At 61.3% G+C, this 55,178-nt stretch carries 58 protein-coding genes (1 of these 58 running past the window's edge); 32 read left to right on the forward strand and 26 right to left on the reverse strand.

Translation table 11 applies throughout. The features are described from left to right. Window positions 1-630: 630 nt before the first annotated feature. Both RUH75_RS23645 and RUH75_RS04425 read right to left on the reverse strand, forming a co-directional pair. Complete coding sequence (locus RUH75_RS23645; RefSeq protein WP_409592321.1) at window positions 631-732, reverse strand: hypothetical protein; 102 nt, start codon at window positions 730-732, stop codon at window positions 631-633. Window positions 733-841: 109 nt separating this feature from the next. Beyond that, complete coding sequence (locus tag RUH75_RS04425) at window positions 842-1,294, reverse strand: sigma factor-like helix-turn-helix DNA-binding protein (RefSeq protein WP_313802563.1); 453 nt, start codon at window positions 1,292-1,294, stop codon at window positions 842-844. A 239-nt stretch (window positions 1,295-1,533) separates the two neighbouring features. On the opposite strand from RUH75_RS04425, the gene RUH75_RS04430 reads away from it, so the two are divergent. The 5 genes from RUH75_RS04430 to RUH75_RS04450 all read left to right on the forward strand — a co-directional run bounded on the left by RUH75_RS04430 (window position 1,534) and on the right by RUH75_RS04450 (window position 4,281). Next, window positions 1,534-2,160 carry an acyl-homoserine-lactone synthase gene (locus RUH75_RS04430; RefSeq protein WP_313802564.1) on the forward strand — a complete coding sequence of 209 codons (627 nt, stop codon included), beginning with the start codon at window positions 1,534-1,536 and terminating at the stop codon, window positions 2,158-2,160. Further along, window positions 2,157-3,068, forward strand: coding sequence for a phytanoyl-CoA dioxygenase family protein (locus RUH75_RS04435; protein ID WP_313802566.1), 912 nt, complete (start codon window positions 2,157-2,159; stop codon window positions 3,066-3,068). The genes RUH75_RS04430 and RUH75_RS04435 overlap by 4 nt, the downstream gene beginning before the upstream one ends. Window positions 3,069-3,094: 26 nt before the next feature. After that, window positions 3,095-3,538 carry a MarR family transcriptional regulator gene (locus RUH75_RS04440; protein WP_313802568.1) on the forward strand — a complete coding sequence of 148 codons (444 nt, stop codon included), beginning with the start codon at window positions 3,095-3,097 and terminating at the stop codon, window positions 3,536-3,538. Window positions 3,539-3,635: 97 nt separating this feature from the next. Next, entirely contained in the window at window positions 3,636-3,911 is a 276-nt protein-coding gene (locus RUH75_RS04445) for an HU family DNA-binding protein (RefSeq protein WP_313802570.1), read from the forward strand. A 166-nt stretch (window positions 3,912-4,077) separates the two neighbouring features. After that, window positions 4,078-4,281, forward strand: coding sequence for a hypothetical protein (locus tag RUH75_RS04450; RefSeq protein ID WP_313802572.1), 204 nt, complete (start codon window positions 4,078-4,080; stop codon window positions 4,279-4,281). Window positions 4,282-4,736: 455 nt separating this feature from the next. On the opposite strand, the gene RUH75_RS04455 is transcribed toward RUH75_RS04450, so the two are convergent. Both RUH75_RS04455 and RUH75_RS04460 read right to left on the reverse strand, forming a co-directional pair. Next, entirely contained in the window at window positions 4,737-4,958 is a 222-nt protein-coding gene (locus tag RUH75_RS04455) for a hypothetical protein (RefSeq protein ID WP_313802573.1), read from the reverse strand. Window positions 4,959-5,155: 197 nt separating this feature from the next. Further along, window positions 5,156-5,647, reverse strand: coding sequence for a hypothetical protein (locus RUH75_RS04460; protein ID WP_313802575.1), 492 nt, complete (start codon window positions 5,645-5,647; stop codon window positions 5,156-5,158). A 407-nt stretch (window positions 5,648-6,054) separates the two neighbouring features. Here RUH75_RS04460 and RUH75_RS04465 point away from each other — a divergent pair, with 407 nt between their 5' ends. After that, window positions 6,055-7,125: a methyl-accepting chemotaxis protein gene (locus RUH75_RS04465; protein ID WP_313802577.1), complete on the forward strand. Its 1,071-nt coding sequence runs from the start codon at window positions 6,055-6,057 to the stop codon at window positions 7,123-7,125. Here the strand turns inward: RUH75_RS04465 and RUH75_RS04470 are convergent. From RUH75_RS04470 to RUH75_RS04480, 3 genes are all read right to left on the reverse strand, one after another. Then, on the reverse strand, window positions 7,115-8,074 hold the full coding sequence (locus tag RUH75_RS04470; RefSeq protein ID WP_313802579.1) for a PAS domain S-box protein: 960 nt from the start codon (window positions 8,072-8,074) through the stop codon (window positions 7,115-7,117). The two genes, RUH75_RS04465 and RUH75_RS04470, sit on opposite strands and share 11 nt — an antisense overlap. Window positions 8,075-8,979: 905 nt before the next feature. Then, window positions 8,980-9,543: an RES family NAD+ phosphorylase gene (locus tag RUH75_RS04475; RefSeq protein ID WP_313802581.1), complete on the reverse strand. Its 564-nt coding sequence runs from the start codon at window positions 9,541-9,543 to the stop codon at window positions 8,980-8,982. Continuing rightward, window positions 9,540-9,968 (reverse strand): antitoxin Xre-like helix-turn-helix domain-containing protein, encoded by a 429-nt coding sequence (locus tag RUH75_RS04480; RefSeq protein ID WP_313802583.1) that lies wholly within the window; start codon window positions 9,966-9,968, stop codon window positions 9,540-9,542. The genes RUH75_RS04475 and RUH75_RS04480 overlap by 4 nt, the downstream gene beginning before the upstream one ends. A gap of 499 nt (window positions 9,969-10,467) precedes the next feature. Here RUH75_RS04480 and RUH75_RS04485 point away from each other — a divergent pair, with 499 nt between their 5' ends. The 4 genes from RUH75_RS04485 (at window position 10,468) to RUH75_RS04500 (ending at window position 16,741) form a co-directional block, all read left to right on the forward strand. Then, a complete protein-coding gene (locus RUH75_RS04485) occupies window positions 10,468-10,992 on the forward strand; it encodes an RNA polymerase sigma factor (protein ID WP_313802585.1) in 525 nt (174 codons plus the stop codon). A 65-nt stretch (window positions 10,993-11,057) separates the two neighbouring features. Then, window positions 11,058-11,990, forward strand: a complete 933-nt coding sequence (locus RUH75_RS04490; protein ID WP_313802587.1) for a FecR family protein — start codon at window positions 11,058-11,060, stop codon at window positions 11,988-11,990. Window positions 11,991-12,065: 75 nt separating this feature from the next. Beyond that, complete coding sequence (locus RUH75_RS04495; RefSeq protein ID WP_313802589.1) at window positions 12,066-14,648, forward strand: TonB-dependent receptor; 2,583 nt, start codon at window positions 12,066-12,068, stop codon at window positions 14,646-14,648. Window positions 14,649-14,650: 2 nt separating this feature from the next. Next, entirely contained in the window at window positions 14,651-16,741 is a 2,091-nt protein-coding gene (locus tag RUH75_RS04500; RefSeq protein ID WP_313802591.1) for an Atxe2 family lasso peptide isopeptidase, read from the forward strand. On the opposite strand, the gene RUH75_RS04505 is transcribed toward RUH75_RS04500, so the two are convergent. The 6 genes from RUH75_RS04505 to RUH75_RS04530 all read right to left on the reverse strand — a co-directional run bounded on the left by RUH75_RS04505 (window position 16,733) and on the right by RUH75_RS04530 (window position 21,216). After that, on the reverse strand, window positions 16,733-18,526 hold the full coding sequence (locus RUH75_RS04505) for an asparagine synthase C-terminal domain-containing protein (protein ID WP_313802593.1): 1,794 nt from the start codon (window positions 18,524-18,526) through the stop codon (window positions 16,733-16,735). The genes RUH75_RS04500 and RUH75_RS04505 overlap by 9 nt on opposite strands. Continuing rightward, complete coding sequence (locus RUH75_RS04510; protein WP_313802595.1) at window positions 18,526-19,206, reverse strand: lasso peptide biosynthesis B2 protein; 681 nt, start codon at window positions 19,204-19,206, stop codon at window positions 18,526-18,528. The genes RUH75_RS04505 and RUH75_RS04510 overlap by 1 nt, the downstream gene beginning before the upstream one ends. Window positions 19,207-19,271: 65 nt before the next feature. Continuing rightward, window positions 19,272-19,406 (reverse strand): benenodin family lasso peptide, encoded by a 135-nt coding sequence (locus RUH75_RS04515; protein ID WP_313802597.1) that lies wholly within the window; start codon window positions 19,404-19,406, stop codon window positions 19,272-19,274. A gap of 179 nt (window positions 19,407-19,585) precedes the next feature. After that, window positions 19,586-20,206 (reverse strand): GntR family transcriptional regulator, encoded by a 621-nt coding sequence (locus RUH75_RS04520; protein WP_313802599.1) that lies wholly within the window; start codon window positions 20,204-20,206, stop codon window positions 19,586-19,588. 9 nt (window positions 20,207-20,215) lie between these two features. Beyond that, entirely contained in the window at window positions 20,216-20,632 is a 417-nt protein-coding gene (locus RUH75_RS04525; protein WP_313802601.1) for a helix-turn-helix domain-containing protein, read from the reverse strand. 161 nt (window positions 20,633-20,793) lie between these two features. Next, window positions 20,794-21,216 (reverse strand): hypothetical protein, encoded by a 423-nt coding sequence (locus tag RUH75_RS04530; protein WP_313802603.1) that lies wholly within the window; start codon window positions 21,214-21,216, stop codon window positions 20,794-20,796. A gap of 341 nt (window positions 21,217-21,557) precedes the next feature. Between RUH75_RS04530 and RUH75_RS04535 the strand changes: the two genes are divergently transcribed. The 12 genes from RUH75_RS04535 to RUH75_RS04590 all read left to right on the forward strand — a co-directional run bounded on the left by RUH75_RS04535 (window position 21,558) and on the right by RUH75_RS04590 (window position 30,652). Continuing rightward, complete coding sequence (locus RUH75_RS04535; protein WP_313802605.1) at window positions 21,558-21,833, forward strand: hypothetical protein; 276 nt, start codon at window positions 21,558-21,560, stop codon at window positions 21,831-21,833. Continuing rightward, window positions 21,830-22,618, forward strand: coding sequence for a DsbC family protein (locus tag RUH75_RS04540; RefSeq protein ID WP_313802607.1), 789 nt, complete (start codon window positions 21,830-21,832; stop codon window positions 22,616-22,618). Before RUH75_RS04535 ends, RUH75_RS04540 begins: the two co-directional genes overlap by 4 nt. Before the next feature lie 203 nt (window positions 22,619-22,821). Next, window positions 22,822-23,136, forward strand: a complete 315-nt coding sequence (locus RUH75_RS04545; RefSeq protein ID WP_313802609.1) for a hypothetical protein — start codon at window positions 22,822-22,824, stop codon at window positions 23,134-23,136. A 113-nt stretch (window positions 23,137-23,249) separates the two neighbouring features. Next, window positions 23,250-23,516, forward strand: coding sequence for a type IV conjugative transfer system protein TraL (locus RUH75_RS04550; RefSeq protein WP_313802611.1), 267 nt, complete (start codon window positions 23,250-23,252; stop codon window positions 23,514-23,516). 8 nt (window positions 23,517-23,524) lie between these two features. After that, entirely contained in the window at window positions 23,525-24,160 is a 636-nt protein-coding gene (locus tag RUH75_RS04555) for a TraE/TraK family type IV conjugative transfer system protein (RefSeq protein ID WP_313802613.1), read from the forward strand. Continuing rightward, window positions 24,147-24,935, forward strand: a complete 789-nt coding sequence (locus RUH75_RS04560; protein ID WP_313802615.1) for a type-F conjugative transfer system secretin TraK — start codon at window positions 24,147-24,149, stop codon at window positions 24,933-24,935. Before RUH75_RS04555 ends, RUH75_RS04560 begins: the two co-directional genes overlap by 14 nt. Further along, window positions 24,932-26,266 carry a TraB/VirB10 family protein gene (locus tag RUH75_RS04565; protein WP_313802617.1) on the forward strand — a complete coding sequence of 445 codons (1,335 nt, stop codon included), beginning with the start codon at window positions 24,932-24,934 and terminating at the stop codon, window positions 26,264-26,266. Before RUH75_RS04560 ends, RUH75_RS04565 begins: the two co-directional genes overlap by 4 nt. After that, on the forward strand, window positions 26,266-26,907 hold the full coding sequence (locus tag RUH75_RS04570) for a TraV family lipoprotein (RefSeq protein ID WP_313802619.1): 642 nt from the start codon (window positions 26,266-26,268) through the stop codon (window positions 26,905-26,907). Before RUH75_RS04565 ends, RUH75_RS04570 begins: the two co-directional genes overlap by 1 nt. Further along, window positions 26,904-29,423, forward strand: a complete 2,520-nt coding sequence (locus tag RUH75_RS04575) for a TraC family protein (RefSeq protein WP_313802621.1) — start codon at window positions 26,904-26,906, stop codon at window positions 29,421-29,423. The genes RUH75_RS04570 and RUH75_RS04575 overlap by 4 nt, the downstream gene beginning before the upstream one ends. Before the next feature lie 5 nt (window positions 29,424-29,428). Then, window positions 29,429-29,755 (forward strand): hypothetical protein, encoded by a 327-nt coding sequence (locus RUH75_RS04580; RefSeq protein WP_313802622.1) that lies wholly within the window; start codon window positions 29,429-29,431, stop codon window positions 29,753-29,755. Further along, the gene (locus tag RUH75_RS04585; RefSeq protein WP_313802623.1) at window positions 29,752-29,994 is read left to right on the forward strand and encodes a hypothetical protein; all 243 of its coding nucleotides are present in this window, start codon (window positions 29,752-29,754) and stop codon (window positions 29,992-29,994) included. The genes RUH75_RS04580 and RUH75_RS04585 overlap by 4 nt, the downstream gene beginning before the upstream one ends. Further along, on the forward strand, window positions 29,984-30,652 hold the full coding sequence (locus tag RUH75_RS04590; protein ID WP_313802625.1) for a conjugal transfer protein TraW: 669 nt from the start codon (window positions 29,984-29,986) through the stop codon (window positions 30,650-30,652). Before RUH75_RS04585 ends, RUH75_RS04590 begins: the two co-directional genes overlap by 11 nt. Before the next feature lie 35 nt (window positions 30,653-30,687). Here the strand turns inward: RUH75_RS04590 and RUH75_RS04595 are convergent, their stop codons facing one another. Next, window positions 30,688-31,221: a GNAT family N-acetyltransferase gene (locus tag RUH75_RS04595; RefSeq protein ID WP_313802627.1), complete on the reverse strand. Its 534-nt coding sequence runs from the start codon at window positions 31,219-31,221 to the stop codon at window positions 30,688-30,690. A 12-nt stretch (window positions 31,222-31,233) separates the two neighbouring features. Continuing rightward, window positions 31,234-31,542 (reverse strand): DUF1778 domain-containing protein, encoded by a 309-nt coding sequence (locus RUH75_RS04600; RefSeq protein ID WP_313802629.1) that lies wholly within the window; start codon window positions 31,540-31,542, stop codon window positions 31,234-31,236. A gap of 176 nt (window positions 31,543-31,718) precedes the next feature. Between RUH75_RS04600 and RUH75_RS04605 the strand changes: the two genes are divergently transcribed. The 6 genes from RUH75_RS04605 to RUH75_RS04630 all read left to right on the forward strand — a co-directional run bounded on the left by RUH75_RS04605 (window position 31,719) and on the right by RUH75_RS04630 (window position 38,407). Then, a complete protein-coding gene (locus tag RUH75_RS04605; protein WP_313802631.1) occupies window positions 31,719-32,735 on the forward strand; it encodes a TraU family protein in 1,017 nt (338 codons plus the stop codon). Window positions 32,736-33,073: 338 nt separating this feature from the next. Then, window positions 33,074-34,996, forward strand: a complete 1,923-nt coding sequence (locus RUH75_RS04610; protein ID WP_313802633.1) for a hypothetical protein — start codon at window positions 33,074-33,076, stop codon at window positions 34,994-34,996. 41 nt (window positions 34,997-35,037) lie between these two features. Further along, window positions 35,038-36,090 carry a conjugal transfer protein TraN gene (gene traN, locus RUH75_RS04615; protein WP_313802709.1) on the forward strand — a complete coding sequence of 351 codons (1,053 nt, stop codon included), beginning with the start codon at window positions 35,038-35,040 and terminating at the stop codon, window positions 36,088-36,090. Further along, on the forward strand, window positions 36,062-36,946 hold the full coding sequence (locus RUH75_RS04620; protein WP_409592319.1) for a TrbC family F-type conjugative pilus assembly protein: 885 nt from the start codon (window positions 36,062-36,064) through the stop codon (window positions 36,944-36,946). The genes traN and RUH75_RS04620 overlap by 29 nt, the downstream gene beginning before the upstream one ends. Next, window positions 36,918-37,514, forward strand: a complete 597-nt coding sequence (locus tag RUH75_RS04625; RefSeq protein ID WP_313802635.1) for a S26 family signal peptidase — start codon at window positions 36,918-36,920, stop codon at window positions 37,512-37,514. Before RUH75_RS04620 ends, RUH75_RS04625 begins: the two co-directional genes overlap by 29 nt. Next, window positions 37,511-38,407 carry a conjugal transfer protein TraF gene (locus RUH75_RS04630; protein ID WP_313802637.1) on the forward strand — a complete coding sequence of 299 codons (897 nt, stop codon included), beginning with the start codon at window positions 37,511-37,513 and terminating at the stop codon, window positions 38,405-38,407. The genes RUH75_RS04625 and RUH75_RS04630 overlap by 4 nt, the downstream gene beginning before the upstream one ends. A 59-nt stretch (window positions 38,408-38,466) precedes the next feature. Here RUH75_RS04630 and RUH75_RS04635 read toward each other — a convergent pair whose 3' ends face one another. Beyond that, window positions 38,467-38,865 carry a type II toxin-antitoxin system VapC family toxin gene (locus RUH75_RS04635; protein WP_313802713.1) on the reverse strand — a complete coding sequence of 133 codons (399 nt, stop codon included), beginning with the start codon at window positions 38,863-38,865 and terminating at the stop codon, window positions 38,467-38,469. After that, window positions 38,862-39,113: an AbrB/MazE/SpoVT family DNA-binding domain-containing protein gene (locus RUH75_RS04640; protein ID WP_313802638.1), complete on the reverse strand. Its 252-nt coding sequence runs from the start codon at window positions 39,111-39,113 to the stop codon at window positions 38,862-38,864. The genes RUH75_RS04635 and RUH75_RS04640 overlap by 4 nt, the downstream gene beginning before the upstream one ends. Window positions 39,114-39,290: 177 nt before the next feature. Here RUH75_RS04640 and RUH75_RS04645 point away from each other — a divergent pair, with 177 nt between their 5' ends. Genes RUH75_RS04645 through RUH75_RS04655 form a run of 3 tightly spaced genes read left to right on the forward strand, consistent with a single transcriptional unit; the run spans window position 39,291 to window position 45,088 of the window. Further along, on the forward strand, window positions 39,291-39,875 hold the full coding sequence (locus RUH75_RS04645; RefSeq protein ID WP_313802640.1) for a hypothetical protein: 585 nt from the start codon (window positions 39,291-39,293) through the stop codon (window positions 39,873-39,875). 52 nt (window positions 39,876-39,927) lie between these two features. Continuing rightward, entirely contained in the window at window positions 39,928-41,349 is a 1,422-nt protein-coding gene (locus RUH75_RS04650) for a conjugal transfer protein TraH (protein WP_313802642.1), read from the forward strand. 1 nt (window position 41,350) lies between these two features. Continuing rightward, entirely contained in the window at window positions 41,351-45,088 is a 3,738-nt protein-coding gene (locus RUH75_RS04655; RefSeq protein WP_313802644.1) for a conjugal transfer protein TraG N-terminal domain-containing protein, read from the forward strand. Here RUH75_RS04655 and RUH75_RS04660 read toward each other — a convergent pair. Then, complete coding sequence (locus tag RUH75_RS04660; protein ID WP_313802646.1) at window positions 45,085-45,555, reverse strand: hypothetical protein; 471 nt, start codon at window positions 45,553-45,555, stop codon at window positions 45,085-45,087. The two genes, RUH75_RS04655 and RUH75_RS04660, sit on opposite strands and share 4 nt — an antisense overlap. A 155-nt stretch (window positions 45,556-45,710) precedes the next feature. Here RUH75_RS04660 and RUH75_RS04665 point away from each other — a divergent pair, with 155 nt between their 5' ends. After that, the gene (locus RUH75_RS04665; RefSeq protein WP_313802648.1) at window positions 45,711-46,130 is read left to right on the forward strand and encodes a hypothetical protein; all 420 of its coding nucleotides are present in this window, start codon (window positions 45,711-45,713) and stop codon (window positions 46,128-46,130) included. A 25-nt stretch (window positions 46,131-46,155) separates the two neighbouring features. On the opposite strand, the gene RUH75_RS04670 is transcribed toward RUH75_RS04665, so the two are convergent. From RUH75_RS04670 to RUH75_RS04705, 8 genes are all read right to left on the reverse strand, one after another. Continuing rightward, window positions 46,156-46,908, reverse strand: a complete 753-nt coding sequence (locus tag RUH75_RS04670) for a helix-turn-helix transcriptional regulator (RefSeq protein ID WP_313802650.1) — start codon at window positions 46,906-46,908, stop codon at window positions 46,156-46,158. Window positions 46,909-47,041: 133 nt separating this feature from the next. Next, window positions 47,042-47,947 carry an NmrA family NAD(P)-binding protein gene (locus RUH75_RS04675; RefSeq protein WP_313802652.1) on the reverse strand — a complete coding sequence of 302 codons (906 nt, stop codon included), beginning with the start codon at window positions 47,945-47,947 and terminating at the stop codon, window positions 47,042-47,044. Continuing rightward, complete coding sequence (locus RUH75_RS04680; RefSeq protein ID WP_313802654.1) at window positions 47,904-48,641, reverse strand: TetR/AcrR family transcriptional regulator; 738 nt, start codon at window positions 48,639-48,641, stop codon at window positions 47,904-47,906. Before RUH75_RS04680 ends, RUH75_RS04675 begins: the two co-directional genes overlap by 44 nt. Then, a complete protein-coding gene (locus tag RUH75_RS04685; protein WP_313802656.1) occupies window positions 48,598-49,785 on the reverse strand; it encodes an LLM class flavin-dependent oxidoreductase in 1,188 nt (395 codons plus the stop codon). The genes RUH75_RS04680 and RUH75_RS04685 overlap by 44 nt, the downstream gene beginning before the upstream one ends. Window positions 49,786-49,921: 136 nt before the next feature. Continuing rightward, entirely contained in the window at window positions 49,922-50,800 is an 879-nt protein-coding gene (locus RUH75_RS04690) for an LLM class F420-dependent oxidoreductase (protein ID WP_313802658.1), read from the reverse strand. 29 nt (window positions 50,801-50,829) lie between these two features. Next, window positions 50,830-51,561, reverse strand: coding sequence for a glucose 1-dehydrogenase (locus RUH75_RS04695; protein ID WP_313802660.1), 732 nt, complete (start codon window positions 51,559-51,561; stop codon window positions 50,830-50,832). A 15-nt stretch (window positions 51,562-51,576) separates the two neighbouring features. Further along, window positions 51,577-53,901 (reverse strand): TonB-dependent receptor, encoded by a 2,325-nt coding sequence (locus RUH75_RS04700; protein WP_313802662.1) that lies wholly within the window; start codon window positions 53,899-53,901, stop codon window positions 51,577-51,579. Between the two features lie 605 nt (window positions 53,902-54,506). Then, window positions 54,507-55,178, reverse strand: partial view of a GntR family transcriptional regulator gene (locus RUH75_RS04705; RefSeq protein WP_313802664.1) — the 3' portion only. The gene runs 36 nt beyond the window's last position; only the last 672 of its 708 coding nucleotides appear in the window; its start codon lies beyond the right edge, outside the window; the stop codon is at window positions 54,507-54,509.

Genomic DNA, 55,178 nt, shown 5'->3' on the forward strand with positions numbered 1-55,178 from the left:
CTGATCTAACTACGCTGCACTGCCTTGTGAGGAGGGGGTCGTCCACATATGGGGCTTCAATTAGAACACGATTCCGCAGCGCCCCGTCAAGCGCGTGCGCCTTGAAGGCGCACGTAGGCAGGCGATCGTTTTTCGAATCTGCCTCCGGCCGAGCGTGCGGCGCGGGTGAAGCGTCCGCAATGGCCGTCGAGCAGCGCGCGCGAAAAGGCGCGTGGGATATGCAGTCGCATCTCGCACCCCTCCCAGCAGCGCCAAGTCGAAGCCGGCGACACCGAACCCGCGAAGCTGAGCGCGGGTGCCAGCAGGCGCCGGCACCAATGTCCCGACCGGCGATCCCACGTGGTCTTGGCTCAACTGACGATCCGCATGGCGGAAGCGAGGAGATCGCTTGCGGATCTCGTATACGGTGCCGCCCTCCGCCGGCGGAGGAAGTTGCTGATCGAGAAAGGGCTTTGCCCCTAGCGACTTCGTGCTGGATTTCAACCATCGGCTTACCTTGCCCTATGGTATTGCCCGCCCCGTGGAACCTGCCGTCGCGGCTCTTTCGCTTGCCTATAGCCTGGGCGCGCTCGGCACGTCGGCGGTCGGCCTCCTGGCGATCGGAATCGGACGGTGTGAAACCTCGCCCTTTCAGGCCCGCGCGCTCGCCTCGATCCGCGCCTCGCGCTTGAACTCGGCCGAACCCCGTATCTCTATTGAGTGCCAGCCGCGTGCCTCCGGGATTTCGATCATCGCGGGGATCGTGTTCAAATCCTCGCGTTCGAGCTGATCGACGTGTCCGTGGGGCGTATCGCCAGATTGCCGCGAGAGCTCGCGCTAGTCGGCTGCTTGGAAAAGGACTTCAGAGCGATCGATCACCGAGAGATGCGATTGCCAGGAGCAGCCAGCGGCGCGTCCTGCGCCGGCTCAAACCAAGCCGCCGCGCGATGTCGGTGATGGACAGGCCATAGGCGGCAGCCAGAAAAAATACTCGACGTGCCTGAGGCGGTAAATCCGCAAGCTTCTGGTCGGCAGAGACGATGCTGCCGAAAAGCGCGGTGGGAAGCTCCGTCGAATCCAGGATCAGCCACGCGCGAACAGCGACCCCGGAGGGCGAGACGCGGAACTTCGTCTCGAGCGGATCAATCGCGACGTCCGCGCGGTCCGCGAAGCGGATGCGGGCAAAGGAAATGGCGGGCGGGCCAGCTCGCTCGCTGATTTCCTCGCCGTTTGTTCTTTCTGGGCGAGAAGCGTGATGCGATCGGCCAAGGAAGGCGAACGCTCGAAGGCAGCGGATGAGATTTTCGCGACGCATGATCTGGTCCTGTGCGGAGGCCGCACTGTGGCGGCGTGGAGTGTGAGATCGAACAAAGTCCGGTCGCCTCCTCTCTCCCCCTCCCCTTTTTGCCAATAATGAGTAGCGGCCAAGCGTGCCGCCCGGCTCGTAGCCACGGCCGACTCGGCCGAACGCCGCTGAAACCCTCTAGGTAGCGGGATGAACAATGTTTTGCGGTGGGCAACGCTCTCTCTTCTTTGAAGAAGGAGTGCCAAAGCATGATCCAAGTTTTCCAAGGTGCGCTTGCAGTTGGTGTCAACGCGACGTTCGACGCGATGCATCGAGACCGTAAACGGATCTTCGTCGATCTTTTGAAATGGGACGTGCCCGTCGTCAAGGACTGCTTCGAGATCGATCAGTTCGATGACGATCGCGCCGTTTATTTGATAGCGGTGGACCCCGATGGCCATCATCATGGTTCGATCAGGCTGCTGCCGACCGAGGGCGCGCATATTCTGGGCTCTGTTTTCCCCTGGCTGTGCGATGGGGAGGTTCCGCGATCGCAGCACATCTTCGAGATCAGCCGCGGTTGCCTGTCACCGCGACTGCGGGCGCCCGAGCGTCTTGCCGTGCGAAACGCGCTCACGACCGCGGCGGTGGAATATGCGTTACTCCACGAGATCCATGCCTTCACCTGCATCGCGGATTCCGGCTGGCTGAGTCAGATCCTTTCGCTTGGCTGGGATTGTTGGCCGCTTGGTCTCCCGCAAAAAGTCGGCCGGGTTCTCACCGGCGCGCTCAGGATCAATATCGGATCAGATACGCCCCACAGGTTGCGAGAAGCAGGCACCTACGTGCCAGCCCCTCTCGTCATAGCGTCTGCAGCCGAAAGGGTCGCGGCATGAATATGATGGCTTCAGGTCAATCGCGAATTCGCCACGCCGAGCGCCCGGATATCGTCACGGCACTTCGTGCTCACGGATATTGTGTCCTCAAGGATGCCGTCACGCAAACGGACGTCGGCGCGTTACGACGGGATCTGGAGCCGACGTTCGAGCGCACGAGGCGATCGGTCGGACCATTCTACGGCGATGCCACGAAGCGCTTTCATGGCCTCCTGGGTCGTAGCCCGCACATGGCGCCGTTCGTTTTGCAGCAGGACATCCTGGGCGCCGTAAAATCGATCCTGGGAAACCATTGCGAAGCCATTCAGCTGAACCTCACGCAGGCGATAGAGATCCTGCCTGGCGGTGAACCGCAGCCGCCGCATCGTGACCAGGATATGTGGCCGATACGGACGCCGGGGGTGGAGTATCTCGTCAACGTCATGTGGCCGTTCACGCCTTATTCTGCCGAGAACGGGGCGACGATCGTCTGGCCGGGAAGCCATTGCAAGCAAGAGGAGATCGTTATCGATGACCGCGATGCCGTGGCGGTCGAGATGAAACCGGGGTCTGCGCTGCTGTTTCTAGGATCGACGCTACACGCGGGCGGGGCGAACAGAACCGATGCTCCGCGCCGCGGAATGATCGTGAGTTACAGTCTCGGCTGGCTCAAACCATATGAATTGCCGTGGTTGGCCTATCCGCCGGAGATTGCGCGCGCGTTCCCGCCAGAATTGGCGGAACTCGCTGGATACCGGGCGCATCGGCCCAACCTGGGTACGCATGAGGGCAGATGTCCGTCACATCTTCTCTCCGGCGCGAAAGCGCCGCTCGGCGCAATCGATGCCTTGTTGCCGGAGCAGGAGGAACTGATCGCCCTGTATCGCTCAGGCGCCCTGGCACCGGTGGCCAGCCGCGCGATCTCCTGACGGTATCTGAGTGGCGAGTAGAGTCTGTGATCGATTCAGAAATCGGGATGGACCCCAACACATCCCGCCGGGTGCGGATTTGTCGACTCCTTGTGCAGGAACGCAAACGCGTCGGGATTCATCTCGGCTTCGATCTCTGCCCAGTACCTGCCTGGGATATGATGCTGGACCTCTACCTTGCCTTCCATCAAGGGCGAGCGGTCAGTATCTGGTCGCTGTGCCTGGCAGCCAATATCCCGACATCGACAGCCCATCGTAAGATCGGTGAAATGGTCGAGGAAGGAATCTTCCACCGCGGGGTGGACGGCGGCCGGGTCATGGTCCGCCTCACCGCGCCTTATTTAGAAAAGCTGGATCGGCTGTTTGACGAACTTGGAGACACGGCTATCGCAGACGGTATCGTTCACTGCGAGCCTTCCGGGCCAGCCGAAAGCAGGGCACCGCCGGCAAGCAGCCGCAACACACCTTGATCGATGCGCATCAATGTAGATAGTGCCTGCCATGGCCCACACCAGAACGGTCAAAGAGCGCAGGTCAGGACTGTTCGGAGTAAAAGGAAAGAGACGCATGAATAATACGGATCTCGCCGACGCGATTGCGAGCGCACATGGCGTCAGCAAGTCGGATGCCCGAAAGATTGTCGATACCGTCTTCGCTGCAATCGGCGATGCTGCAGCCAAGGGTGACGAGGTCTCGCTCAATGGCTTTGGCAAATTCAAGGTCAAGGACAATCCAGCACGCGAGGGTCGCAATCCCGCTACCGGGGAGGCGATCAGCATCAAGGCATCCAGGAAGCTGGTCTTCGCGCCCGCAAAAGGCGTCAAAGACAAGCTCAACACTTGAGCTTTATCAGCGCTCCTCGCCGACGGGGAGCACCGATACAGGTTGGCGTGCGGCGAGCAAGTGGGTGCGCCCCGTCTCTCGACCGGTCCACCGCTGCGGCTTTGCAGGACCGCCCAGAGGAATGTATTGTCATCCGTCAGAAAGGGACGGCGCCGAGGAGGCCGACATGTCCGACCAAAGCCTACATTATTGCGAGCGGCGCGCCCGGGAAGAAGATCGTGCAGCGGAGCGAGCGAGTTGCATGGAAGCCACACTAGCCCATCGCCAGCTGGCGCGGCGCTTTGCCGCCAAGGCCCGAAAGCTGCGACAGCAAAACGGCATCGCCGGCCGTGCGAAGCGGCCAACCGTCAGTATTCGCGCCGCGCGCTGACGTTGCGATGTCAGAGTATCTACCCCCTGAAGCGAGGTCGTTGTTCACAGCTCCGCTGCTCATTGAGCAAAGCATGGAGCTTATGATCGCAACCCATTTCGCGGCTTGGAATGCTGCGGCGCTCCTACTATCCCCGCCACCGTGCGATCACGCCCTTTGTCGTGCGAGCGGGCAACTCCCCGTTCCGGAGCCCATCGCGCAGGATGACGAACATGGCCTGTTCGCCTAATTCGCAGAGAGCTTGCCCGGTGCAACTCGCCCAATTTTCCCGATGGTATCGGTTGGCCAGCCTCGGCGAAAGGGTGTCCACGGCCAATACCGGGTCCGATAGCCACTTCGCATGAGGATGCTGCAGACCGTTAAGTGCTGATGGACCTCCTCGGTGTCGCGCCGTCCCAGAGCTTCGTAGAGCTGCATTCGGGCGCGACCCACGGCCCTGCCAGCGTACAGCTTCACTATCGACGCGGTGCGGTCGATCGCCACAGGCGACGGCGCGCCGGTTTGATCGCGGGCTGCGGGCCCATGAGACGCGCGAACAGCGCGCGCGCTTCCTTCGTATCCAGCATCGCTTCGGCTTCCTCGAGCGTGCGCGGGATCGGCGCGCCGGTCAGTACATCGAGCGCCATCTGCAGATGAACCGCCGGCGCGGCCTCACCCACATCGTCGAGCAGGTCCAAGGCTTGCTCCATCAAAGTCTGCGCCGTCAGTAGCGCCCTTGCCTTAACCACCATCAAATGGCCCTCACCGCGGTGTTACGGATGTGGAAGACCCGGGGTTGAGCTAGGCGCGGTACCCTTTAGCCGAGCGGTCCTAAGCGACCGTTGGCCATTCGCCGCAGCTCTGCCGGCTCTGGTTAGGAGGTTTCCACGCCCCTCTACGTCTGCGTAGAGGCCGACGATGATAAAGAGCAGTTGCGAAGAAATCCACCGACCCAACCCAGATTGGATGCTTTTTCCCTGGGGGCTGATTTCAGTTGATCTCCGCCATCAACAGAGCCTTGTTCGTCGGCGAGACGGCGGAGATCCTGTTCGACCAGCTGCAGGATCGGCGCCAGCTCGAGCTCCACGTCCCGACCCTCCAAGACTTCACGGACCAATTGCAGTTTCACGATGACGGCTTCAAGGTTCGGCGCCGGAAGTGCGTAGAGCGTTTCGCATGCTTCATCATAGGGGCCTCTGGCTGCATCGGATCCCTTTTCCCAATCCGCGAAGATAGCCGCTTCTTCCTCTATGCTCATATCTTCAGGAAGCGGATCCTCCGGCGGACTTGGGTTGCTGCCATTCCACTTCATCCAAGCGCTGCGAGCTTGGCGGAAGCGCTCTATGGCCGTGATCCAGGCGGTGATCATCATATCGGACACGGCCATCAAACATTCACTTCCGGCGTCGCAATTGGGCCGGCAAGAGCGCGCCCATGCCGCACCGTCAGCGGAGACCCCTGTCTCGGCGAATTTCCTGCTCGGCGTCGGCCATCATGCGGAGCGGCCGCCGCTCTTCGCTTATAGCGTCCCTCTTCCCTCACGCATATCCTGAATGACGATGCGCGAGCTTGCACGGTGCAAGCCCGCAAACCTATCCGCCCTTCTAAATTGAAGTGCGCGCGAAAAGCGTCCTGCTATGAGAGGGAATGCACAAACAGCTCGCACTGTCGGGCGGATGCCTGATGGGGGGATTGAGGATGGCCTCTAGCGAGAGCGCGCCTGCGGGCTATGTGTTACAGCGGAAAACATATGATCCCGATGGCGATCTAGCGTCTGACCTTCGGGAAATAGTTTTGCTGATCGGCGATGGTGCAGGCGCGACAATGGAGGAAGAAGGAACTTCACTTTCATCCGAAGGTGTCGCGCCGACTGTGCAAGGTTATATCATGGCGGGGATGATCTTCAAATCTGCCCCGGCCGTGCTGGATGCGGCCTGGGCTGGCTCCATCATTGAGCGCGGCCGCGGCCTGGTCGAGCACAATATAGAGGCGAGCACCGTGTTCAGCGTCAGGGACCGAATCTATACTGCGTTGCGCGATCACCTGTGGGATCAGCTCGGCGATCGGGATGATGGCCGAGCGCTTCTCGTCGCCTTCGGAAAGGTCGCGGCCTGGGAGGCGCAATTACTCTTTGCCGGCATCGGCATCGCCCGCGCTGCCCGCGATCGGACCCGCAGCGCGGAATATCGGAGCAAGCTGGTCGCCATCGATCGCTCGCAGATTTGTGTCGAGTTCGATCTTTCGGGAACGATCCTCAACGCCAATGCCAACTTCCTCGAGCTGACCGGCTACACGTTGAACGAAATCCAAGGGCTGCATCACAGCATTTTCGAGCCTGCGGCCGCGCGGGAGACGCCGGAATATGCTGCGTTTTGGCAGAGTCTCAATCGCGGCGAGTTTCAGAGCGGAGAATATCGACGCCTCGCCAAGGACGGGTCCGAGCGTTGGTTGCAGGCAACCTACAACCCTATCCTCGACGCCGACGGCCGCGCTGCGAAGGTTCTCAAAATCGCCAACGACGTCACCGAAACGCGGCACCGGGAGCGATCGGAGGCCGAGCGGTTGCAGCGGCTGCAGGAGCAGTCGGAACAGCGCCGGCTCACATTGGAAGCCACGACGCGCGACCTGGTGCCGATCGTTGCGGCGATCGACGACATCGCCAAGCAAACGAACCTTCTCGCGCTCAATGCGACAATCGAGGCAGCACGCGCCGGCGAGGCCGGCAAAGGCTTCGCCGTCGTCGCGTCAGAGGTCAAGACGCTGTCGATGACCACAAAGGCTGCAACCGATCGCGCGAGCGCACTCCTGCGCGCCACGGGTGGCGCGCCCGACGATCAGGCCGGTCCAGCGGCGTTCAACGACTAAGATCGCCGATCGGGAATTGCAGCACGATTTCCAGCCCGCGTTCGAGCCAGCTCCGCTCGATCGTACCGCGGAGGCTCCGAACGCTCGCTTTTTCGAGCCGACTGCCGAAGCCTTCAAACCCGGTTGGGTCGGGCCGTTCCGGTGCGCCCGTCTCGCGCCAGGTCAAAGTCATCAGCTCACCTTGAATTGCGATCGAAATGGCCAACCTGCCGTGGGTCGAGGCAAGGCCGCCATATTTGGCAGCGTTCGTCGCAAGCTCATAAAGAACAAGCGCGATTGTCGGCAGCGCCTGCCTGCCGATCGGCGTGTCGCCGCCCTCAATCGTGATGCGCGATGGCCCGCGCCCTTCGTGGGCTGCCAACATCATTTTCAACAATGCCGCCAGCGTGACATCCGATTGTTCGGCTGTCTCGCTGCTATGATGCGGCAGCATTAGCGCGTGAGCCTGCGACAGCGCCGCCAGGCGCGCAGTCAGGTCGGTTGCCAGTTCGCCAACGTCTTCCGCCGATTGTGCGCTGATGGACACCAACGCGGACGTCAGCGCGAACAGGTTCTTGACCCTGTGATTCATCTCCCGAAGGAGCAGCGCCTGGCGTTCCGCGGCGCGCTTGTGAGGGGTGATGTCGCGCGCGATGGTCGAGGCCCCAAGTACCCGGCCCGTCGCATCCTTCACTGGCGAGATGGTCAGCGCGATATCTATCGCGGTGCGATCCTTCCGGCATCGCACTGTCTCGAGCTGACTGATCCGCTGTCCTGCGCGAAGCTGCTCCATGATCGCCTCTTCCTCGTGCAGGCGATCGTCGGGAATGAGGATCGTCATCGACTGCCCGATCACTTCCTCGGGCGTATATCCGAACAAGCGCACCGCGCCGGCATTCCAGCTCATGATGACGCCATCGAGGGTCTTCGACAGAATCGCGTCGTCACTATTCTCGACGATCGCGGCCAACCAGGCGTTTGCCTCGAACGCTTCCCGCCGACTGTTCGCCTCGCGGGCTGCGATTTCGGCAAGGCTGGCCTGTAGATCAGATTTACTCGGGCTCCCCGGCATACTTTCAAATTCCGACGGTCTGGATCACTTCGTCTTATGCGGCCAACGCAGTCCTGACCGGGAGCACAGCGTAACAAATCAGATATTGGAATTGCCGGAGAAGCACAAGGCGCGCGCTGACCCCTTTGCCGCAGAGCAACCGTCTACGGGGATCGATTGCTCAGTGTGCGGTGAAGCAACAGGCAATCCATCGCTGCGACCTGGGATCAGATGAAGCGGCCTGTGACAACCGCTATCACGAGGATGGGGGTCTCGGGTGAGTAGCCAGGCATGGACCAGGGCGTGAACGATGAGCATTCGCCCGTCCTTGGCGGCTATTGGGGCGGTGGGAATGTCGTCGGAGTTTTCCGCAACGGGCGTGGGTCATTCATCGCAGCGGCCGAGAGTTGAGGCCCAAAGGCTTGCGCGGGGCAAGCGTAGCGGAGTTTCGACGGGGTGGGCTGGTCTCCCGACGACAGCGTCCGCATCCGTGCTGGCCATCGTCGGGAGTGAGCAGCCTTCACTGAGGAAGGCCGCCGGTTCCCATAGAAGGTTTCGATTTTCGAGCTAGGCCCTACGCGCTGGATTGAAGCATGTGAGCGACCAGCGGCCTTTGGCAGTCGATGATACGTTGCGGTCGCAGTTGATACGGGCTGCGAGTTGCACCTGCGGCTGGCTTGGTTCGAAAGCGTGATCCAGATCGGCGCATGATCACTCCTCGGACAAACTCGCTTAATCTCTGCCCGACCTCGTTCCCATCCAGCCTTCGCCAAAGCGGCTTCGCCCTCGTCAGATGGCAACTCGGCTCAGTGGAAATTTCCCTGTCACGTTCCAGGAGCAGCCTTCGATCTCGTCTTGGATGTCGCAGGTCTGGATTTACGCCTGGTCGGTGCCCCGGCAGTGGCCGATGCGCCAAGGAGCCGTTCGTCCCACCAGACCGGCACCGGCAGGTCGTGGGAAATCCCTGTTGCATCTGGGTGCCGGGGATTGATCAGGATGTTCCGCTCGATCCGCGCTGGAATGGAGGGAACGATCAGCAGGGCGCTCCGGCCCTCGCGATACCAATCATCTCCGAATGCCTTGCAAATATCCTCATTCTTACCATCCCAGCCCGGATGAGCGGCGGGATCGAACATCGCGTAGCTTACGCCGTTCGGAATGGTGATGCGGATATAATGCTGGTTCGAAGGAAGCACGGCACTGAAATGCACGAGCTTTTCCAGCATCGCCGTCGAATAATGCTCGGACGTATAAATGAGGGGACTTGAAGGTCTATTCCAACGGCCAGGGTAGAGCCTGGCTCCCTCGCTGTCATAGATTGGAAATGCACCGTCAGGATCACCGATCCGATAGCTGGTGAGGACGCGATCCGTCTTCCGTGCGGTCACACAGCGGCTCCGTAGGCCGCCCTTCCGAGCAGGTTGATGACAGCATCGGCGCCAAGGTCCGTTGCCAGCGCGACGTCGAGCGGAGCCTCCCCGTCGAGCAACGCGTGTGGGCGAGACAGGAAGTCTCTGGCCTTGCCGTGCTCGCCGTAGATTTCGAGCGCGAAACTGACCACCTTGGCGAGGCGGGCGAGGCGATTGCCCTCCTCGCTCGTCAGACGCTTGCTTTTTTTCCGGCGCTCGAGAGTTGCTCGCGGAATCAGGCGATATTTGAAGCTGCTATCGTCTGGCGCGACGATGTCCGCAAGCGTGCCCACTGCGCTCACCGGCAGCCCGTCCAAGATCTTATGCGCCAGGCCAAGCCGCGTTCCCGCAGCGCTCGGAGGCACGCCGAGGAGCGATTCTATAGAGGCTGCTTGCGTCGCCATAAGCGATCTCCCGAACTCAGATGAGGCAGATATATGCCTCAGATGGTCGCAGCACAAGGCCGGTGCCGCGTCTGTGGAACGAAGGTCCGGCTCGCTCGCCCCCTTCCCCATGATCGGGTGTGGATTACACCAAAAGCTTGACGGTGTGGTCCACATTCGGCTTGCGTCAGCCCCGCGATCAGGCAATCTAGCGGCGTTCCCGTGAAAATGGCGGGAATGGGGCGTCGAAACCCCTCCTAACGTTGCTCGGTCACAGCTTTCTGCGGCCGGGTGGCATGCGCGCATGTCCAGCCGGCAACGGTAAAGGCGCATGCGCCTGACGTTAGGCAGGTTTCGAACATCCGGCTTTGGCCGTCGCCCCGAGTGGACATAGGCGCGACGACATGGACCAAAGCACGGGACACACATCGGTGGAACTTGGCGGTATCCCGCGGCATCGGCCGAGAGCGGGTGCGTAATGCCGCCGCGGTTGAACGGACACGCTCCTCCAAACGGCGCCTTGGCGGAAACGACCCATGATGACGCTGAGCCTCCGGATTTTCGAGAATTCTATAAGGAGGAAACGCCTGCTCTGGTGCGCTTCTTCCGGAGACGGCTGAGATCGCCGGATGAAGCAGAAGATCTTGCGCAGGAGGCGCTTGCCCGCTTTCTGCGCGCCTCCCCCATGACGCAAATTTTGACGCCGCAAGCCTATCTCAGACGCATCGCCGGCAACCTACTGCGCGACCGGGCGGAAAGCGCATCGACCCGTTTGGCGGATTTGTCAGTTCCCTTGGACGAGAGTATGGAGCCCCCCACGCCCTATGATCAACATCGCGAACTTGTCGGTCGCGAGGAACTCGAGCATTTCAATGTTGTCCTTCAGCAATTGAAGCCGCGTACGTTGGAGATCTTCTTGATGAGCCGCGTCGATGGCTACACATATAAAGAAGTAGCAAAGAAATTGGGCATGACCCTTTTTGGCGTCAAGTGGCACATGTTGAAAGCGATCGAGCATATTGATCGCCATCGGAGGCTCCGGTGAGCGATCTATCATATTTCTCAAGGGCACGTCGTATCGACCGGCAAGCGTATAAATGGGCTATGCGCATGCTCGACGATCCCCAACGTCATGCCGCAAAACTACAGCGCTGGATGGCTATCAGCCCTGATCATCAGGCCGCTTACAAGCGGATCGTGACCGAGGTCGGCTATGCAAGCGATGCCGCCACACTCATGCCGTCGCTACGCGCGAGCGCGAGCATTGAATCCAGCCGATGGACCTGGCAACTGCCGACCTATTTCGCCGCAGCCACCGCGATCGTCGGCGGACTCCTCCTGGCTGTCGGTTGGCATTTCTATTCTCCTGACACAATAGTCTCTCCCGGAGCTCCCGAGCAGGTGCAAACCGTAGCGATAGCCGAAGGTGAAAAGGAATTAAGGCTCGTCGATGGCTCAACCGTGTTCATGCACGGAGCAACCACGCTCAACATTCGCTTCGATTCCGCAGAACGGGCCATCGATCTCCTGAGCGGCAAGGCACGTTTCGATGTGAAGCACGATCCCAGGCGTCCTTTTGTCGTCTATGCGAAAGGAGGAAGTGTCACTGCGGTTGGTACTCTTTTCGAGGTGAGCGTCGAGAACGAGGTCAAGGTGAAGCTGCTTGAAGGACGCATAAAAGTCGCAATGCCGCCGAAAATTCATGAGCCAAAGGGGCGAGAAGTGTTTCTTTTCACCGGCCAGCAAACCTCGTTTTCACCCGAGCCAGATCCAGCGCCGCGGCCCGCTATCAGCGAAAGGCAAACATCAACGAGGAACTTGAAGACGTTCGATGACGTACCCGCCTCTGTCATTGTCGACGAGGTCAACAGGCGGTCTGCGACCAAGATCGAACTGGTAGACCCGGCCGCCGGCCAGCAAAGAATTTTTGCCGAACTCAACGTCGATGATGCCGATGCGGCGGCCCGGAAGATCGCGGCGAGCCTCGGCTTGACGATCGACCGCAGCATAGCTGGGCGAATTCGGCTCTTGAAAAGCCACTAACCGCTTTCGAGCGCTTTCCGTCTCACCCAATGCAGCCGTCCCGAACAAAGGGACGGCCTCAATCGGGGGCGCGGAATGAAACACTATCAGAGCGTTATTCTAGGCGGTGTAGCCGCCCTTGCACTCGTCACCAGCAATATTAGCTTCGCCCAGGAGCCCGGCGAGCGCGACTACAACATCGCCGCACAGGATCTCAAATATGCGCTGCGCGAGCTTGCGCGACAGTCAGGGCTGGAACTAATCGCGCCGAGCGAGGCGCTGGCGGGCAGGAAAGCTCCGGCCCTTAGTGGCCATTATTCCGCCCCTGAGGCTCTGAACGTGCTTCTCAGGGGCACGGGCCTGACTGCTGAAATCAACGAAGGCACGATCTTCATCAGGGGGCGATCGGAGCCGCCGGTCGGGGCGGCGACCGCTGAAGACGTTAACGCCGACATCGTTGTGACCGGCTCCCAGATCCGAGGCCTTGAGCCGGTCTCGCCCGTGCGGCGGGATTCCCGCGAGGCGATCGAGCGCGCAGGTTTTACAGATCTGGGTTCCTATGCCCGGAGTGTCGCGCAGAATTACGCCGGGGGTCAGAACCCGGGTGTCATTTCCAGCGTCCAGGCCGGTTCCGAGAACGTTAACGCCTCCTCCACACTCAATCTGCGCGGCTTGGGGGCAGACGCCACACTGACTTTGCTCAATGGCCACAGGCTTGCCTATGATGCCGCCAATCAAGGGATCGACATTTCCGCCATTCCCTTGATCGCAGTTGATCGCATTGAAATCGTGACGGACGGCGCCTCGGCACTCTACGGGTCGGACGCGGTCGGCGGCGTCGCGAACATCATCCTTCGAAAGGATTATCAAGGGCTTCTTGCGAGTGCACGGCTTGGCGCGGCTACCGACGGCGGCGCGATGCAGCAGCAATATAGCGCCATTGCCGGCGACAAATGGGGTTCGGGAGGTTTTGTCCTTTCGGCGGAGTACAACAAGAGCAGCGACATCACGGCTGGGCAGCGATCCTATACGAAGAGCCTGCAGCCCAACATGACGCTCTTTCCGTGGCAACGCTCGCTCAGTGGGGTGCTGTCCGCGCATCAGACCCTTGGGGATGGCGTTGAGCTATCCCTTGATACGCATCTCAACGATCATCGGTCGCGGGCCGCACTTCCCTTCACGACGGCTCTCGACGCGGATCAATCGGGAGTGATCACGACGCCCAAGGTTTTGAGCTACTCAATCAGCCCCATGATCAAGGTGGATCTGCCATCGGGTTGGCAGCTTACCGTCCGTGGAACGCGCGCACGCAGCGACAGCAAGGTGCAAGCCGCCATTTATTTTGGAGGTGCACTCTTCGCGCGAAACAAGGTCCGATACGACAACGGCCTCTGGTCGGGTGAGGCCAATGTCGAGGGGCCTCTGATCTCCTTGCCTGGCGGTGACGCTCGACTTGCGCTCGGCGGTGGCATTCGGGTCATCGAGTTGGATGCATCGATCCAGCAGGAGACGTCCGCTGCAACAAGTGCGCTGGTAGATTATCACGACCGTCGAACCGTGACTTTCGGCTATGGAGAGCTATCGGTTCCGGTGGTCGGATCGGCCAATGCCATGTCCCTGGTTCGGCGCCTTATCCTTTCGGCGGCCGTGAGATATGAGCACTATAGCGAAATCGGCGGGCTAGCGACCCCGAAACTGGGGATCATTTATGCTCCGGTCGATGATATTTCGCTGAAGGCGAGTTGGGGGCGATCGTTCAAGGCCCCAACGCTGGCCCAAATAAATCAGGCACAGAGTGGGACCCTGGTGCCCGCGACCGATTTCTTCCCACTTCCGCCCGATGGTCGAAACATCCTGCTATTGACCGGCGGCGGCGAACGGCTGCGGCCGGAAAAGGCCTCAGCCTGGACGATATCAGCCGAATTCAAGCCGAGAACGGTGCCCGGCCTATCGCTGGGCATCAGCCGCTTCGACGTCCGCTACCGAGACCGCGTCGTAGTGCCGATTCTAAACTATACGCAAGCTTTCAGCGGCTCGACCTATCGTAACCTCATCGCTTTCAACCCAACTGCCTCCCAGGTGCTGCAAGCCACGTCGAGCCTTCCGCTTGGTGTCGATAATCAGACGAGCGATCCTTACGACCCGGCTCTCGTGGGAGCGATCATCGGCAACCAGTACCAGAATGCCGCACAACAGCACATCAAGGGGTTCGACATCGTCGCAACCTATGAATTCGCGATCGGAAGCGACCAATTCAACTTCAACGCGAATGCGAGCTATCTCGAGAGCAACCAGAAGTTGAGCGCCGATCAGCCCGTCCGGCAGAGCGCCGGCCTGATCTTCAATCCTCCCCACTGGCGCGCGCAGGCCACTGCTGGATGGACGCATGATACTCTCGAGGTCACGGCAGTGGCCAACTATATCGGGGGAACGAAGGACAATAGAGACGCGCCGACGGTGGAGGTCGGGGATTTCCTGTCCTTCGATGCCACGATCAGGGTAAGGCCAAAGGCGTCCGGCGTCTTCAATGGGATCGAGCTGCTCGCGTCGGCGTCCAATATCCTCGATGAAAAGCCATCGCTCATTCGCACGTCCGGCGGCAATAGCCCGCCTTACGATGCGACTAACTACTCCAGCGTTGGTCGTGTCCTCAGTCTCACGCTGATCAAGCGCTTCTGACGATGGTGAGAGAGCTGACTACCGCAGCCCTGGCAGGGACCTTGCTGGCGTGGGCGATTCCCTCCTCAGCAGCGGCACACACCGACTGCGCCGCGGCGCTGGCTATTGATCAGCATGCGCGCGCGCGGCCTTTACAAGCTGACGATCTCATCGGCTTGATCGACATAGGGTCGCTTGCCGATTTGTACGACGACCAGATGTTCACCCTCTCGCCTAAGAGGGATCTTATCGCGGTGGGTGTCCGCCGCGCGATGACCGCCACCAACTCCTATTGCACGGGAATGTACGTGATAGGGCGCGATTCCGCCCCGCGTCTCGTGGATAGCGGCGAGGGCACGATTTTCTGGAAGTTCCCGAACGTCCTGGGAAAGGCGAACTTTCCAACCGGCTTCCCATTGGTGATAACGCCGCGTTGGACGCCTGACGGACGGTCGCTGGCCTATCTCAAGTCGATCAACGGCGTAGCCCAGGTCTGGAAGGTCGCCGTCGACAAATCAACCGGCCGCCCGATCACACGCAGCGAGCGGGATGTCGAAGATTTCCGGCTGACGGCGGACGGACAGGCCGTGGTGGTCAAGATCGCCGACGATACCGCGGCGTTAGCAGGGCTCGCGAGCGAAGGGCTCGCCGGCTATCATTATGATGATCGCTTTTCTCCGGTCGCAACCAACAAGCCCTTTCTTCGAGGTCCACTCCCCTCGATCTATCGCACCTGGACGATCGACGGCGGCGATGAGCGGCCGGCAACTGTGGAAGAGGCTGCCCTTTTCCAAGAAAGCGGATCGGCCGTGCAAGGTGGAAGCTGGATCGCGGGGACAAAGGACGATGCGCACGGGGCTCGCTATATTGTCGCCAAACGTCACGGCGAAGAGAGCGGTTGCTCAAGCTCGCTTTGCAGGCGTGTGGTCGGACTTCCGTGGGATATGGGACCAGACCGCGTCGGCTTTCTTCGGCGAGAGGGCTGGGGCGGCAGCAAAACCGCAATTTTCGACTGGCAGGTCGGAGCGAGCACGCCGCGCAAGATTTACTCGACGGAAGATTTGCTTCTTGACTGCACCTCGGCTGGCAGCAGCATCATCTGCGCCCGCGAGACGTCTAGGCGGCCGCGCCATCTCGTACGGATCGATACGAGAAATGGTCGCGTCACAGTCCTGTTCGATCCCAATGACGGCTTTGGAAAACTTTCGCTCGGGCGAACCGAGCGTGTCCGGTGGCGCAATGCCGAAGGCGTCCCGTGCTTCGGCGATCTGGTCTATCCTGTGGGATACCGCAAGGGACAACGCTATCCGCTGATCATAGTCCAATATACCAGCCGGGGCTTTCTCCGCGGCGGAACCGGCGACGAGTATCCGATCCAGCTTTTCGCGAACCGTGGCTATCTCGTGCTCAGTGTGCAGCGGCCGCAGTCGCCGCTCGCGGGACAGGAGGATTTGCCGTCCAACGCGAGGCTGAAGGCAGAAATGGAGGGATTTCGCGAGCGCCGCAGCATCCTCTCGGCGATAGAGACAAAGGTGACCCAGCTGGTCGCGGACGGCAAGGCAGATCCCGCCCGGATAGGCATTACCGGCCTCAGCGACGGTGCGACAACAGTCCAGTTCGCGCTCGTGAACAGCAAGCTCTTCAGCGCCGCGTCGGTCAGCAGTTGCTGCTGGGAACCATCGCAAGCATGGACGCTTGGGCCGGCGATCCAAGCCTATTATCGGGAGATCGGATGGCCATCGCCAACGGAAGATCGCCCAGAGTTCTGGCGGCCAATCTCGATCGCTCGGGCCGCGAAACATATTGCGACACCCTTGCTGCTTCAGGTTTCGGATGATGAATATCTTGCAACGCTGGAAAGCGTCACCGCCTTGCGCGACGCAGATCGGCCGGTGGATCTCTATGTCTTCCCCGAGGAACATCATGTGAAGCGGCAGCCCGCTCATCGGCTTGCGATCTATATGCGGAACCTCGACTGGTTCGATTTCTGGCTTCGCGGCCGTTCTCCAACGCTCGCGCCCGATCACGTCGCGGCCGGCGAACGCTGGCAGGCCCTGTGTGGAACTTTGGTCTCTTCTACCCGGCCAAAGCCGTGCGCGGCGCCGTCACCCTGAGGCGGTTGACTCACCCGGGACCACATACCCTTGCGAAGCAACGCCTCCCCATTGCTCGATCCAGGCCTGCAGATCGAGGAATGCGAGCAGCCGCATATAGCCAAACCCCATCCCAGGCCCCTTTGCCAGAGCATTTCTGACGGCTTCCCTGTCGATGAAACCGCGTGTTGCCAAAGGTCCCTCCATGAGCCTTTCGGTCACTTCGCTGGCCTTCTTCTCGAGAATTGCCATGGCAAATCCGCCGGGACTCCCCTTGTAATACCGCTCTCTTATCGATTCCGGTAGCTTGTCGGCGAAAGCGCGGCGAACTATAGCGCGATTGACGCCGCCTTGGATTTGTCGCCACGTCGGAATATGCAATGCGAGTTCGAGAACGGGCTGAGAGGCGAGTGGATTGATCATCGCCAGTCCGGCGGATCGTAGATATCCTTCAATATGATTTTGCATTCGGAGCAGCAAGGCAATGTGCCCTTGTTTGCCGCTCGGTGCGCCGCGGGGGCTGCGTAGCCAGGCATGGTCGAGCTGCAAACTGCGCGCGATCTCCGCAATCTCGTAGGTAAGAAAATCAACTTCCCGCGGCCAGTCGTAACGCCGGTGGACCTGCGGCCAAAAGCGCACAATGGCACGCGCCGCGGCAGTTGGCGTCACGCCTGTAACGCAGCTGATATCCCGGACTGTGCGGATCGCACCAAGCCATCCGTCACCATGTTGCGCCCGATCGAAGAACGGGCGCACCGAGCTACTGTTGTAGAAAACATTGTCACCGCCATTTCCAGTGAACACGGCAGCGGTGCCCATCTCGTTGCACTTCCTGGCAATTGCGACAAAGAGCGCGCGCTCGTGAGCGGAGCCAATCGGTTTTGGAACGTGTTCAGCGACGGACTGCGAAAGGTCGATGTCGCTCATGGAATAGCGGTGCTCTATCAAGTCCGCATCTATCGCAGCCGCCATCGTCCGCGCATATCCGCGCTCATCGCCGTATCCATCGCCGCTGATCATCGTCATACAGGTCAGGCGAGGATTGGCACCCGCGAGGCAGGACGCGACCACGGAGGAGTCGAGACCGCCCGAGAGCATGAGCAGGTTCGCATCACCCTCAGATGCCCAGGCGTCCACGCAATTCGCCACCGTTCTGCGAAGCTTCTCGCAAAGTTCGTCGACGGTCGAGGCTCCGTCGTCGCCAATATGATCCCATGGAGACCAGGCCTCGGCCGGTTCTAAACGGCCGGCGCGGTCAATGAGCGCTTCACCAGCGAGGATCTCCCTTACGCCAAGCAGGCCGGTCAGCCCGCAGGGTAGATCTTTGGCGCTCAGATATCGCGGTATCTGTTCCCAGGCGATCGAGGGTTTCAACAGCCCTGATCGGACGAGTAACTTTACATCCGAGGTCAGGACATAGCCGCCAGGGATGGCCACATAATAGCAGGGTAGCGATGCGCTAGGATCGCGCATGATGATCAGCGCCGGATCGGGTCCGCCGCAGTAGACGTAGGATCCCCAGTATCGCTCGAGCAGCGAGTGTGTGTCGCAGGCTGCAAGGCGATCCAGTTCAGCGGAATCGTTTTGCGAGACGGACCGGTTCGGCCCGAAGCGGGGAAACACGGTTCCTATGACGACCCCGCGGTTATTTGGCAGCGCCAGCACGGAGCTCCTGGGCCCAACAAGAGCCCGTGTCCTGCCGCCACGATAGCCTAGCTGAAGCCCTGTCGTCTGCGCAGTCCGCTCCGCCATTGCGTCGATGGCCTCGTCGGTCTCGCCGATCAGGAGCATATAGCGCGTGATCATCAGACCGCCAGAATCGGCGTGAATGTTCTCACATTCTCGATACGATCGTTGAGGACAGTGTCGCCCACCTGGACCCAACAGTGCGCTGAGAAAGGAGACGAATAGACCCCGAAGACGAGCTGCGCATCAAGACCACGGGACAAACCCACATCGAGGAAGGCAATCGAACTGCTTAGACAATTGTCCGATCGCGGCCACAATGCCGCAGTCCAAGCGAACGCGTCCGCCACGTCCTGCCAGACGGAATAGGCTCGCCCTTTATCGACCGACTGTTGCCGTCGCTCCTCTGCCCAGCCGGGCAGCCATGCGAGCGATCGCCTGCGCAATTTGATTGACGCGCACGCCTGCGCAAAGAGGCAATGGGCAAGCATTAGCTTGCTCGTTGCCGCGCCGCTACGTCGAAGTTCGCGCAGCGGATGGACAATCGGCAGAGGCGAAAGGCCGAAATTTTGGTGTCCGTGGGTAAGGACGACGTTCGCGCGCACCAAGCGCGCGAGTTCAGCCGGTTGGACCGGCTCGGATGGTTCCTCGGAGATGAGTCTTCGGAAAATCTCGTCGAGCATCGGCGGTAAGCTGAAATAGCGGTTCGCGATGATATCGAGGAAGATCGCCCGATCGTTAGACACACAATATGCGAGGCCCTCGCGAATCTGATAGCTGCCGACGGCGTGACTAAGCATGTTCGAGGCCCTGATCGGGAGGTGTAACCGGCGCGCACCGCAGCGCGATGCGCGCCGCACGGCACTCAGTCGTCAACGATCCCCGTCTGATTCAGCGGCAGACCGATGAAGTCGGGTCCGCCGCGGACGGCCCCCTTCGTCTCCTCGACCACCGACCCAAGATCGATCAGCTCTTCGCGCGTTTCGTTGTCGCGTTCCATCTCGCATCTCCTTCATTCGCCACAGGATTGCGGCGGCTGAAGGCTATCGACCGGCGAGAATATATCTGAGCTTATATTCTCCCATACCGGCAGCATATTTGAAATGGCGACGGTTTGCAGCGGGGCTAACCGGTGGTGAACTATTCCAGACCTAGAAATGGGCCGACTTCTTGAAGTATTTAACCTGACGTCAGAGCCGCAGCAATTCGGTCTACTCGGCGCAGGCGGCGCCGATGATATTCCCAAACAGCGTGTCGAATGGCGCTGGCGGAGCCGCTTTTGGCTACAGAAAGAATCGAATCGATTTCGCTGGTCATCGCTTTGATAAAGGTTGGCTCCCTTAGTCGGGCGAAGAACAGCCGATCCGATACATTCGCGATGGTGTGAACGAATTCGGCGTTGCCGGAGTGGACAGCGATCAAGGAAAAGAAGGTCGACGCCCAGCAAGCAAGCTTCCCAGGCTCATCGCTGTCCGGTTTGAGTTCAGCCAGGGTGACAATCGCCTCTTCTGGTAGTGGGCGCCGAAGCGCCTGACGAACGACTTGATCGTTCCAGCTATATAGGTCGTGAAGCCACGCGGGTGTCGGAATAGGAAGGTGGAAGCCACCGCCCGGATGAACCTCGAGAAGTCGTTCTCCGACCATCCGGTGAACGGCATCACGCACGGGCGTGACGCTCGTGCCGACGCGATCCGCGAGGCGTTGCAGATTCAATTGAATGCCCGGCTTGCGACCGCCAGCGACGATCTCTTGCTTGAGCTGTTGGTAGGTGCGTTCCGCGGTGATGGGTTCGGGCGACATGGTGAGTCGTCATGCAGCGGTGAGCGGATCACCGGACTCGCCGTTGGGCCGAAATTGCCGCGCGATGGCTTCCATATAATAGTCACGAACGCACTGGATGCATCGCTTTTCGAGAGCATCCGGGTCATCGAGGAGCAGTTGGAGTGGAAACTTCATATCATTCTCCATGAAGATAAGTGGAAAGATCAAATGTGAGGCTGCCATCCCGAGCGCAAACGCGCATCGGAAGTGGTTTTCGATAGTCGATTTCGGATTTCCTGATTCGATCTCGCGAAGCCAGCGTACACCGATGCCGACTTTTGCCGCGAGTTGGCTTTGCGTCATCCGTACATGTTTACGCCGCTCCTCGATGATCTTGCCGGATAACAGCTTGATCTGGCCGAGACGTTCGGGTTCTCTCGCTTGGGTTGTACTTCGAAGCGGCATGTCCAGGTACTCCCTGAAACTTGCCCGAAAGATCCCATGCGCAGTCCGAGTATCGACGATGGGTGTTATTCACTCCCTGCGTCAAACAGTTTCTTTCCCAATTTGGGAGATGAAGCTACTGAACTTCCTCGGAAATCTTACCCAGCAGAGTGAACTGGGGATTAGCCTTGTCGGCTTCTCCGCCGCGGCGCGGCTACGCGCCCAAAGGCCTCGACAAGCTGGCGATCTTCTGCCGCTGCCAGCGAGAAGAGCGCAACGATATAGAGATGGCCGGTCTGCGGCGAAGTCGAAATTTCTTGTTGCATCAATAGCTTGTCGGAGACGCGTCTCGCCGCATCGATAAGCGCGGTCGAAGCGCCTACGAACCGGATATTATCGCCGACACAGTGATGCCACCGCCGCGCGTCAAGCTCCGCAGCGACCTCACAGACCTCTTGGCACTCCAATATCGCGACAGCCACCATCAGGGTAACGCCGTAAGGAATAAAGTCCTGCAGCAAATGCGCGAGACGGCAATGACATCGAAGAAAGAGGTCTATGCCCGCTTTCGAAAGCCGTAATTTGTAAGTCCGCGACTGCGCCATGGCTGTCCTTCCTCCGAGTTTCCGACTCGTCATCCTTCTCCTTCGCAAGACGAAGCTTGCGTCGAAATGGCCAGCGCTTGAAGCTCAAGACACATGCTGAGCCGGCACTGCAGTGCCGATTGCGGTTCCAGTAGAGCCGCTTCCGGCGGCGTCAGTGCCTTAACCGGCGCCTGGGGTGCCTTGGCCCTTGCGGACCCTTTGCGCATTCGATCATGAATTCGCCATCCCGACAGGGGGACGGCGAGCACAGTCCGAGAAGCCCAAGCTCCCAGCCCGAACCCGAAAACATGAAGACGGAAGATCGGGATTGCCGATTTTCCGAACAGGAGGTGCTGTGTCCAATGTATCAACTTTCGCTTCGCCTGGCCGCTCTTGTTTGCGCGGTGGCATCGGGCTCGACCGTCGAGGCGCGGGACACGCGTCCGTCTCAGGTCACGCCGGTGATGATGAACCGTGCGGAGATCCGCGCGGCCGAAGGCGGGTTCACGATCTACACCTTGTCGCCGTCGCAGGACATCCGACCCCCGTCGGTGGTGGTGTCTGTCGGCAGTTCGGTAAGGATCGACAAGACGATCCTTGTGCAGCGCAAGCTGCCGGCACGGAACGCAGCCGAATGACTGGCGCCAGGCGAGCGGTCCTGTGGGCGAGCGGTGCACTGGCGCTTATCGGCCTTTCGGCAGCGCCTGCTTCCGCGCAGTCATCATCGGCGCCAGACAAGGAGCTCACAAAAGCCGCGGCGGAAGCCGAGCAGCAGCTCCACCAGACTTTCACGAACCTCAAGTTCGACGACTTCGGCCCCGCGCCGGTCAAGGGTCCGATCTACCAGGCGGTCGCCGGCGGCAAGATCATCTATTATGCGCCGCAGAGCGGTCACATCCTGTTTGCCGCGATCTACGATAAGAACGGCGTCAATCTGACTGCCCTCGCCCAGGATGCGAGCACGCGGCGCAAGCTTGGCGCGGTCGATCCGGCGAAAGCGCTGGCCATTGGTCCGGCAGGTGCGCCGACGGTGATCGAGTTCACTGACCCCGACTGCCCCTATTGCCGGACGCTTGAGAAATTCTGGGCGGCCAAGGAAGCGGAGGGCAAGCCCGTCCGGCGGCTGATCTATTTCGTGAGCGGCATCCATCCAGAAGCAGCCGCGAAAGCCGAGCATATTCTGTGCTCCGCGGACAAGGCGGCGGAGTTCAAGGCGATCTACGCCGGCGCCACGCCCAAGCAGCTCCACAAATGTGTGCCCGGTCGGGAAAAGGTCGAGGCCGATGCCGACATCGTCCGCCAGATCGGCGTCAGCGGCACCCCTACACTGATCGTCGATGGACGGCTCATCTCAGGCTTCCAGCAAGGGGAACTCGAGAAATTTCTCGAACAGCCGAAAGTCCCGGTCAAGCCGTCGCCTTAAGCGGGCGACCGGACAGGCAAGCAAGCCATTTCTGGCGGCCATTGAATGCGAAGGCTCACGTGGGACGGAGCATCGATGGACCGGAATGCCGACGGCAGCGAGCTCCTCGGGGGCCGTCCAACGCCGCCGTCGGCCGCCACCGATCCCTCGTTGAGCGGCCAAGCATGGTTTCGGACGGCTCCCCATCCAGCGGAGTGAGTGAAATGATCAGAAAGATTGGAAAACAGGCAGTATCGATCGCGAATGTCGGCGTCCCTTTGGCGCTGTTCGCGGCGATGAGCGGTGGCGCACACGCCTTCACGGCGCCTGCTACCGGCGACCTCGGCTACGACATCTACGACATCGTCGTGAACAAGGGCGTCAAGGGTCCGCTCGGCTTTGTTGCTGGCGTTGCCGCCTTCCTGTTCGGCGTCTCGCGGCTGTTCTCAAACGTGATGATCGGCATTCCGACCATCGTCGCCGCCGTGTGCCTGATCAAGTCGGACACGATCCTCCAAACCTTCGGAATGGTGATCTGAAGATCGGCGGTCGCGCCGTCGAAGGCGCCGCCGCGCGCAGGTCGGGTCCATGACGGGCCCGAACGAGGACAACCGGCTTGGCCGGTGTGTCTTGAAGCAGGAGGAGAAGAGCGTTGGAAGAGCGTCTGCCCCAATATCTCCACCGGCCCGTCCAGATCCTATGGTTCGGCTCGGATGAGTTCATATTGGTCATGTCGACCATCTTCGTCGCCGTCATCGTCGGCGGCGTGATCGGCTGGACGCTGATCGGCGCTCTTCTCCTTTTCATCCCCTGGAAGCGCACCAAGCCGCGCGGGTTCATCCCGCACCTCGCCTGGCGCTGGGGCTTGCTGCGCTTCCGTCATTATCCGGGTCCGACGCAGACCCGCTTCTTCGAGTGAGGCGCCCCATGTCGTTCCTCAAATCCTGGGCCAAAGCCCAAGCCGACCCGCTTTTGGGCAAGCCTGCGAGCTGGGGCATCCACCGCTATTTGCAGGGATCATCGAACCTCTTCGAAGAGAACCGGCTGCTGAAGTTCGCGATCGTCGGCCTGTTCGGCGTGACCGCAGTGCTCGGCACCCTGATCTACACCTCCAACCAGAATCAGCGGACCGTGATCGTGCCGTTCGGCACGGGTGGCGACCTCTACGTCACCGGCAACACGCCGTCGGCGGGTTACCTGAGGATGATGACCCGCAACATCGTCAGTCTCGCGGGGACCTATTCGGCCTATTCTGCGGATCGGCAATTCCAGGAGCTGCTCGCGATAGCCCATCCGTCGGCCTATAACGGCCTTCGGGACAACCTGAGCGGCATCCTCGACGAACTTTCGGACAACCCGACGCTCTCGATCGCGACCTATATCCGTCCCGATCAGCCGGTCCTCACCACCAACACCGACATATTGGTGCCGGTCGAAAAGGTGCGCGTCATCGGCGGCGTGATCCGCAAGTTCCGCGGTAATCTGCGCATCGGTTACGCGCTCGAGAATGGCCGCTTTTGGCTCACCTCCCTTCATGAGGAGAATTTCGATGCCGATCGTTGATCGGGGTGCACGCGTGCGCCCGAATGCCCAGGCGGCGGCCCTGCTGGCCTTTGCAGCGGCCATTTCGGGCCAGGCGCAGGCCCAGTCTATCACCGCCCTGCCTGATCAGACGAGCAGCATCCACCTCTCCAATCGCGACATCAATCATGTCGTCTGTGAGGGTGGCGAGATCGACGACGTCAGATTCTCGGCGGAGAAGGCGATCACCGTCGAGCGCGCGGGATCGGACGCCTGGATCAAGTTCCTGGTAAAGGAGGTCGAGACCGAGGGCGTGCCGACCCGCACTTATGCGACCGCGGCTTCGGAGTTCTTCGTCACCTGCAATGGCGCGGTTTATCCGCTCTATGCCGAACCGTCTGACATCCCGGCGCAGACTGTGATCCTGACGCCCGGCACCGCGCAGCGCGCCCGGGCCAATGCCGATCTGCTTGGCCCTCTGGTCGAGGAGGAACGCGCGGTCTCGATCACATTGTCGCTGCTGCAGGACCGCGTGCCGGCAAGCTTTTCCGAGGTCGCCCCGGTGGCCCGTGATTTCGCCCTGCCCTCGCTACCGTCGGCATCGCTGCACGAGCGGCGGCGGATCTCGATTGACGGCGCCGGCCTTTCCGCAAGCGAATATCTGGTCCGCGTCTCGGCCGCCCAGCGCATCGACGAGCGGGCCTTCCTGCTCTCGTCGCTCGGCGCGAACATCTTCGCGGTCACGCTCGATCGCACCGACCTCCGCGCAGGCGACACTGCCCGGCTGATCGTTGTACGCCGGGGAGCGGTACAGTGAGCGGCGAGCGCGACGATATCGTACCAGGGGACGGCGCATCCATCGAGCAAAGCCCGTATCAGCAACGGCTCGCCGAGCAGGCCGCTGTCGATCTCGACGCACCGCCGCCCGGATCGAGTTGGGATGCCGCGCGAGCGCGATGGGAGTCGCTCAGCTCACGCCAGAAGCTTCGGGCTAAGCAGCTTGGCGTCGCTGCCGCGATTGGCGTGCTCGGCTATGGCCTCTATTCCGCGAGCAGTTCGGATAAACCGGCCGCCACCGCACCGGCGGCAACCAAGCTCGACATGGGCGCGGGGCTCCGCGGCGACAGCCTTGAGGTCAAGCTGCGCGGCGATCTAAAGAAGGTCCTCGACGGCCAAAATCTGCTCGGCGACCGCATCACCGCGATCGAGGAAGGCAAGACCCCGATCGTCCCTCATGCCGCACCGGGGAGCGACGCCGATGGTGGCCCACTTCCGCCTGCGCTACCGGGCAGTCCGCCCGATCTGCCAGCGCCGCCCTCCCCGTCCGAAATCGGCAGCGCTGACGGAAGCCTGCCCGCGCCGCCCGCGCCTCCCGTACCGCCCACGGCACCGCCAGCGCCACCGGTCGAAAAGGTCGTCGGAGCGATCGGGCAGGCGACGACGCCTCTCGCCCCAAAGGACGCCTCGGCGAACGGCGGTTCGGGAGATTCGAAAAAAAAGAATCGGACGATCTATTTGCCGCCTGGTTTCATGAAGGCGAGGCTCCTGACGGGGATCGACGCGCTGGCGAGCCGGGACGCGACGTCCAACCCGGAACCGATCATCGCCCGCGTGCAGGCGCCCGCCGTGCTCCCCAATGACGTCAAAGCGAACCTCTCGGGCTGTTTCGTCATCGGCAATGCGACCGGCAGCCTCGCCAAGGAGCGTGTCGAGATCCAGCTCGTCTCGCTCTCCTGCGTCGACTTCGACGAACATTCAGTGGTCGACCAGCCGGTGAAGGGCTTCTTCGTCGACGCCGACGGCAAAAAGGGCTTGAGCGGTAAGGTCGTGACCCGCGCCGGCGCCGCGCTCGCGCGCACCTTCATCGCCGGCACCATCAGCGGTATCGCACAGACGGTCGAGAATACATTCGGCGACACCTCGACCTCGGCGCTAGGCACCGTGCGGACGCTCGATGCCGGCGATGCCGCCAAGTCCGGCATCGCGGGCGGCCTTTCCAAGTCCTCGGACAAGCTCACCGACTTCTATCTCGACCTCGCGCGCCAGGCCGGACCCATCGTCGAGGTCGGCGCCGCGAAGGACGTGGTCGTCGTCATCCAGGAGGGCGTGACCCTCGAGATCAAGCCAACCGCGGGGAGCAAATTCTGATGCACGCCCTATCCATCATCTGTCGGTCGACGTTTCCGAACGCTCGCGTGGCTCTCCTAATCCCCGCCCTCGCGCTGTTATCGTCTTGCGCGACGGTCGGTTCGCTGATGTCTCCCTATTCGGAGAAGTTCAGCTGCAAGAACAGCGACCATGGCCAATGCATCCATCCGGACAAGGCTTATCAGGACGCCGTCGCTGGTCGCCCGTCTCGATCGGAACCTGCGGTCACGAACGATCGGAAGCTTTTGAAGGCGGAGGGCAGCGGCAGCGCCGCAGCTGGCACCCCAGCCGTGGATCCTCGCGCGAGCAAGCGCGGCGCGACAGGCGCGAACGCATTCTCCGGCTACCGCGACAGCGTCTATCGCGAGCTTCAGGGCCTGATCGACGATCCGGTGACGCCGATGCTGAAGTCGCCGCGCACGATCCGGACGCTGATCCTGCCCTATGCCGACCGCCAGCGGCCCGACCGGCTCTATATGCCACGCTATGTCTATTCAATTCTCGAGGCGCCGAGTTGGGTGGTCGGCGATTATCTGGTCAATCCGGTGTCGCCCGCCGCGCAGGCGCCCGTCCTCGGCCAGGTTCGCGACAAGCCCTCGGACGACGGTGCTCCTGCTTCATCGTCGGACGCACGGCCGTGAGGGCGCCTGGAGCCCGGCATGGCGGAGGCCTGACGTTCACGCGCCTGCGCCAGAGCGTCGCGCGCGACCGCTTCTCCGACTTCATTCCGCTTGTGGCCTGGGATGAGAACGAGGAAGCGTTTCTCTGCATCGATGATGGCTTTGGCTATGCCTGGGAGCTGGTGCCGTCGGCCTATATGTTCGCGCACGTCCATCAGGCGCTGCTCGGCCTGCTCAATATTCATTTCGGACCGGGTACCGTTCTGCAACTGCACAGCTTCGCCGATCCGTTGATTGATGGCGCGCTGGATGCCTTCCTTGATCTCAAGACCCGCCCGGACACGCTGATTCAGGCGTCGGCGCGGCGTACCGCCGATTATTTGGGGATGGGCCGGCACGGCCTGCGCGCCCTTCACGGCATACCGCTGCGCGATTTCCGCACCATATTGTCGGTAAAAACACGGCGGCCGATGCCGAGCGACATGAAGCGGCAGATTGAGGAGCAGCTTGATAAGCTCGGCATCACCCGGCTCGCGCCGGAAGAGACGGTTTCCTTCTATCGCCGAATCTTCAATGGCGTCTATGCCGCTGCGCCGGGCGTGTTCACGAGCGAGCCGAATGCGAAGGGATCCGCCCCGCCCATCCGCAAGCAGATCATCGACGCAGGACCTGATCTTCTGTTCGACGGGCCGGAGGTGTTCCTCGGCAACCAGGTGGCGCGCTGCCTCACCCCCAAGTCGCCGGCGCGGCGCATCTCGGCCGAGCGCGCCAACCGGCTGACCGGCGGCATGCGCGGATCGGCTGAGGACAGCGACCAGATCGGTGGCCCGTTTCTCTACACGCTCAACGTCCTGTTCGATCATTCCGCGTTCGAGATCCACAAGCGCGCGCAGGTACTTTCCGCGCAGAAAGCGGCCGGTAGTTTCGCGGTAGAGGTGGGCAAGCAGATAGAGGAGATCGGCTGGGTTCTCGACGAAGCCGGCAATTCGAAATTCGTCCGTGTCATCCCGACGGTCTGGGTGTTCGGCCGCGACAGCGCCCACGCCCGCGAGATGGCCGCACGGGCCAAGCGGTTGTGGGAGAGCGAGCCCCTGCCGTTCATGATGCAGGAAGAGAGTTATCTCAATCCGATCCTGCTGCCGATGAGCCTCCCCTTCGGGCTTTATCCGGACAATCGCACGATGCGGATGCTCGAACGCGACTTTCGCATGCCTGTGAAGGCTGCCGTGCTGATGGCGCCGATTCAGACCGACTTTCGCGGCGGCGGCCGCCCCGCCCTCCTCTATACAGGCCGCAAGGGGCAGCTGATCACGCTCGATCTCTTCGATCCGCGCATCAACAACTACAATTTCATCGTCTCGGCCGAGAGCGGCGCCGGCAAGAGCTTCCTGCTCAATAATCTCTGCCAGCAATATTATGCCCAGGGCGCACTCATCCGGATCATCGACATCGGCGGCAGCTATCGCAAGCTCTGCACGCTCTGCTCGGGCCGATACATCGACGTGGGCGAGGAGCAGCTCGTTCTCAACCCGTTCGACATGGGCTTTGCCCTGGACGGCGAGGACAAGCAATCGGCGATCTCGATGGCGGTCGCGATCGTCGCGGAGATGGCGAACGCCGCCACCCGCAAAGGTGTCTCGACATCGGAATGGAACCTGCTGAAGTCGGCGGTCCAGTGGACGATCGACGAAGGTCATGCCGAGGAAGGGATCGACGCCGTCCGGGCCTGGCTCGGCGCCTATCCCGAGTTCGCCGCGTCCGATCTCGACCGCGTCGATCATCTGGTTCCGGTCGCGCGCGAACTCGCCTTCAACCTGCGCGATTTCGCCAGCGAGGGCGCCTACGGCCATTTCTTCAACGGCCCCTCGACCTTCGACATCTCTTCGGACGAATTTGTCGTGCTCGAGCTTGAGCGCCTCAAGGCGATGCCGGATCTGTTCAACGTCATCGTGATGGTGGTGGTGAACGCGGTCACCCAGGAACTCTATCTCTCCGCCCGCGACCGGCCCCGCTTCGTGCTTTGCGATGAAGCCGCCCAGTTCATGACCAAGACCGAGGGGCAGGATCTTTCGCGTCTCGCCGAGGCCTTCGGCCAGGGCTACCGCCGCGCGCGCAAATATCAGGGAAGCTTCGGCATCGTCCTGCAGTCGATGAATGACTTGCTGCTGTTCGGCGGCACCGGGCAGGTGATCCTCGAAAATGCGGCAACCCGCTTTCTGTTGCAGGGTTCGACCTATGACAAAGCGGTCGAGAACAAGATCCTCGACTATTCAGGGTTCGTTCTCGATCTGCTGAAGTCCGTTCGCAACTCCAAGCCCCACTACTCTGAAGTCTTTATAGATTCGCCGCTCGGCTTGGGAATCGCGCGGCTCGTAGTCGACCCCTTTTCCTACTGGATCAACACGTCGGCGCCTCAGGAGGTCGCGGCGTTCGAAGCGAAGCTCCGCGCGGGCAAGTCGCCGCTCGAGGCCGTGTGCGAGCTCGCCGGCGTCGATGCGGCGGAGATCCTCGGCCCCCGCGCCGAGGCAGCGGAGTGAGAACGATGTTCAAGCGCAAACCACATCCCGATCAGTTCGCCTTCGATCTTTCGAAGGACGCCGCCCTCGAACGCATGATCGAGGCGCGCGTGGCGATCCGCTGCGAGAATGACGCGATCCGCTGGCGTTTCCGGCTGGTCCTGATCGAGACCTGCATGATCTCGAGCCTGGTGCTGGTCGCGGGGATCGTGCTCAAGCAGCCGACGGCGCTTGTCGTGCGCGGATCATTGCTCGTCGGCGCTGGCTGCTTTGCAAGCGGCGTGATGTTGATAGGCCTGTCCGGGGTCACCAGCCACCTGTTGTCGATCTACCGGCGATGGAGGCTGCGGTGAGAGGCATACTCTCCGGCTCGCCCGCGCCGTCCGCGATCCGGCTGCTGGTCGGCAGCCATCTGCTGCTGTTGATCCAGGCCGGTCTTGTCCTGAACAGTCGGGCGCCGCTCGACGCGATGCTTGCCGCCCTTGTGCTGATGCTAGCCATCGTCGGCGCGGCCGCGCTGATCGCCGCGATCATCGGTGAGCCCCGCGAACCGATAGGCGATCCGCGCCGGAGATATCGTCATGTCCGCTGAACGCCATATCCTCTATGCGCGCGTCGCCTGGTTTCAGGCAGGCACCGTCGCGGCGCTGCTGATCGCGTCCGCCATTATCGCGGGCGCGGCGCATGGCGAGACATCGACGATCGGGCGGACCTGGCCGATCGTCGAACCCGATGCGTTGGCGGAGATCGAAGCGAAGGTCGCGACACTGCCGAAGGGTCTGGGCGCAAAATTCGGGCCACGCTCGCGCTGGTCGGCGATGAAATCGGCGACCCTTGCGACTGCCACCGTCACGCGCGTGCGCACGATCGTGCCCTTCTACACGCTCGACATGGATGTAACCCTGCCGGACGGGCGCGTGCTTTACCCCAAGGGCTTTACGTTCAATCCGCTCACCTATGTCTCGCTGCCGCAGCGGCTCGTCATCGTTCACCCATCCGAGCTTGGCTGGGCGCTGAAAACAGCGGCTGCGACAGACTGGATCCTGCTCGCTGCCGGCGGCAGTGCAGCGGTTGACCCGATCGCGCTGGGAGAAAAGGTCGGGCGCCCACTCTTCATTCTCGAAGAGAGGGTGAAGGATCGGCTCGGCCTGGCCGTCGCCCCCGTCATCGTCGCCCAGGCCGGCCAGCGCCTTGTCCTGACCGAATATGGCCCGAAGAGCCGGACCCTCGCCGAGAGAATGAAGCCATGAACCGCTGTCGGGCAATTTCCGATTACGACGCCTCCCTAAAAAGGGAGCGTGGCGATCGAAGCGACCGGCATGAACAGGCGCAATCCTGCATCCGGCAGGGCCTGAAAGCCATGACGGAGATAGAGATCGCGGCGTCGCGCGACGCGGTCTGGATCACCGCAATCGAGGATATCGAGCAGCGCGATCGAAACGCCGACAATTTCGGAAATGACGAGAATCCGGCGGAGCGCGTCGGAGAGCAGGAACCCGCCGAGGCCTTGTCCCTGATATCGGACGTCGACCCCGATCATGGAAATATAAACGGCTGGAATGTCGCCATGTCCCGGACGGGACCGCGCGAAACTGTCGGGCAATTCGACATAGTCTATCTTGTGCGCGTTCAGACCGTAGAAGCCGATCAGGTCGCCATCGGCCATGGTCATTACATACACGCGCAAATTGTCGGCCTTGACCAGCTTATTTGCGGTTTTCTGAAAATAGTTATCGACTTGGCTGACGCCGGAAGAGAAGCGTCGCCTGTCGTGCCGCTTCGTATCGAGCGGCTCGATGATCAAATCCCTGTCAGCCATCGGGGTTGGAGATCAACGGCTCGTAACGCGCTGCTTGTAGCCCTCGACCGCTCTACGCATCAGCTCGGTCGGCTCTGGAGGATTATCAAGCGCATCGAGGATCGCTGCGAAATCCTTAGCGCTCACGGCCGTGTGCTCGTGGGTCGAGATTGTTGCGAGCGCGGCATTATAGAGAGCATTGATCGCGAACACCGAATCGTCGACGCCGGACAGGGCTGCGGCGCGCTGGATCGCGTCCTTAACGCGCGGCTTCATGCGAAAATTCATGCGCTCGGTTGCGCGCTCGTCGATGTTCACATTGATGTCGTGCCGGGCATTCATCGCCCATTCCTTTCTGTAACGCGGTTGGTTGCCATGTACGTCGAAAGTACGCACAAGGCAACTACGCTCGATGAATTTGAGCGATGCATCCTCGTCCTATGGCGGCGACATCGGCACCCTGCCAGGCTCATCTCGAGGCCCGTCCGCCCGGCCGCCGTCCGCGTCGAGGTGGCTTCATGATCCGGCGGCTGCCCATCTTCCTCATCGGCTTGGCAATCGGTCTCGCCGGCACTCTTGCCTGGCCAAGAGCCGCGCACGCCTCGTCTTGTCCCGTGGGCGCCGTGTTCAATCCGATCACCAAGGTCCGCTGGACCTGCATCTTTCCGATCACCATCGGCGGCGTGCGCATCGGCACGTTCGACAAGCTTTCGAAGGAACTGGACGCGCAATCCTCATCGAAGCCGCTTTGTGCGTGCCGCAAGGGCGCGACCTTCTGGTTCGGGGTGAAAGTCAGCTTCTGGTCGCCCAACCGCATGATCGACGTCGTGACCGAACCCGGTTGCATGATGGCCCTGGGCGCGGATCTGATGCCCACACATGGGAAGCTTCAAGGGAGCCAGTCCTCGATCTCGGACGGCACCAACACGCGCAAGATGTTCGCGCAGATGCACTATTATATCTCGCCCGTCTGGGCGATGCTCGACATGTTCACCGATCTTCCCTGTCTGGAGGATGACGGGTTCGACGTCGCGCTGATCACCGAGGTGCTGCCGACCTGGCAGTCGGGCACGCTCGGCGCCATCATCCAGCCCGAGGGAATATTGTTCGGCAATCCTGCCGCCGGGCTGGCCTGCATGGCGGACAGTGCAGCGGCCGCCGCCGGCAAGGTCATCGATCCGCTCTTCTGGTGCATGGGAAGCTGGGGGGCGACCTATCCCATCGCCGGCGACATCCATTTCGACGATTCGGTCGAAGCCTGGGCAGGCCTCGCGGCGCGGGGCACCTTCATGATGGGCCGGCTCGGGGCCGCCACCATCAGCTCGGCGGATGGCTGCTCGTTCAAGGCGGCGCCGATCTGGACGAAGTCCCGCTATAAATATCAGCTGATGGAGCCCGTCAAAGGCGGCTCCTGCGTCAATGTCGGCCGTCCCGGCGCGCTCTGGTCTTCGGCCAAGCACGCACCCGGCAAGGACAATGCCCAGTTCATGGTCTTCGAAAAGGTGATCTGTTGCGCCGGGATCTCGACGCCATGAGCCGATCATCTTCCCCCCGTTCCACGCCAGCCCGGCCAGGTGCCCGGTCTGTCCGCCACAGCCAGGTTGGCGGCCGCAGGCGGCGTGGCGCCGGGGCGGTGTCCAACAGCCCCCAGGACACCGTCCCGCCCCCGGTCAGCGCGGTCGATCCTCTCCCGCCGCGGCAAGGGCCCTCCCCCCTCGCCCGCGGGGTCGCACCCGGCCGCGCTGACCACCCTGGATGGACAGGCAGTGTTCCGCCTGATCCGCTCTGCCGACCGCATTCTGCCGCAGGGCGAGTTGTTCCGCTTTCGGCACGGCTCGCGGATCCATCGCGTCTTTTGCTCCGAGGCGCGGACATGACGCGCGCCTGTCTCCTTGCCCTCCTCTGCGCCTGTTCCTCGGCCGGCGTCCACGCGCAGACGATGGACGAGCGGGCGCGCTCCGCGGCGGCGGCCGCCCAGGCCAAGACCGGTTCGAGCGATGCGTTGCGCCAGAATTATGTAACGCCCGGCATGGCCGGCCAGCCGATCGCGACCGTGGACAACAGCAAGACATTCACACCGACGATCAATTGCCAGAAGACGGCAAGCCTGCTCGAGGTGCTGATCCAGCCCTCGTCGACCGGTGACATCGGAACGGTCCGGATATCGCAGGATACAGATTTCGACGGCAGCTTCGACAAATCGAATACACTGCCCGTCCCCGTCTCGGGTATCTGCGCCAACGGCGTGATTTCCTGCCAGCCAGGCACATGGAACCAGTGCCACTCGTTCAAATGGGACGTGGACGGCGCCAAAGCCTTGAAGCTGACCGAGGTCGCAATGCCGGACCTCGCCGGCTGCTACTGCGTCAACAACAGTTGCGGGACCAATCTCGTCTTCGGCAATCTCGCCGAGGTGCTCAAGGATCTGGGCGGCGGCATGGTGGGAGCGCTCACCACGCTCGACCCGCGCATTGGCGTTGCACAGGCACAGGTGAACGGACCGGTTATCGATTATGTCGGCGCGCAGGCGACGGCGTGCACGGCCGACCCCGCTATCGGCCAGACAGCCTATCGGTCGAAGCCTGCCGCGATCCAGGGCGACGCCACGTCGATCGCCGCCGGCAACAGCATCTTCCAGACGCTCAAAGGGTCTCCGGCCGGTGTCGGCAAGGCCGAGCAGACGCGCAATTGCACCATCGAGCGGGAGGTCACGCTTACGTCTGCCAGCTATGACGATATCGTCACCGCGACCGGCTCGATGCTCGGGGTGACAAGCTGCGGCCCGGACTGCCGCATTTATCGCATCGGCGGCACGGGCAACTGCAACGATCCGCCAGCGACCTTCTCGCTGAGATTCGTTGCCAACAAACCCGAGCGCATCGTTTCCGCGCGCATCCTCGAGCTGCAGACCGCCGACTGGGAGCAGGCAAGGGTCAATGGTGTTCCGGTCGCCTATGCCGGCAAGCGGCCATGGCTTACCAACAGCTTGCCCAGCGGCGATTGCGGCGTTGGCGATAACTACAGCGCCTATCCCAATTATGATTTCACCGATGCGCTCCGCAACGGCGATGTGACGGTCGATTCTCGCATTCGCGCGACGGGCGACCATAAGACCGGATATCTCACGGTCCAGATCCGCGTCGACACGAGCTGCGAGACCAGCGAGCGGCTGGTGGATCTGTGCTCAGGCTATGCCGCGGACGCCGCGTGCCGGCTGACAGATGAAAATGTCGACGGCGTCGAGACCTTCAGAAATGGCATCGGTACCGGGCTCAAGCCCCTGCCCCAGACCCGGCTGTTCGGTAGCGACAGCTGCACGGTTCAACTCCGCCGCGATTTCTTCCAGCGCAGCCGCTCGTACAGATGCGTTCTCGATACAGGCAGCATGCCGCAGCCGGATCTGAGCCGGGGCGCCTATATCATCGACCATTCGACCGAGACGCTGCTCGCCGACCAGGTCAGGAAGCCCGACGGCAGCCTGTCGCAGACGAGCTCGCCCTTCTCGCTTCCCGACCGTGGCTCGGTGCCTGCATGCGAAGCGATCTGCAAGACGCGCGCGCCCAAGGCGAACACTGCTGCGGCACCGGCGGGAGTCATTGGCAGCCAGCAGAATGATCCAACGGGCTGGGACACATTCTATCATGTCTGCGACGCCGCGAACGTCTGCCCGACGGGGCCCGGCGAGGAGATTGTGAGCGCCTGCGGCTGCCTTGACGATTTCCCCGAGGCGGTCGTGATGATGCAGTCGGTTCGGCTCGCCGGGGCCGACATGACCTGCACGAGCGCCGTGCCATGACGCGAGCCCCGTCCTTGCGCGGGCCGTTGCTCGCCATCACCATGGTGCTGGCAGGCCTCGCCGCCGCCCCGGCCCATGCGCAGCAGCTCTGCGCGGTCGATCTGAATGGCAATGGCGACGCAGCCGATCCGGGCGAGACAGCCAGTTGTGCTGGCACCGCGTCGGGTGGGTGGCAATGTCCGATCCAGCAGACCGCCTGCACCGTGACGGCGCCGGGCGTCTATGCCTGCCCGCTCGGGAACCAATATGCCTGCGAGGCGCCGGCGTCGGGCGGCGCGCCGACCTGCTCGCCCAACGCCTGCATCGACACCGGAGCCAGTCCGATCGAAGACGAGCCGGTCGTCGATGATCCGGGCGCGCCCGCTGACGGGGCGGTGGACGCCGACGGAAACTGCACCGCCAACATAGAGATTTTCTCGGGTCGTGCGGTCCGCTGCCGCCCGGCCGGGCTTAAGACCACCTTCCAGAATTGCTGCAAGGACAAAGGCAAGATCGTCAAAGACGGGATGGGATCGTCGATCTCGTCGATCGGGACCAAGATCGCGGTCGCCAAGGGCGTGTTCACCGGCATGAAGGCCGCTTACACGGCGTTCAAGGCCGGGGCGACCGCGAGCCAGGCCGCAAGCGCAGGCGCTAACGCCATCATCGTCGGTATCGACCCCACATCGATCGCGATCAGCCTCGCGGTCAATTTCATGATCGAGGTCCTGCTTCAGGGCTGCGACAGCCAAGACATGGAAACCGGCATGCTGCGCGGATCGGGCATGTGTCACGAGGTCGGCAGCTACTGCTCGTCGAAGATCCTCGGCATCTGCGTGCAGAAGGCCAGGGGCCATTGCTGCTTCAATACCAAGCTCGGCCGTATCATCCAGGAGCAGGGTCGGCCGCAGCTTAAATCGTTCAACGGCATCGGCTGGGGGAGCCCCAAGAATCCGATTTGCCGCGGCTTCACGCCGGAGGAGTTCCAGGCGCTCGATTTCAGCAAGATGGATCTCTCCGAATATTATTCCGAGATCGAGGCCCGCACCCAGGGCGAAATCCAGGTCGACATGAAGGACAAGATCGATGCCTATATGCAGACGGTCGGGCACTGACGTGCGCCTGCGGCCGGTGGTCATCATGACCCTTTGGGGCTTGGCGTTGCCTGTCATGGTTCAGGCGCAGACGCCACCCGACGGCGCGAAAGCGAAGATCGAAGCGCAAGGTGGCGCGGCCGTCGACCGGCTCAAGGGCGCGATCGCCAGACAGAAGCCCGGCGACGCGAGCGTCACCCCCGGCACGCCGCCGGAGCCGAGCCCGGAAATACGCAGGCGCGCCTTCGAAGCGGTGCGACGCCGTGCACCGGCACCGGCGATGGATGCGCGCGCGCGGGCCGCGCTCGAAGCCGGTCGCGCGGACGTCGCGCGCGAACGCGAAGCGATGGCGAAACGCCTCGGTCAGGCGCTGGGGCTCGACGCACCGGACACGACAGCGCTCGCCAGGGCGGTCGCGCCTCCCGCCAAGGCTGCCTGGGTGCCGGTCTTGTTCGTGTCATCCTCGATGCCGGTCGCGATCTTGCGGACCTACGCCGGGCAGCTTGAAAGGGCGCATGGTGTCCTTGCGTTCCGAGGCATGCCCGGCGGGCTGACCAGGGTGGCGCCGATGGCGAAGCTGTCGGCCGAGATCCTCAGGCTCGACCCCGGCTGCGAAGGACCGGCCTGCGCGATGAGCAACGTCCAGCTGATCGTGGATCCCATCGTCTTCCGCCAGCATGGCATCGTGCGCGTGCCCGCGCTGGCGATGATCCCCGGCGATCCGACGCAGCCCTATTGCGAGCGCGAGGACGATAGCCCGCGCAGCCACAACATCGTCTACGGCGATGCCGCGCTCTCCGGACTGCTCGAAGAATATGGCCGCCTCGGCGGAGACAAGGAGGTGCGCGATGCTCAGGCTCGTCTGGAATCTCGGTAGGAAGGCGTGGCCGGAGGTCAAGCTGCTGCCGCTGCGTGCCGCCGTCGCATTGGGCGCCTCTGGCCTTGGGCAGCCCCTGCGCCCCGAGCAGCTCTTCAAGGCCTATTGCATCGTGCTGCCGATCGGGCTTCTCACATGGTGGGCAATACCCCAGGTCACCTGGGTGATGAGCCCCTCGATCGACGCCTGGGCTGTCCGCGCCGATCCGGGGCCTATCCATAGAGGCGACCTCGTGTCGTTCGTGCTTTCCCATCCGCTGGCTGGCCCAAAGCCGGTCGCCGTCACCAAATATGCGCTGTGCATGCCAGGCGATCGTCTCGACATGATCGAAAAGCCCTCGACGGTCCGCGGCGCGTGGGACGGCTGGTATTATTGCAACAACAAGCTGATGGGTGTCAGCAAGCCCATCGGCCGCAACGGCCAGCGGCTCGACCATTACCGGCCCCCGCAACGGCTGATCCCGGCCGGGGTCATCTTCGTGGGCTCCCATCATCCGAGCGGGTTCGACAGCCGTTATTATGGTCCAGTGTCGATCGGGCGGCTGACACGGATGGAGCGCGTGTTGTGAGAGGGGTCGCGCTCATCCTCGGCGTCGCGCTCGCGCTCGCGTCTGTCTCGACTTCCGCGCAGGCGCAGACGGACGCCTCTCGACAGGGCTATTGGTGGTATGCGCCGAAGCCCAAGCCGGTAGAAACCAGGCCCGCTGACGAGGATGCATTGGTCAAGCCGGCCATCCCGCCGATGGCGGAGCTCGCCACCTGGACCCCTCCGAAGATCCGCAAGCTCATCGAGCAGCAGCGTGATTATGCCGCGACCGTGCTCACGGTGGATGCGGTTGCCGATTTCTGGCGGCTCGAAGATTTTGCCCGGCGGAAAGCCCGGGCGTTCGCAGGCGTCACGCAACTCGCCATGCTCCAGCATCCCGAACTCAACTCGAAGTCCGCCAATCCAATGGTCGGCGATGCGCGCGACCAGCTGCTCGCCTACAAGGACGATACACGGCGCCAGTATCTGCGCGCGCATGCCGGGGAATTCGCGCTGGTGATGTTCAGCCGGACGACGTGCGGCTATTGCCGGGTCCAGTGGCCGATCGTCCAGCGCTTCCAGGAGGAGATGGGCTGGCAAGTTACGCTGATGGATCTCGACCGTCGCCCCGAACTGGGGCAGCGATTTGGGGTCGAGGTCACGCCCACCACCATGCTCATCCGGCGTGGCAGCCAGCAGCGCATGGTCATCGCGAGCGGCGTCGAGGCGTATCCCGCCCTCGCGCAGATGGCCTATCAGGCCGTGCGTCTGCTCACCGGCGACATTCGTCCGGAGCAGTTCATGACCGGCGCGGGCGAGGAAGGCGGTTTCTTCGACGCTCTGAGCCTGGGACCGGTCTCGGCGAGCGATCCGAGGGCCGCGGCCGAACAGATGCTCGGCGGCAATCTTCTGGATCCATCGGGAGCGAAGCCATGAACTTGGTCAGGCAAGCGAGGCGACAGAATGTACGCGGCTGCCTTGAGGCCTCCCCGGGTTCACGCGGGTATCTGGGCCTCCTCGCCTTGGGCTTGAAGAAGGCGGACAGCTTCCTTGTCGAAGCTCACGAATGTCTCCCCGCCAAGCCATCTGCCCATGTGGGCAATGACCCCGTCAGCAAAGTCACCGCCCGCATCGAGGATGGCGAGGCCCGCTTCAGCCGCCTCTCTGTCCGTCGCGACATTGTCGGCGGCAAGAAGAAGGCGCAGGGAGTAGGCGATCTCTTGGCCGCTGAATCGATAGGCTGTTCGCAAAACCCAGCAAAACTCGCACAAGGCTGGCAAAGCGACCGCAACGACCTGCGCCTTCGCCATGATGTCGCGTGCGATCGGGCCTTGAACGGGATGGTCCTGTGTTCCTGCGCGTACGAGGATGTTCGTGTCAGCAACGACTTTCAACGTTCGCCTGCCCAACCCTTGGCAATAGCCTCGTTCATTTCCTCTATGGAGATCGGCCGTTGGCCTTCTCGTTTCAACGACCCAAAAAAGTCGGTAATTTTGCCTTGTGGCTTCGCGGCCTCGACCTGGATCTTGCCGTTCGGCAGCTTACGAACATTGATCTTCGATCCGGCATCTACCCCCAGATGCTTGAGAATGTCTTTCCGCAGCGTGATCTGGCCCTTCGCCGTCACGGTAAGCGTGGTCATCGAAATATTCCTTTTGCTAGCCGTCAATGTAAGGATAAAGAGCCTTACTTGCAAGCTGCTCAATTACCCTCTTTACGGCAGCGGCGTTCGGCGATCGGCTAGCAAGCGAGTGCCGTGGCTCAATCCTCGTAGCTCTCCAGCGCCGTTTGGACGAGAGCGGTCATGAGGGCGCCCCTCATGTTCCTCCTCGGCATGCCGGGCGTCGTTATCTGCGGGATGGCGGCAGACATGGCGTGCGCCCAACCCGTGTCGCGGGACGTGGCACGGCGCGCGGCCATTCATCCGGTCGCCGATTCCGCGGCCATGCAAACCTGGCTGTCCCGCGTGCCCCTCACACGCAACTTTCCTCCCGATTTTGGCGCGACGTTGAGAGGCGATGCACCCGCCTTCGTCGTGGAGATGACGACTGCGCCTGGCTGCGCGCCCTGCGCGGATCTGTGGACCAAGCTGCAGACGCTGCATCGCCAATACGGCGTGGATGTCAAAGTCCTCTCGCGCGAGGAGGCAATGGTGCGATCCGGCCGGCTTGGGCTGCCCTGGGTCGGTCACCCGGTGGCATGGGTCCGGGCCACGAACGATCCCGATCGCGTGATCCCGGTCGCGATCGGGACCGATCACAGCGTCAACCTCGCGCGCAACATCTATCTGGCCTTCAAGATGATGACCGGTGTGAGGCCGGACGTCGCGGTGCGGGCCATGGCCAAGTTCACCGGCATTGTCGGCGTCGCGGCATCGTCTCCATCCCATTCGAAGAGCAACTGAGCATGGCGGGCTCATTCCTCTCGATCGTAGCTCCAACCCAAGGACATCCGCCATGTCTCGCTTATTGTCGCGTCTGACCGTCTCACTGACCGCCATCGTTGCCGCGTGCGGTACGACCGCCCCAGCACACGCGCAGAGCTGGGCTGAAAGCTGGTTCGATAACGTAACCTACACCTCTCCGGGCAGTTTTGAAGACCAGACCCGCGGCTATCTGACCGCCGGTGGCATGTCGGGACGGGTCGACGTTCACAATGATTATCTGATGTCGCTGAGCCTGCCCAAGGTGAAGGCGGGTTGCGGCGGCATCGACATGTTCCTTGGCGGCATGTCGTTCCTCGACCCCGACTATCTCGTGCAGAAACTCGAGAGCATCCTGCAGGCCGCGCCCGCGGTTGCGTTCCAATATCTGCTCGAAACGCTCGATGAAAAAATGGGCAACATCATCTCGAAGATGGAGGCAGCGACCAATTTCCTGAATTCGATCCAGGTCAATGACTGCCGCCTTGCCAATCGCATGGTCCAGATCGCCAAGGGCGATGACAATATGTCCGGCATCATCGAGGAGATGACCGGCTATCGCTCGGTCAAGCAGGGCTTCGCCAAGAGCTATCAGCAGAGCCGCGAGAAGATCCAGGCGAACAACAACAATCCGACCGAGGACCTCAAGGACGCGCTGGAGAACTGTCCTGCTGAGGTGACCGACATCTTCCGTACAGGGTCTCTGCTCGCCCACGCCGCCTCACGCGTCGGCGCGGGAGACTGGGCAGAGGTGATGCGCGCCCGGGTGGGCGATGTCTACATGCGCTGGGATCCGACCGACAAGGTTCCGCTCTTCTCAGCGATTCCCGCCTGCCCGCGTCAGGACACCGAATCCCCAGACGATTTCCTGAGCGGCCGCGTCCAGCGACGCGCGCTCAACATTCCCGCCACGGCTGCCGATTGCTCGAATGATGGCGGGAAAGGCGCTCTGGAACTCGCGCGCACGCGCATGGATTCGATCGCGACGAAGATCCGCACGCGCGCGGCGCTTACAACGGAGGAGCGCCAGTTCGTTGCCAATGTCAGCACGCTACCGGTCTATCGCATGCTCGAATGGGGCGTTCGCCAGGGTGTCCAGGGTTCGGTGATCGGCGATACCGATGAGCTGGTGGCGCTCACCCTCGCCTATCAGATGCTGAACGATCTTACCCGGTCGATCGACTTCGCGCTCAGCAACGCCGAACGGGGCACGAGCGCCGCTGGCGCCGCGGACGCCACCAACACTAATATTTGTCAAACGCGCATTCTCAGCAAAGGAATCGACCAGCTTCGCGACCTGCGCGAGGAGGTCCTGCGTCAACGCGCGCAGATGCGTCAGTCCTATCTCGCAGCGCTGGGCGCGGCCAACCTCTCTGCCAACTATGCAGGCCTGTTGAGGCAGCGCGATCGCGATGCCCGCGATGCCGCCGGCGCGGCCGCAGCGCGGGAGCAGTGAAATGACGATCCGTCGCCTGATCCGCCTTGCGCTGGCGCTCCTCACGCTGGGTGCCTCAACGCCCGCCTTCGCGATTGACACCAGCTTCTACACCTATGACGGCTTCGCGGAGACGGTGGACGCCTTCCGCCTGGTCGCGATGATCTTCGCCGATCCGCGCTACGAGACGCTGGTTATCGTTATCGCCACGGTCGGCATCTCGCTCGGCGCAGTGCTGGCGAGCATCCGCGGGCAGGGCATGGGTCTGGTGGCCTTCGGGTTTCAGATGCTGATCGGCATCGGCCTGTTTGTCGGCATGATCGCCACGACCGGGACCGTCCATGTCTATGACAAGGTCCGCAATGCCTATCAGCCAGTTGGAGATGTGCCAAATCTTCTGGTGCTGGTGGCGGGCACCACCAATCTCATCGAGCGGGCCCTGGTCGAAACGATCGACGACAACACGCTCGATCCCAACAGCAAGATCGAGTTCGGCGCGGGAGGCCATACGTTCGATTTGTTCTTTAACGCGGTCTCCCCGCGTGGGCCGATAACCGACACTTTCCTTGATGCCACGATCAAGGACTATGTCCGGCAATGTTATCCGGTCGCGCGGGTCTCGGCCGCCTATGGCGTCGACGATGATCGGCTGTTCCGGACCGCCACCGATCTGCCCGCAGCGTTCGCGGCGATGGCGGGCCCGGCGACCTTCTCGACCGTCTACACGGCCGCCGACAAAGGCGGGACGACGGTGAGTTGCGACGAGGCCTGGCAACATATTTCGACCGCTCTCTCGGACCCCGCGCTGTTCGACGACTATAGCCGCCAGGTCTGCACGCGGACCGGATTCGATGTGACCAAGCCCGACCAGCTCAATCGCTGTCGCAGCCAGCTGGGCGAGATGGGCGACATGATGATGGGCACGCCGCTGTCGCTCCAGGCCTTCATGACCAACATCTTGCTGGGCAACAGTGTCGGCGACGTGCTCTTCGAGGACAGTCCGGCATCCGCGGCCAGGGTCATGGCCAATCGGGCCGTGATCTCGAATGGACTAGCGACAATGTCGGTTGCCAATGAATGGATCCCGACCATTCGCGCCGTCGTGTTCGGCATCATGCTCTTCATGATCCCGATCGCGCTCCTGTTCATCCTGACGCCGATCAACCTGCGCGTCGCAAGCTTCGCGCTGGGCTTGTTCGTATTCGTGGCGCTGTGGGGAGTGATCGATGCTGGAATCTATCAGTTGACCCTCGGTCGCGCGATGGATGCGCTCGCGGAAATGCGCTCGAACGCCGTGGCCACCAATGCATGGTTGTTGGCTCCGTCCTCCGCGCAGAAGGCGCTCGCCATATTCGGCAGTTTCCGGACAGCTGCAGCGGGGCTCGCGGGCGCCTTTGTTTTCACGGTGTTCCGCTTCTCCGGCAATGTCTTCACATCCTTCACCAGTGGATCGCTTGGCGTGCACGGTCAGGCGAGCGCCGCGGCGGCTCCACTGGCCACCGGCGAAGGCTATGCCTCAGCGCTCGAGGCACAGGCCTCGGCGCGCGGAACGATGGCGCGCCGCGGTGCGTCGTCGAACTTCGGCGACTTCGGGGAGCGGTCGACATTCGGCGCTAATCGCAGTTTTGGCGCGGCCGGCGGCTTCCTCGGCGAGCGGGCGTCCGGGGCTCCAGGCGTACCCGCGTTCGGCATGGGCGGAATCGATGCCGCGCGAGAGCTGGGAGGGCTGGCCCCTGCCCTCATCAACGGCGACCTCTCCAATCCGGCTGTCCAACAGGCGGTGCGCGCGAATGCAACCACGGCGGCGATCCATCAGTTCGCCGAGAAGGACGCGCTCCGATCGCTCGGCCACCGCTATTTTGGTAATGGACAGGCGGGAGAGCAGGCATTCGCGTCATTCGCGCAAAATATGGTCCAATGGCGGGCATTCGGGGACCAGCGTGCCTACGACATGATGCTGCAGGGCGCGACACGGCATTTTTCGCGCAACGGCTATGGTTCCGACGATGCGCAGCTGAAAGCAGCGAGTGTCATAGGCGAAGCTTCGGCGGATCCCACGTTCGCCAAGCTCATCGCCAACACGTTCGACCAGGAAACGATGCTGCGTAATGATCTTACCTCCGCCCAAATACAGGTAGGTGCGATGGAGGGGCGGCGAGACTATGCGGGCGACCGGGTAGCGCAAGTCGAACGCGGCAATGTCGCAACCGAGCAGGCGCACAGAACGGGCAGCAATGAGGGTCAGCGCAACGCGGCGGCTATGCTTGGTCTCTCGGTCGACGAAACCAGTCGGCGCATCTCCTTCATCAACGCGCTCTCCGGTGAAGCGCGCTCCTCTGCCATAACCCAACTCTCCCGCGCGACGGGCCGCAATGAGGCCCAGGTGATGCATGCATTGGAAAGCTACAACGCCGCGGTCAATGTCGGAACAGCAGACGGCGCTACGGCGGAGGCGGCGCGCGAAGGGACGAGCGTTTACGGTCGCACACGCGAAGCGGCCGGGTACGATTTTGCGGAACGCGCCGGCAAGCTCGATGCGCAGCGCGAAGTTGGTCACGACGGAACGCGCAACGCGTCACGGATAGGAGAACAACGCCGGCAGTCGGAGAATTTCGGGTTTGCCGAAGGCGCAGAAGCTGCTGGTGTCTCGACCAGAGAGGCCGCGCGGCTCGACAGCTTCATTCAAGCTCTGTCGAGAACGGCGGGCAACCAGGTCGATATGGCTGAAGGAGGCTCTACCGGCATCGCCGATCGCGCACGGAATGAACGGCTCACCCGCATCGTGGACAACGAGCGCCTGACAAGGGCTCAAGGATTGCTGCGGAGCCATGGCATCAATCTCACGAAACGCCAGATCGCGATGGATCAGAACGGAGATTTCAGTCTCAACCTGACGCCGGACACTGCTGCCCAGATGTGGCGGGCCGGACTGATCAACCAGGACCAGCTTGGCGCGGTAGCGAATGGCGGCTCTGCCCGGTTCAGTTTTGCTCACAATGATCTGCTGGTATCGAGCAGCACAGGTTTCGAGCGGTCGGCGCGCAGCGATACCAGCACACGGTTTGAGGCCGGCAAGCAAGCGGGTCCAGACACTATCGAGCATATGCTGGGCAGTGGTGCGGAAGGCCACGCTGCTATGGCGAATTGGCTCAAGGGCGGCTTCGAAATGGACCGCAATGGGAACTGGCGGCTGAAACCTCAAGTCGCCGACACGCTTCAGCGGGATGTGCATGCGATCATGGTTCAGACTGGTTGGCAGCGAACTCTTGCTCGTGGTGCATCACATCAAGTTTCCAACGGGGATGTAGAAAGCATTGGTGTGTCTGGCGATCTTGGAAGGCCGGGCAAAGCGAGCCAGCCTGCCGCGAAAGGATCTTCTGCAGCGCCGGCAACGGGCAGAGGGACTCAAGCTAGCATTGCTTGGCAAACTTCCGACGTAGGTCTCGGATCCACTGACGCTCGGTCGACGCTTGATATCGTCAATCACGACGTCCGAACGGTAATCGCTAAGGCTGAGATGGCGGCAGCCAAGTCAGCGCTTCCCGAGCGCGCCTTCACTGAGGAACTAAATCGCCAGATCCTTGGGGTCAATGGTCTTCGCAACCGCTACTTGGAACAGGCGGACGCCGGTCGAGGCCCTTGGGATGCAACCGCCCCCCTCACATCGATCGAGCAAAGCAAGATATTGAGTAGCGGGCGTTTCACCGGAGATCGTACGAAAGGAATGGAAGACGGCGATCCTGAGTTCAAAACACGTTAGCGAAGGCCACGTACATGCGTGTCAAGCCAGACTTGGCTTTGTGGGTTGCCGGGATGCCAAACATACCGAGGATCCGCTGGATTCGTTGGGTCCATATTTTGCCCGTGAACCCCGAAGCCGTTCGAACCATTATACAATACACCCGCGACTCCGTCTTCGGCGTCACCCCGCGGTCCGTTGGACAGTGCCCACAACCAACCGAACCCGAGCACCGGCAGGATCAGAAAGGGGTGGAACAGGAACACGATTGCGATGATCCAGCCTTCATATTGCTGCAAAAGCCCCTGCGAGAAGGAACGAGGCACGAAGGCCTCTTCGAGGATGCAAGCCGTCCAAAAAATGGCGGCCGCCTTCCACCAAAGCTTCGCATACCAGCGATGCCACAGCCATTGCGACAGGCGCGGCGTCTCAAGATGCAGCTCTGTCGGGCACTCCGACGATTGAGATGTTGCGCCTCGCGGATCCATGGCCGGCTCCTTTCATCTCGGACCATAGCACCGGCGCCATGAATTGGGAATCGGCTATGACTTCCATCATGGGAGAGGTGAAAGTTGCTGGTTTCACCAAAGACTCTTCTCCGCGCTTCCCTGCCCGCTCCTCCTCCACGCGAACACGAACCTAGATGGCATTCTGTCTGATCCTTGGTGACAGCATTGCGCTCGGGATTGCCGCTGCTCTGAGCTCTGCCTCCCCCACAGCATGCGACGTTAAAGCCCGGGTCGGGGCATCGGTGGAGGCGATCACCTCGATGGTCCCACGCACTTCGTACAACGTTGTGATCATATCGGCTGGATCAAACGATCGCCGAAATGGCAAGGTCGCGGAAGCTCTGGTGCGCTTGCGCAACGCCTTAAAGGCCCAGGCAGTCACCTGGGTATACCCGCGCGCGGCAGCCGAAGCTTGGGTCATCCATCGGATTGCGCGAAGAAGAGGAGACGGGGCTGTAGGCCTTTTCAAGTTCAACTCACGCGACGGAGTTCATCCGTCCCGCTACAACGAGGCTGTTCCGTTGATTCTCAATCATCTGAATTACGGGAAATAAGTCGTCGATGCGAACTGCTTATCAATCATCGCCTAAGAAGGTCAGCGAAGGATATCTGGCCATCGAACAGAGCGCGAACGATCATATAAGCGCGTTGGGCGTGGCCATAGGCGCGGCGGGCGCCCTCAACATGCTCGTGGGCCGTCGCGCGGGAAATGCCTAAAATCTGGGCGATCTCCGCATCGGTCTTGCCCTTCCCGACAAGGATGAGCGCGTCCAGTTCTCGTGGCCTCAGATTAGGCATGGTCGCCTCGTCGAACTTTAACATTCGACGGGCGATCCTGCGCGCGGCTTCGAATGCGAATGTTCCGCAGAGCTGTGCGATCGGAAGAGCATTCTCATGCAGGCCTTCAAGTGATCGCGCGGCAAAGGAGCAACTTCCGTGGTATTCGCCTGGGATGTAGACAGGGACAGTGAATCCGGCACCGAGACCAAAGCCGCCTGCTTCCGCAAGAACTTGCTTGTGCTTCGGAGTGAGGCGGATGAGTTGGCCGACATCGCGCCAAAGGAAGCCGTTTACTGTTTTGGTGCTTGCCAAATGGATCGGATCCTCCGCGAAGTATCCTCGCTCGGCCCCATGGGAAATCCAGTCTTTGTTGTATGTCGTCAGACGGATCGCACCCTGAGGTGGACATGTGATATCGACATGATGCCCCATCGCGAATTGATCAAATCCGAGAATTCTAGTCGCTTTGGCCAAAGCCTCGTGAAGCTCGCTTTCGGTCCTACAGGACCGAAAAGCTGCCAGAAACATATCCAGGTTCAATTTTGAAAGCATCGCGCATTCCTCCGGTCGAAAAATAAGATCCCGGCGTCGCGATAGAAATTGCGATGATCCGCCGCCGCAATCGCGTACCGAAGCTGGTGATGCTCAAACGACAAGATCTACTCTCAACCGTCTCCACGCCGCCTTAGACAGATTGAAGGAGCCGTTGCACAAAGGCACGATAGCTTGTCGGCTCGCGCCCCAAGATCGCCCGTAAGGTTGTGGCATTGCCGCCGACGTAGCCATGTGCGTCATAATGGGCGCACATGGCCAAATACGCGTGCACAGCCCATGGCTTCCAGCCGTTCTTGATTGCCCAGCCTTGCCAATCCGAGGGATCGCGCTTCATGGCTGCGACAGGGCGACCTAGTTCCTCGCCGATAATCTCGGCCATTTCCCGGTGCGTCAGGCGGTCCGGAGCACATAGCTCAAAAGTGCCCCAGGCCAGCTGAGGTTGTATAAGCGAAATAGCCGCCACTTCTCCAAGGTCGTTCGTATCTATAAGTGCCATCGTCCTATCTGGGGAGTAGGGCCGAGCATAGACTCCGTCCTTGGAGATCCGCGGCCATTCTATGCTAAGATTTTGCATGAACATCGCGGGTTGCAAGATCACGAACTCAAGTCCGGAATTGAGCAGCGCTTCCTGCGTTTCCAATTTATTGCGATGATGGGGCAAATCGCTCAGTTGCGGCTGCAGGACGGAAGTAAGCACAAAGCGCTCGGTGCCGCAGTCCTTGGCCACGGCGATGACAAGTTTGCCGATCTCGGCCTCATCCTCAGTGAAACGAGGGGGCGTGAAATGGACTGCGCCGGCACCGTCCATGGCCGCATGCAGATCGTCTGGCACACGCATGTCCCCGATCACAATGTCAGTCACGCCCAGCGCGTTCAGCCGAGCAGCCGATCCCTCGCTCGATGTAAGCGCTCGCACCCTTACGCCAGCTTTAATCAGGTGAGGAAGAGTTGCCCCGCCCACAGCACCTGATGCACCGATGAGAAGAACCGGCTTATGGTTCACGAGAAGCCTTTCCAGCGCCAGATTGTGCGCCATCGATAAACAAGCATGTTCCGCGGGTTGCTATTCCGCGGATGTCTTCCGGCTCGGACGACCGGCTCGTAAGGCCTATGAGGGCCTTCAAGTGGGCCCCGGTAATCACAATGTTGATGAATGAATCGGCAAGCTCCTCGGGCGGAAGATCGGCCCTCAATATCCCGTCCGATTGCCGTTCAACGATCCACGCCGCCAGAATGGTCGAGACACGTTGATGTCCCGACGAGAAGATTGCATGTGACACGCGCGGCATTCGATGAGCCTCAGCAATCATCAGCCGTTGTAATGCCAGCGCTCGCGGCTCAAGGACGCAGGTAAGAAGCCGGTCGGCAAAGTCAATCAGGGCTTCCCGGGCCGGTGAAGCGGCTATTTCGAGTTCGGCGATGGGACGAACATATTCCTCGCAGAGATTGCTGACTACTCCTTCGAACAGTCCCTCCTTGCCACCGAACGTATCGTACACATTCCTGCGAGAGCCGCCCACTTCGCCGATAAGAGCGTCGATCGAGACAGAGTCGAACCCGTGCATGAGGAACATCTCCTCCGCCTTTTTGAGAAGCGCGCGCCGACGAGCTTCACCCGCCGGAGTGGACACTGCCGCTCTCATTCTCGGCTTAGACCTCGTTGACGAGCCGATTGCCTGATCATGGTCATGCAGCGCCTTTGGCCACCTGCTCCTTCTCTCGTTGAGCATAGAAATCCTCCGTTGCCTTGCCGATGGCGGCTTTTGTCTGATCGCCTAGACGGTCGAACAATATGAGCGCGTCCTTTTCTGCCTGATGCAAGGCAGGCATATATCCGCGATAACGGTTGGCGACCTCGGTTGCGATCAGATGATAGGAGCGCCGCGTCGCTTCGCGATCGGCCCAGTCATTCGCCCAAAGGAGGAATGTACCGAAGCCTCCGGATGCATCCCACAGTCTTTCAATCTGTGCTATCGCATCATCGGGCGTACCAATCACCGCAAAACCGCTGTCTGTGAGCGCGTCGATGTAATCGTCGACGTTCTTCGCGCTCTCAGGGACGACGTCGAGAGCGTTGATCTTCATGTTATAGTAGACCCATCGGGCAAGGCCCTCGCGAACTTCCTTTCGTGCTTGGTCCCGCGTCTCGGCGACGTGCATGGGCGACACGAGCCGCCAATCGGTTCGACGGCAAACCTGTCCATGCTTGCCGGCTTCCTCCTGCGCGATATCCCAATTGGCTTTGAGTGCGTTTTGGGCGGCAGAATGGCCCACGTTGAGCGACAACATCGACGCCCCGTGTCGCCCCGCAAGCTTTGCCCCGGAAGGCGAGATCATCGATGTTACAGCAACCTCGAAGCACGGCTGGGTATAGGGGAGAAGTTGAAGCCTCGCCTCACGGAGTTCCCAGTGCGGCGTCTTCATCGTCACCGTCTCGCCCCGCAGGAGTGGCATGATCGCGGCAAGGCTCCGCTCCATCATAGGCCGCAGGTCGGTTGATTCGAGGCCATACATGTAAGCATCATAAGGCAGTGCTCCCGGACCCATTCCCAGCATCACCCGCCCGCGCGCGAGATGATCCAGGAGCACCATCCGCTCGGCGACATTGAAGGGGTGGTGGTAGGGGAGAGATACCACGCCCGTTCCCAGGCGGATGCGACTGGTTTTGGCTGCCGCATATGCGAGGAACACTTCAGGAGACGCGACATATTCCCAGCCAGTAGAATGATGCTCACCCATCCAGGCTTCGTCGAAACCGATCTGCTCCATCCACTGGACTAGCTCGACATCCCGATGGAGCGCTTGGTTGGGATCCTCGTGGGGTGAATGGACTGGCGAAATGAAAGCGCCAAACTTCAGAACCTTATTAGACATGTATCATCCTTTCCAAAATGCGACGCGGTGGGCGCCGTTGTGAGGGCGCGGTACTGTACCGTACCGTACCAAGATTGGCCGATCAGCACCTGACCCACATCTGTGCCCACTTTTAACGTCTCCTACTTACATCAGCTCAGGAGAGCACGTTGCCGCAATTCGCCTCCGCTGCTCGAGCGATCTCGTCCAGCGTGGACCAAACCGAGCTATGCGGTTGGGTAGGCAACTTGAAGACACAGCGCTCTACACCCAACTCGCGATATCGTTCGATATAATCGAGCTGCGCAAGAAAGATCGTGACTGTAAAGGGTTGACCGCGCTCGGCAGCGGCCTCGTTCAGCCGACCTATCATTTCGCGATGACCGGACAGATCGTCCGCGTGGCCTGGCATCCATCCGTCGCCATAGGCAATCACCCGGTCGACGGACGCCTTCACCCAGCCACCGATGAGAATGGGAGGATGGGGCTGCTGCAGCGGCTTTGGCCAGGAGAAGATCGGATCGAATTCGACGAGTTTGCCGTGATATTCAGCCTCCTCTTGCGTCCAAATCGCTTTGATCGCCTCCACCCGCTCTCGCATAAGGGTGAAGCGTGTCGCCGGTTCCGTTCCGTGGTTGCGCAACTCTTCCTCGTTCCAAGGGGCGCCGCCGCCGATCCCGAAAATCAGTCGTCCACCCGACAAACGGTCGATAGTGGCGAGTTGCTTGGCAAGGATGATCGGATCGCGCTGAACAACCAGATTTATGCCCGTTCCGAGCCGGATACGATTGGTAGCCGAAGCTATCGCGCCCAGGGTCACGAGTTGATCGTAGTTGCGGTAATAGTCGCGAGGCATGTCTCCGGGAGAGTCTTCGAAATTCTCCTTCGGTCCCCCGTAGGGCGCTTTACGGGCTACAGGGACGTGGGTGTGATCGGGGAGCCAGATGGACTCGATGCCCCGGGCCTCGGCCTCTCGCGCGAGGAGAACTGGATCGACGCCATCGTCGGTGTTCATCGTAAGAATGCCGATTTTCATGAGACCTCTCCGCTCGCGCCTACGCTCACCTACTGTGCCGTCCAGCCGCCATCGACGACGAATTCCGCTCCCGTGCAGTAGCTCGACTCGTCGGAGCCGAGGTAAATCACGATATTCGTGATGTCCGCGGGGTCACCAAGGCGGCCAAGTGGGATCATGTGCATGAGATCATCTGCCATATCCGTGCCGGCGAGCATTGGTGTCCGGATCATCCCGGGGTGAACCGAGTTGACGCGGATTTTCCGCTTCGCCAGGTCGAGTGCGGCGGATTTCGTCATGCCTCGGACGGCAAATTTCGAGGCAATATAAGCAAAGCCGTCGGGCGCGGCAGTGATTCCCGCCACCGAAGATATATTGACGATCGAACCGCCTAGCGTTGGGTCCATGAGCGCAACTGCGGCCTTGGTGCCGTGAAAGACACTCAACTGGTTGATCTCGAAGAAACGCCTAAATTCGTCCTCTGTAAGCTCGTCAAAGCGGATTAGATGGCCGATAGCCGCATTGTTCACCAGTATGTCGAGCGTGCCGAACCGGTCTTTCACCTGCGCTTCGACAGCTTTCCAGTCCGTCGATCGAGTCACATCGTGACGAATGAAGGACGCCGCGTCGCCAAGCTCTGATACAAGCGCCGTGCCTTCTTCCTCCAGAAGGTCGGTGATGATGACCGCTGCCCCTTCCCGCACGAAGGCCCGTGCGTGTGATGCACCCATGCCGCGTGCGCCGCCAGTGATGAGCGCAGTTTTTCCCTTCAGCCTTTCCATGACAAGATCCCGTCCTTAAAAGCGATGGGTGAATGAAGCGCCGTAGGTGACAGGCATCGCAGCATATTTGACGATGGTGTCATTCAATTTTGCGACGTTGGTCCAGTAATATTCATTTGTGATGTTTCGGCCCCAGACCGTGAAGCGCCAGGCATCGTCCGCCGCTTTCACGCCGGCACGAAGATCGACGGTTGTATAGGATGGAAGATGATATCGGTCGGGATAGCCGATTGAGGCGTTCGTGCTGCTGCTGTAAGCGAGTGTTCCACCAACAAAGGCATTCAGCCCGGCGTTGACGCCCCATTGATACTCCGCATCGGCATTGGCGCTCCACTTCGGCGTGAATGGGAGGCGCGATCCGGCGAAATCGCGGTTTTCTCCGCTGAGGTCGAAGCCGGTAAACCGTTCGATCTTCGTGTTGAGATAGGAGACGGCACCGGACAAATTAAGTCCGCGAACCGGTGCCAGAACGACTTGGCCTTCGAATCCATAGATGCGCGACTTGGGGACATTGACGATCCCCTCCACCAAATTGAAGATCGGTACCTGGATCTTCGCACGGATCTGCTTGTCACGATAATCGTAGTAGAAGGCCGCACCGTTAAGCTGCATCCGCCGGTCTAGCAGCGACAGTTTGAAACCCGCCTCATAGGCGATCAGCTCCTCCTGAACGACCGGCTGGTACTGCGTGCTCAGCGTCGAGCCGACAGTAGGATAGCCACCGCCTTTGAAACCTCGGCTGACGTTGGCATAGACCAGCTTACCAGGCGCTACTTCCCAATTCACACCCGCACGCCAGGACAGATTATCTTCGTCTAGCGTATCCCGAATGAGCTCGGGGACGAGAGTGGCGTCATTGAGCGTCGAACAGTCATTGAGGCCCTCCAAAGGAATGGCTGGCAGGCCGACCGCACCACGAAAAATGTTCGCCAGGTTAGTCAGAGACTGGGCGGTCTGCGCGTTACCGCCATTGGTTTGGCACCCCTCGAAGTGTCGCTTTACCCGCGTGTAGCGCATGCCGCCCAGCAGCTTGAGGCCGGACGCGATTTCTACTTCCCCGCTTGCGAACACCGCATAGGTATCCACCTTCTGCCTGCCAAAGTTGCTCGCATAGTTGTATTCTACGACCCCTGGGATCGGACGATTGTTGGAGGCAACCGGGAAAGTGACACCCTGAACATCGAGTGCGTTGTCATGGCCATAATTGGCTCCGATAGTGCCGTTTACGCTCTGGCCCTGGAAGCTTAGCCGCAATTCCTGCGACAAGGATTTGATGTAGCTGGGGAGTATCGAGGCATCGAAGTTTGATACGGCAAGCCCATCAGTATCCTGCTGGGCGCGGGTATCCAGTTTGGCGTAGGACGTCAGCGAGTGCAGGACGAGGTCACTGGAGAGCTCATATTGAGCGTGGGCCGAAACCTGCCAGAAATCTTCATGGCGACGTAAGGAAGTGGGGTTCCAGTCGGCTGCGCGTGCATTGTTCGGAGCCAAGGGATAATTTGACAAAGGCGGTCCAGCAGGTGCCTGAAGGTCAATATAGGCCAGTTGCGCAGCCTGTGTATCGCCGCGGTCGCGCCAGCCATTCAGGTTTAACAGCAGCGAGAAGCGTTCTGCCGGCTTCCAGTCGAGCAAAAGCCGGCCCTGAAGCTGGTCTTTGTCGCCGAGCTCGGCGTCACGAGTGTAACTCTTCTGCCAGTCACCCGCCTGGACGGTGCGAACCGCAACGCGCGCATTCAGCGTGCTGCTGATGGGACCGCTCACGAAGCCGCCCGTCTCCAACGTTGCGAAGCGCCCAAAGCTGACGTCAAAGCCGGCCGTGGGCGTCGAAGTCGGCTTTGCCGCAATATAGTTGATCGCCCCGCCGGTTGCGTTCTGGCCGTATAACGTGCCCTGCGGACCCTTGAGTACCTCGACGCGTTCAAGGTCGAACGAAGCCCCCTTGGTCATTGCCGAATAAGGTAGCGGGACCTCGTCGACGTAAACACTTACGCTGGGACTTGCCGCAAGGCTGGAGTCGTAAAAGCCTACGCCCCGCAGAGTGTAGACTGGTGTGTTGTAGGGAGTCGGCTGGGCGGTGAAACCCGGTACAATACGCGCCAGATCGGATGGCGACGAGATCTGTTTCTCGAGCAGAGCATTTCCGGTCAGGGCCGAAATCGACATGCCGACGCGATTGATCGACTCGCTGCGCCTCTGCGCAGTTACGATGATCTCCCCTACGGCAGCCGTGTCTGCCTGAGGCGTCTCCGACCCTTCCGCTTGCGCCGCAGCTCCGCTTGCAGCAGCCAAAGCCCAACACGAAGCCCCCAACGTCAAGACGATGCGCGCCTTAGCCTTCATGATCCACTCCTCCTGGTTATATTCTAGCGTTGTATCTTTGGGTGTTCTGCACACCGGAAGCGCTGGAGTCGGTGCCTGCCGCATTTCGGTGCAGCCGAGCTCCACTCTCCAGAGCTTCACTTCATGCGGGCGATGGTATGAGGTAGTACCATGCCCATCCAATACTATCGTGGCTCATGCCTGATACCTTTGGGAGACGATGAGCGCCTTCCTTGCGGCGACGGTACGACCTCTTTGGCGAGACGGTATGGGACGGCGCGCGAGCAATGTTCGCGGCGCTACCGGGTTCGCAGGGTAAGTCCGCGAGCGGTGTCGCTATCTCGGGCGCACGGCTTCGGAATGGCGGTGTGGCTCGGCGCTAATTCCTCAGACGCCGCACCGCGAGTGAGGAAGCGGCGGATTGGCCCAAGGTGAGGCTGTGCAACGAAGCCAGAGTTCTGAAAGGCTCCTTCCAAGTCAGATATCCTGACCGACCCATCGCGATTGCTGATGTGCGACAACTCTCCCTTATCCCGCCATATCTTACCGCGCTTACAACGGCGTGGACTTTCACGGTCGGATAAGCGCTATCAGGCGCGGCATACTCTGCGACCGATGCTCGTCGGTCAGGGTATTTTCGGGTTCGGGGTTGCCATCAACGCCTCTGCGGTCAGCCCGATGTGGGCGCGCAATAGCCGTTTGATCGCATCTATGTCGCGAGCAAGCGCAGCCTCAGCCAGCGCCTCATGCTCCGGAAGGTCGTTTCGCTGCGCTCCGAGATAATGGTTCGACAGGGTCTTATAGCGGGACAGTTGATCATAGAGCGTATCACGGAAACGAAGCAGCCAGACCGACTCGCACCGGTCAAGCAATGCCGAATGGAAGTTGCGATGCCGTATCTCCCACTCATTCCATAGCCGGTCATCACCGTCATCGCCGAGCGGTTTGGGCATTTTGCGCAACTGGTGAAGCGCGCCGAGAATGCGGGCCTCCCATGCATCATCGGCATTGGCGATGGACTGCTCCACGCCGATGCAATCGAGTTCGCAGCGCATGCGAATGATATCGAGCAGGTCATCGCGGGATGCTGGGGCTACTCGGAACCCCTTGTGCTGCTCGAGTATGACGAGGCCCTCGGCGGCGAGCCGCATCAGAGCCTCCCTCAGCGGACTGAGGCCGATACCGTAAAGCGCCTTGAGGTCCTCGAAGCGGATGCGAGTCCCCGGTTCAAGAACGCAATTCAAGATATCGGTGCGCAAGTCTGTGTACGCATCCGCCATGATCGTGCGAACCGTGCG

The organism is Sphingobium sp. (assembly GCF_032153725.1).
Taxonomy (GTDB): Bacteria; Pseudomonadota; Alphaproteobacteria; order Sphingomonadales; family Sphingomonadaceae; genus Sphingobium.

Excerpts from the sequence above, each read along its gene's own strand:
- RUH75_RS04435 (WP_313802566.1), top strand. The coding sequence starts at position 2,157 with ATGAATATGATGGCTTCAGGTCAATCGCGAATTCGCCACGCCGAGCGC.
- RUH75_RS04645 (WP_313802640.1), top strand. The coding sequence starts at position 39,291 with ATGTTCCTCCTCGGCATGCCGGGCGTCGTTATCTGCGGGATGGCGGCA.
- RUH75_RS04510 (WP_313802595.1), bottom strand. The coding sequence starts at position 19,206 with ATGCTTAGTCACGCCGTCGGCAGCTATCAGATTCGCGAGGGCCTCGCA.
- RUH75_RS04530 (WP_313802603.1), bottom strand. The coding sequence starts at position 21,216 with ATGGCGCAGTCGCGGACTTACAAATTACGGCTTTCGAAAGCGGGCATA.
- RUH75_RS04500 (WP_313802591.1), top strand. The coding sequence starts at position 14,651 with ATGGTGAGAGAGCTGACTACCGCAGCCCTGGCAGGGACCTTGCTGGCG.
- RUH75_RS04480 (WP_313802583.1), bottom strand. The coding sequence starts at position 9,968 with ATGGCGACGCAAGCAGCCTCTATAGAATCGCTCCTCGGCGTGCCTCCG.
- RUH75_RS04555 (WP_313802613.1), top strand. The coding sequence starts at position 23,525 with ATGTCGTTCCTCAAATCCTGGGCCAAAGCCCAAGCCGACCCGCTTTTG.
- RUH75_RS04700 (WP_313802662.1), bottom strand. The coding sequence starts at position 53,901 with ATGAAGGCTAAGGCGCGCATCGTCTTGACGTTGGGGGCTTCGTGTTGG.
- RUH75_RS04695 (WP_313802660.1), bottom strand. The coding sequence starts at position 51,561 with ATGGAAAGGCTGAAGGGAAAAACTGCGCTCATCACTGGCGGCGCACGC.
- RUH75_RS04590 (WP_313802625.1), top strand. The coding sequence starts at position 29,984 with ATGTCCGCTGAACGCCATATCCTCTATGCGCGCGTCGCCTGGTTTCAG.
- RUH75_RS04690 (WP_313802658.1), bottom strand. The coding sequence starts at position 50,800 with ATGAAAATCGGCATTCTTACGATGAACACCGACGATGGCGTCGATCCA.
- RUH75_RS04680 (WP_313802654.1), bottom strand. The coding sequence starts at position 48,641 with ATGCTCAACGAGAGAAGGAGCAGGTGGCCAAAGGCGCTGCATGACCAT.
- RUH75_RS04580 (WP_313802622.1), top strand. The coding sequence starts at position 29,429 with ATGTTCAAGCGCAAACCACATCCCGATCAGTTCGCCTTCGATCTTTCG.
- RUH75_RS04670 (WP_313802650.1), bottom strand. The coding sequence starts at position 46,908 with ATGCTTTCAAAATTGAACCTGGATATGTTTCTGGCAGCTTTTCGGTCC.
- RUH75_RS04620 (WP_409592319.1), top strand. The coding sequence starts at position 36,062 with ATGCCTATATGCAGACGGTCGGGCACTGACGTGCGCCTGCGGCCGGTG.
- RUH75_RS23645 (WP_409592321.1), bottom strand. The coding sequence starts at position 732 with ATGATCGAAATCCCGGAGGCACGCGGCTGGCACTCAATAGAGATACGG.
- RUH75_RS04490 (WP_313802587.1), top strand. The coding sequence starts at position 11,058 with ATGCTCGACGATCCCCAACGTCATGCCGCAAAACTACAGCGCTGGATG.
- RUH75_RS04560 (WP_313802615.1), top strand. The coding sequence starts at position 24,147 with ATGCCGATCGTTGATCGGGGTGCACGCGTGCGCCCGAATGCCCAGGCG.
- RUH75_RS04495 (WP_313802589.1), top strand. The coding sequence starts at position 12,066 with ATGAAACACTATCAGAGCGTTATTCTAGGCGGTGTAGCCGCCCTTGCA.
- RUH75_RS04520 (WP_313802599.1), bottom strand. The coding sequence starts at position 20,206 with ATGTCGCCCGAACCCATCACCGCGGAACGCACCTACCAACAGCTCAAG.
- RUH75_RS04430 (WP_313802564.1), top strand. The coding sequence starts at position 1,534 with ATGATCCAAGTTTTCCAAGGTGCGCTTGCAGTTGGTGTCAACGCGACG.
- RUH75_RS04540 (WP_313802607.1), top strand. The coding sequence starts at position 21,830 with ATGACTGGCGCCAGGCGAGCGGTCCTGTGGGCGAGCGGTGCACTGGCG.
- RUH75_RS04445 (WP_313802570.1), top strand. The coding sequence starts at position 3,636 with ATGAATAATACGGATCTCGCCGACGCGATTGCGAGCGCACATGGCGTC.
- traN (WP_313802709.1), top strand. The coding sequence starts at position 35,038 with ATGGTGCTGGCAGGCCTCGCCGCCGCCCCGGCCCATGCGCAGCAGCTC.
- RUH75_RS04505 (WP_313802593.1), bottom strand. The coding sequence starts at position 18,526 with ATGATCACGCGCTATATGCTCCTGATCGGCGAGACCGACGAGGCCATC.
- RUH75_RS04660 (WP_313802646.1), bottom strand. The coding sequence starts at position 45,555 with ATGGATCCGCGAGGCGCAACATCTCAATCGTCGGAGTGCCCGACAGAG.
- RUH75_RS04685 (WP_313802656.1), bottom strand. The coding sequence starts at position 49,785 with ATGTCTAATAAGGTTCTGAAGTTTGGCGCTTTCATTTCGCCAGTCCAT.
- RUH75_RS04675 (WP_313802652.1), bottom strand. The coding sequence starts at position 47,947 with ATGGCGCACAATCTGGCGCTGGAAAGGCTTCTCGTGAACCATAAGCCG.
- RUH75_RS04535 (WP_313802605.1), top strand. The coding sequence starts at position 21,558 with ATGTATCAACTTTCGCTTCGCCTGGCCGCTCTTGTTTGCGCGGTGGCA.
- RUH75_RS04640 (WP_313802638.1), bottom strand. The coding sequence starts at position 39,113 with ATGACCACGCTTACCGTGACGGCGAAGGGCCAGATCACGCTGCGGAAA.
- RUH75_RS04515 (WP_313802597.1), bottom strand. The coding sequence starts at position 19,406 with ATGGAACGCGACAACGAAACGCGCGAAGAGCTGATCGATCTTGGGTCG.
- RUH75_RS04450 (WP_313802572.1), top strand. The coding sequence starts at position 4,078 with ATGTCCGACCAAAGCCTACATTATTGCGAGCGGCGCGCCCGGGAAGAA.
- RUH75_RS04425 (WP_313802563.1), bottom strand. The coding sequence starts at position 1,294 with ATGCGTCGCGAAAATCTCATCCGCTGCCTTCGAGCGTTCGCCTTCCTT.
- RUH75_RS04665 (WP_313802648.1), top strand. The coding sequence starts at position 45,711 with ATGGCATTCTGTCTGATCCTTGGTGACAGCATTGCGCTCGGGATTGCC.
- RUH75_RS04600 (WP_313802629.1), bottom strand. The coding sequence starts at position 31,542 with ATGAATGCCCGGCACGACATCAATGTGAACATCGACGAGCGCGCAACC.
- RUH75_RS04570 (WP_313802619.1), top strand. The coding sequence starts at position 26,266 with ATGCACGCCCTATCCATCATCTGTCGGTCGACGTTTCCGAACGCTCGC.
- RUH75_RS04650 (WP_313802642.1), top strand. The coding sequence starts at position 39,928 with ATGTCTCGCTTATTGTCGCGTCTGACCGTCTCACTGACCGCCATCGTT.
- RUH75_RS04525 (WP_313802601.1), bottom strand. The coding sequence starts at position 20,632 with ATGCCGCTTCGAAGTACAACCCAAGCGAGAGAACCCGAACGTCTCGGC.
- RUH75_RS04460 (WP_313802575.1), bottom strand. The coding sequence starts at position 5,647 with ATGGCCGTGTCCGATATGATGATCACCGCCTGGATCACGGCCATAGAG.
- RUH75_RS04610 (WP_313802633.1), top strand. The coding sequence starts at position 33,074 with ATGACGCGCGCCTGTCTCCTTGCCCTCCTCTGCGCCTGTTCCTCGGCC.
- RUH75_RS04595 (WP_313802627.1), bottom strand. The coding sequence starts at position 31,221 with ATGGCTGACAGGGATTTGATCATCGAGCCGCTCGATACGAAGCGGCAC.
- RUH75_RS04655 (WP_313802644.1), top strand. The coding sequence starts at position 41,351 with ATGACGATCCGTCGCCTGATCCGCCTTGCGCTGGCGCTCCTCACGCTG.
- RUH75_RS04605 (WP_313802631.1), top strand. The coding sequence starts at position 31,719 with ATGATCCGGCGGCTGCCCATCTTCCTCATCGGCTTGGCAATCGGTCTC.
- RUH75_RS04545 (WP_313802609.1), top strand. The coding sequence starts at position 22,822 with ATGATCAGAAAGATTGGAAAACAGGCAGTATCGATCGCGAATGTCGGC.
- RUH75_RS04625 (WP_313802635.1), top strand. The coding sequence starts at position 36,918 with ATGCTCAGGCTCGTCTGGAATCTCGGTAGGAAGGCGTGGCCGGAGGTC.